Annotated in this window: 57 protein-coding genes (2 of these 57 only partly in view); 41 read left to right on the top strand and 16 right to left on the bottom strand. The window is 69.4% G+C overall.

The features are described 5' to 3' along the window. The 8 genes from OG817_RS19070 to OG817_RS19035 form a co-directional block, all read left to right on the top strand. Positions 1 to 941 carry the 3' portion of an MFS transporter gene (locus tag OG817_RS19070; RefSeq protein WP_406056426.1) on the top strand. Its footprint begins 316 nt before the window's first position, so 941 of the gene's 1,257 nt are visible here — the last part of the coding sequence; its start codon lies off the left edge, out of view; the stop codon is at positions 939 to 941. A gap of 69 nt (positions 942 to 1,010) precedes the next feature. After that, positions 1,011 to 1,835 (top strand): GNAT family N-acetyltransferase, encoded by an 825-nt coding sequence (locus OG817_RS19065; protein WP_406056424.1) that lies wholly within the window; start codon positions 1,011 to 1,013, stop codon positions 1,833 to 1,835. A 90-nt stretch (positions 1,836 to 1,925) separates the two neighbouring features. Beyond that, positions 1,926 to 3,236, top strand: a complete 1,311-nt coding sequence (locus OG817_RS19060) for a M14 family zinc carboxypeptidase (RefSeq protein WP_406056422.1) — start codon at positions 1,926 to 1,928, stop codon at positions 3,234 to 3,236. Between the two features lie 10 nt (positions 3,237 to 3,246). Further along, positions 3,247 to 3,618 carry a DoxX family protein gene (locus tag OG817_RS19055; protein ID WP_406056419.1) on the top strand — a complete coding sequence of 124 codons (372 nt, stop codon included), beginning with the start codon at positions 3,247 to 3,249 and terminating at the stop codon, positions 3,616 to 3,618. Between the two features lie 109 nt (positions 3,619 to 3,727). Next, positions 3,728 to 4,081 (top strand): YciI family protein, encoded by a 354-nt coding sequence (locus OG817_RS19050; RefSeq protein WP_406056416.1) that lies wholly within the window; start codon positions 3,728 to 3,730, stop codon positions 4,079 to 4,081. 147 nt (positions 4,082 to 4,228) lie between these two features. Next, positions 4,229 to 5,992 carry a proline--tRNA ligase gene (locus OG817_RS19045; RefSeq protein WP_396389674.1) on the top strand — a complete coding sequence of 588 codons (1,764 nt, stop codon included), beginning with the start codon at positions 4,229 to 4,231 and terminating at the stop codon, positions 5,990 to 5,992. 55 nt (positions 5,993 to 6,047) lie between these two features. Next, a complete protein-coding gene (locus OG817_RS19040; protein WP_406056414.1) occupies positions 6,048 to 6,467 on the top strand; it encodes an HIT family protein in 420 nt (139 codons plus the stop codon). 106 nt (positions 6,468 to 6,573) lie between these two features. Then, positions 6,574 to 7,947, top strand: coding sequence for an FAD-binding oxidoreductase (locus OG817_RS19035; protein ID WP_406056412.1), 1,374 nt, complete (start codon positions 6,574 to 6,576; stop codon positions 7,945 to 7,947). On the opposite strand, the gene OG817_RS19030 is transcribed toward OG817_RS19035, so the two are convergent. The 3 genes from OG817_RS19030 to OG817_RS19020 are packed head-to-tail and all read right to left on the bottom strand — an operon-like array spanning position 7,937 to position 10,387. Further along, positions 7,937 to 9,175 carry an RNA polymerase sigma factor gene (locus OG817_RS19030; protein ID WP_406056410.1) on the bottom strand — a complete coding sequence of 413 codons (1,239 nt, stop codon included), beginning with the start codon at positions 9,173 to 9,175 and terminating at the stop codon, positions 7,937 to 7,939. The two genes, OG817_RS19035 and OG817_RS19030, sit on opposite strands and share 11 nt — an antisense overlap. Further along, the gene (locus tag OG817_RS19025; RefSeq protein ID WP_406056408.1) at positions 9,172 to 9,564 is read right to left on the bottom strand and encodes a YciI family protein; all 393 of its coding nucleotides are present in this window, start codon (positions 9,562 to 9,564) and stop codon (positions 9,172 to 9,174) included. The genes OG817_RS19030 and OG817_RS19025 overlap by 4 nt, the downstream gene beginning before the upstream one ends. A 25-nt stretch (positions 9,565 to 9,589) precedes the next feature. Continuing rightward, entirely contained in the window at positions 9,590 to 10,387 is a 798-nt protein-coding gene (locus tag OG817_RS19020) for a GNAT family N-acetyltransferase (protein WP_406056406.1), read from the bottom strand. A 118-nt stretch (positions 10,388 to 10,505) separates the two neighbouring features. On the opposite strand from OG817_RS19020, the gene OG817_RS19015 reads away from it, so the two are divergent. Next, a complete protein-coding gene (locus OG817_RS19015) occupies positions 10,506 to 11,282 on the top strand; it encodes a sulfite exporter TauE/SafE family protein (RefSeq protein ID WP_406056404.1) in 777 nt (258 codons plus the stop codon). Between the two features lie 8 nt (positions 11,283 to 11,290). Here the strand turns inward: OG817_RS19015 and OG817_RS19010 are convergent, their stop codons facing one another. Next, entirely contained in the window at positions 11,291 to 11,779 is a 489-nt protein-coding gene (locus tag OG817_RS19010) for a GAF domain-containing protein (protein ID WP_406056402.1), read from the bottom strand. A 65-nt stretch (positions 11,780 to 11,844) separates the two neighbouring features. Here OG817_RS19010 and OG817_RS19005 point away from each other — a divergent pair, with 65 nt between their 5' ends. Beyond that, positions 11,845 to 12,606, top strand: coding sequence for a class I SAM-dependent methyltransferase (locus OG817_RS19005; protein WP_406056400.1), 762 nt, complete (start codon positions 11,845 to 11,847; stop codon positions 12,604 to 12,606). 4 nt (positions 12,607 to 12,610) lie between these two features. Here the strand turns inward: OG817_RS19005 and OG817_RS19000 are convergent, their stop codons facing one another. Next, entirely contained in the window at positions 12,611 to 13,516 is a 906-nt protein-coding gene (locus OG817_RS19000; RefSeq protein WP_406056398.1) for a MerR family transcriptional regulator, read from the bottom strand. 101 nt (positions 13,517 to 13,617) lie between these two features. Between OG817_RS19000 and OG817_RS18995 the strand changes: the two genes are divergently transcribed. From OG817_RS18995 to OG817_RS18975, 5 genes are read left to right on the top strand one after another with little or no spacing between them, the layout of a single operon-like run. Then, positions 13,618 to 13,989: a hypothetical protein gene (locus OG817_RS18995; protein ID WP_396389684.1), complete on the top strand. Its 372-nt coding sequence runs from the start codon at positions 13,618 to 13,620 to the stop codon at positions 13,987 to 13,989. Further along, positions 13,986 to 15,248: an NAD(P)/FAD-dependent oxidoreductase gene (locus OG817_RS18990; protein WP_406056395.1), complete on the top strand. Its 1,263-nt coding sequence runs from the start codon at positions 13,986 to 13,988 to the stop codon at positions 15,246 to 15,248. The genes OG817_RS18995 and OG817_RS18990 overlap by 4 nt, the downstream gene beginning before the upstream one ends. Then, positions 15,245 to 15,997 (top strand): DUF1365 domain-containing protein, encoded by a 753-nt coding sequence (locus OG817_RS18985; RefSeq protein WP_406056393.1) that lies wholly within the window; start codon positions 15,245 to 15,247, stop codon positions 15,995 to 15,997. Before OG817_RS18990 ends, OG817_RS18985 begins: the two co-directional genes overlap by 4 nt. Beyond that, complete coding sequence (locus tag OG817_RS18980) at positions 15,994 to 17,229, top strand: class I SAM-dependent methyltransferase (RefSeq protein WP_406056391.1); 1,236 nt, start codon at positions 15,994 to 15,996, stop codon at positions 17,227 to 17,229. Before OG817_RS18985 ends, OG817_RS18980 begins: the two co-directional genes overlap by 4 nt. Beyond that, complete coding sequence (locus OG817_RS18975; RefSeq protein WP_406056389.1) at positions 17,226 to 17,984, top strand: SDR family NAD(P)-dependent oxidoreductase; 759 nt, start codon at positions 17,226 to 17,228, stop codon at positions 17,982 to 17,984. Before OG817_RS18980 ends, OG817_RS18975 begins: the two co-directional genes overlap by 4 nt. On the opposite strand, the gene OG817_RS18970 is transcribed toward OG817_RS18975, so the two are convergent. Beyond that, on the bottom strand, positions 17,962 to 19,077 hold the full coding sequence (locus tag OG817_RS18970) for a cytochrome P450 (RefSeq protein WP_406056387.1): 1,116 nt from the start codon (positions 19,075 to 19,077) through the stop codon (positions 17,962 to 17,964). The two genes, OG817_RS18975 and OG817_RS18970, sit on opposite strands and share 23 nt — an antisense overlap. Positions 19,078 to 19,200: 123 nt before the next feature. Here OG817_RS18970 and priA point away from each other — a divergent pair, with 123 nt between their 5' ends. From priA to OG817_RS18945, 5 genes are read left to right on the top strand one after another with little or no spacing between them, the layout of a single operon-like run. Continuing rightward, complete coding sequence (gene priA / locus OG817_RS18965) at positions 19,201 to 19,938, top strand: bifunctional 1-(5-phosphoribosyl)-5-((5-phosphoribosylamino)methylideneamino)imidazole-4-carboxamide isomerase/phosphoribosylanthranilate isomerase PriA (RefSeq protein ID WP_406056385.1); 738 nt, start codon at positions 19,201 to 19,203, stop codon at positions 19,936 to 19,938. Continuing rightward, positions 19,935 to 22,223, top strand: coding sequence for an HAD-IB family hydrolase (locus OG817_RS18960; RefSeq protein WP_406056383.1), 2,289 nt, complete (start codon positions 19,935 to 19,937; stop codon positions 22,221 to 22,223). Before priA ends, OG817_RS18960 begins: the two co-directional genes overlap by 4 nt. Further along, the gene (locus OG817_RS18955; RefSeq protein WP_396389692.1) at positions 22,220 to 23,416 is read left to right on the top strand and encodes a zinc-binding dehydrogenase; all 1,197 of its coding nucleotides are present in this window, start codon (positions 22,220 to 22,222) and stop codon (positions 23,414 to 23,416) included. Before OG817_RS18960 ends, OG817_RS18955 begins: the two co-directional genes overlap by 4 nt. A gap of 42 nt (positions 23,417 to 23,458) precedes the next feature. Further along, on the top strand, positions 23,459 to 25,039 hold the full coding sequence (locus OG817_RS18950; protein WP_131514458.1) for a lactate racemase domain-containing protein: 1,581 nt from the start codon (positions 23,459 to 23,461) through the stop codon (positions 25,037 to 25,039). After that, the gene (locus OG817_RS18945; protein WP_406056380.1) at positions 25,039 to 25,971 is read left to right on the top strand and encodes a lysophospholipid acyltransferase family protein; all 933 of its coding nucleotides are present in this window, start codon (positions 25,039 to 25,041) and stop codon (positions 25,969 to 25,971) included. Before OG817_RS18950 ends, OG817_RS18945 begins: the two co-directional genes overlap by 1 nt. On the opposite strand, the gene OG817_RS18940 is transcribed toward OG817_RS18945, so the two are convergent. After that, positions 25,972 to 27,189, bottom strand: coding sequence for an SGNH/GDSL hydrolase family protein (locus OG817_RS18940; protein WP_406056379.1), 1,218 nt, complete (start codon positions 27,187 to 27,189; stop codon positions 25,972 to 25,974). A 68-nt stretch (positions 27,190 to 27,257) separates the two neighbouring features. On the opposite strand from OG817_RS18940, the gene hisF reads away from it, so the two are divergent. The 4 genes from hisF to OG817_RS18920 all read left to right on the top strand — a co-directional run bounded on the left by hisF (position 27,258) and on the right by OG817_RS18920 (position 30,872). Beyond that, a complete protein-coding gene (gene hisF, locus OG817_RS18935) occupies positions 27,258 to 28,019 on the top strand; it encodes an imidazole glycerol phosphate synthase subunit HisF (RefSeq protein WP_396389698.1) in 762 nt (253 codons plus the stop codon). After that, complete coding sequence (locus tag OG817_RS18930) at positions 28,016 to 28,495, top strand: MarR family winged helix-turn-helix transcriptional regulator (RefSeq protein ID WP_360452823.1); 480 nt, start codon at positions 28,016 to 28,018, stop codon at positions 28,493 to 28,495. The genes hisF and OG817_RS18930 overlap by 4 nt, the downstream gene beginning before the upstream one ends. A gap of 263 nt (positions 28,496 to 28,758) precedes the next feature. After that, positions 28,759 to 29,265, top strand: a complete 507-nt coding sequence (locus OG817_RS18925) for a MarR family winged helix-turn-helix transcriptional regulator (RefSeq protein WP_406056376.1) — start codon at positions 28,759 to 28,761, stop codon at positions 29,263 to 29,265. After that, positions 29,265 to 30,872 (top strand): MDR family MFS transporter, encoded by a 1,608-nt coding sequence (locus OG817_RS18920; RefSeq protein WP_406056374.1) that lies wholly within the window; start codon positions 29,265 to 29,267, stop codon positions 30,870 to 30,872. The genes OG817_RS18925 and OG817_RS18920 overlap by 1 nt, the downstream gene beginning before the upstream one ends. Before the next feature lie 9 nt (positions 30,873 to 30,881). On the opposite strand, the gene OG817_RS18915 is transcribed toward OG817_RS18920, so the two are convergent. Both OG817_RS18915 and OG817_RS18910 read right to left on the bottom strand, forming a co-directional pair. Continuing rightward, complete coding sequence (locus OG817_RS18915; RefSeq protein WP_406056373.1) at positions 30,882 to 32,138, bottom strand: MFS transporter; 1,257 nt, start codon at positions 32,136 to 32,138, stop codon at positions 30,882 to 30,884. Next, entirely contained in the window at positions 32,135 to 32,743 is a 609-nt protein-coding gene (locus OG817_RS18910) for an ArsR/SmtB family transcription factor (RefSeq protein WP_406056371.1), read from the bottom strand. Before OG817_RS18910 ends, OG817_RS18915 begins: the two co-directional genes overlap by 4 nt. Before the next feature lie 146 nt (positions 32,744 to 32,889). Here OG817_RS18910 and OG817_RS18905 point away from each other — a divergent pair, with 146 nt between their 5' ends. Beyond that, positions 32,890 to 33,402, top strand: coding sequence for an RNA polymerase sigma factor (locus tag OG817_RS18905; protein ID WP_406056369.1), 513 nt, complete (start codon positions 32,890 to 32,892; stop codon positions 33,400 to 33,402). Then, positions 33,395 to 33,979 (top strand): hypothetical protein, encoded by a 585-nt coding sequence (locus OG817_RS18900; RefSeq protein ID WP_406056367.1) that lies wholly within the window; start codon positions 33,395 to 33,397, stop codon positions 33,977 to 33,979. Before OG817_RS18905 ends, OG817_RS18900 begins: the two co-directional genes overlap by 8 nt. 39 nt (positions 33,980 to 34,018) lie before the next feature. Here OG817_RS18900 and OG817_RS18895 read toward each other — a convergent pair whose 3' ends face one another. From OG817_RS18895 to dacB, 3 genes are read right to left on the bottom strand one after another with little or no spacing between them, the layout of a single operon-like run. Continuing rightward, a complete protein-coding gene (locus tag OG817_RS18895; RefSeq protein ID WP_406056365.1) occupies positions 34,019 to 34,948 on the bottom strand; it encodes a GNAT family N-acetyltransferase in 930 nt (309 codons plus the stop codon). Then, positions 34,945 to 35,898: a GNAT family N-acetyltransferase gene (locus OG817_RS18890; RefSeq protein ID WP_406056363.1), complete on the bottom strand. Its 954-nt coding sequence runs from the start codon at positions 35,896 to 35,898 to the stop codon at positions 34,945 to 34,947. Before OG817_RS18890 ends, OG817_RS18895 begins: the two co-directional genes overlap by 4 nt. A 49-nt stretch (positions 35,899 to 35,947) precedes the next feature. Next, positions 35,948 to 37,519 (bottom strand): D-alanyl-D-alanine carboxypeptidase/D-alanyl-D-alanine-endopeptidase, encoded by a 1,572-nt coding sequence (dacB, locus tag OG817_RS18885; RefSeq protein ID WP_406056361.1) that lies wholly within the window; start codon positions 37,517 to 37,519, stop codon positions 35,948 to 35,950. A 323-nt stretch (positions 37,520 to 37,842) separates the two neighbouring features. Here dacB and OG817_RS18880 point away from each other — a divergent pair, with 323 nt between their 5' ends. The 5 genes from OG817_RS18880 to OG817_RS18860 all read left to right on the top strand — a co-directional run bounded on the left by OG817_RS18880 (position 37,843) and on the right by OG817_RS18860 (position 42,168). Beyond that, a complete protein-coding gene (locus OG817_RS18880) occupies positions 37,843 to 38,058 on the top strand; it encodes a hypothetical protein (protein ID WP_406056359.1) in 216 nt (71 codons plus the stop codon). Beyond that, complete coding sequence (locus OG817_RS18875; RefSeq protein WP_406056357.1) at positions 38,055 to 38,495, top strand: CBM35 domain-containing protein; 441 nt, start codon at positions 38,055 to 38,057, stop codon at positions 38,493 to 38,495. Before OG817_RS18880 ends, OG817_RS18875 begins: the two co-directional genes overlap by 4 nt. A gap of 206 nt (positions 38,496 to 38,701) precedes the next feature. Beyond that, the gene (locus tag OG817_RS18870; protein WP_406056355.1) at positions 38,702 to 40,810 is read left to right on the top strand and encodes an alkaline phosphatase family protein; all 2,109 of its coding nucleotides are present in this window, start codon (positions 38,702 to 38,704) and stop codon (positions 40,808 to 40,810) included. A 3-nt stretch (positions 40,811 to 40,813) separates the two neighbouring features. Beyond that, the gene (locus OG817_RS18865; protein ID WP_406056353.1) at positions 40,814 to 41,578 is read left to right on the top strand and encodes an MBL fold metallo-hydrolase; all 765 of its coding nucleotides are present in this window, start codon (positions 40,814 to 40,816) and stop codon (positions 41,576 to 41,578) included. Further along, complete coding sequence (locus OG817_RS18860; protein ID WP_360452854.1) at positions 41,575 to 42,168, top strand: VTT domain-containing protein; 594 nt, start codon at positions 41,575 to 41,577, stop codon at positions 42,166 to 42,168. Before OG817_RS18865 ends, OG817_RS18860 begins: the two co-directional genes overlap by 4 nt. On the opposite strand, the gene OG817_RS18855 is transcribed toward OG817_RS18860, so the two are convergent. Beyond that, positions 42,154 to 42,795: a TIGR03085 family metal-binding protein gene (locus OG817_RS18855; RefSeq protein WP_396389713.1), complete on the bottom strand. Its 642-nt coding sequence runs from the start codon at positions 42,793 to 42,795 to the stop codon at positions 42,154 to 42,156. The two genes, OG817_RS18860 and OG817_RS18855, sit on opposite strands and share 15 nt — an antisense overlap. 124 nt (positions 42,796 to 42,919) lie before the next feature. On the opposite strand from OG817_RS18855, the gene OG817_RS18850 reads away from it, so the two are divergent. Together OG817_RS18850 and OG817_RS18845 are read left to right on the top strand one after the other, a co-directional pair. Then, positions 42,920 to 44,740 carry an ABC transporter ATP-binding protein gene (locus tag OG817_RS18850; RefSeq protein WP_406056350.1) on the top strand — a complete coding sequence of 607 codons (1,821 nt, stop codon included), beginning with the start codon at positions 42,920 to 42,922 and terminating at the stop codon, positions 44,738 to 44,740. Then, positions 44,737 to 46,533 (top strand): ABC transporter ATP-binding protein, encoded by a 1,797-nt coding sequence (locus OG817_RS18845; protein ID WP_406056348.1) that lies wholly within the window; start codon positions 44,737 to 44,739, stop codon positions 46,531 to 46,533. The genes OG817_RS18850 and OG817_RS18845 overlap by 4 nt, the downstream gene beginning before the upstream one ends. Before the next feature lie 78 nt (positions 46,534 to 46,611). Here OG817_RS18845 and OG817_RS18840 read toward each other — a convergent pair whose 3' ends face one another. Together OG817_RS18840 and OG817_RS18835 are read right to left on the bottom strand one after the other, a co-directional pair. Next, positions 46,612 to 46,932, bottom strand: a complete 321-nt coding sequence (locus OG817_RS18840) for a Fe-S cluster assembly protein HesB (RefSeq protein ID WP_131351896.1) — start codon at positions 46,930 to 46,932, stop codon at positions 46,612 to 46,614. Between the two features lie 241 nt (positions 46,933 to 47,173). Further along, a complete protein-coding gene (locus OG817_RS18835; protein WP_406056346.1) occupies positions 47,174 to 48,187 on the bottom strand; it encodes a hypothetical protein in 1,014 nt (337 codons plus the stop codon). 195 nt (positions 48,188 to 48,382) lie between these two features. Between OG817_RS18835 and OG817_RS18830 the strand changes: the two genes are divergently transcribed. Then, the gene (locus OG817_RS18830) at positions 48,383 to 49,249 is read left to right on the top strand and encodes a GNAT family N-acetyltransferase (RefSeq protein WP_406056344.1); all 867 of its coding nucleotides are present in this window, start codon (positions 48,383 to 48,385) and stop codon (positions 49,247 to 49,249) included. Positions 49,250 to 49,385: 136 nt separating this feature from the next. Here OG817_RS18830 and OG817_RS18825 read toward each other — a convergent pair whose 3' ends face one another. Further along, positions 49,386 to 50,498, bottom strand: coding sequence for a dipeptidase (locus OG817_RS18825; protein WP_406056342.1), 1,113 nt, complete (start codon positions 50,496 to 50,498; stop codon positions 49,386 to 49,388). A gap of 64 nt (positions 50,499 to 50,562) precedes the next feature. Here OG817_RS18825 and hisI point away from each other — a divergent pair, with 64 nt between their 5' ends. The 7 genes in view from hisI to trpA are tightly spaced (at most 56 nt apart) and all read left to right on the top strand, a layout consistent with a single transcriptional unit that may run on beyond the window. Further along, on the top strand, positions 50,563 to 50,892 hold the full coding sequence (hisI, locus tag OG817_RS18820; RefSeq protein ID WP_360452871.1) for a phosphoribosyl-AMP cyclohydrolase: 330 nt from the start codon (positions 50,563 to 50,565) through the stop codon (positions 50,890 to 50,892). Further along, positions 50,889 to 52,421 carry an anthranilate synthase component I gene (locus OG817_RS18815; RefSeq protein ID WP_406056339.1) on the top strand — a complete coding sequence of 511 codons (1,533 nt, stop codon included), beginning with the start codon at positions 50,889 to 50,891 and terminating at the stop codon, positions 52,419 to 52,421. Before hisI ends, OG817_RS18815 begins: the two co-directional genes overlap by 4 nt. Continuing rightward, positions 52,421 to 52,951, top strand: coding sequence for a Trp biosynthesis-associated membrane protein (locus tag OG817_RS18810; RefSeq protein ID WP_406056337.1), 531 nt, complete (start codon positions 52,421 to 52,423; stop codon positions 52,949 to 52,951). The genes OG817_RS18815 and OG817_RS18810 overlap by 1 nt, the downstream gene beginning before the upstream one ends. Before the next feature lie 56 nt (positions 52,952 to 53,007). Next, complete coding sequence (locus OG817_RS18805; protein WP_360452876.1) at positions 53,008 to 53,262, top strand: HGxxPAAW family protein; 255 nt, start codon at positions 53,008 to 53,010, stop codon at positions 53,260 to 53,262. Positions 53,263 to 53,273: 11 nt separating this feature from the next. Continuing rightward, positions 53,274 to 54,083 (top strand): indole-3-glycerol phosphate synthase TrpC, encoded by an 810-nt coding sequence (trpC, locus tag OG817_RS18800; RefSeq protein ID WP_360452878.1) that lies wholly within the window; start codon positions 53,274 to 53,276, stop codon positions 54,081 to 54,083. 47 nt (positions 54,084 to 54,130) lie between these two features. Next, positions 54,131 to 55,345, top strand: coding sequence for a tryptophan synthase subunit beta (trpB, locus tag OG817_RS18795; RefSeq protein WP_396389721.1), 1,215 nt, complete (start codon positions 54,131 to 54,133; stop codon positions 55,343 to 55,345). Further along, positions 55,338 to 56,091, top strand: the 5' portion of a protein-coding gene (gene trpA, locus OG817_RS18790; protein WP_396389722.1) for a tryptophan synthase subunit alpha. 74 nt of this gene lie beyond the right edge of the window; 754 of the gene's 828 nt are visible here — the first part of the coding sequence; it begins with the start codon at positions 55,338 to 55,340; its stop codon lies off the right edge, out of view. The genes trpB and trpA overlap by 8 nt, the downstream gene beginning before the upstream one ends.

The raw sequence follows: 56,091 nt of genomic DNA, 5'->3' as shown, positions 1-56,091 counted from the left end.
TGGCGCACGTGCTGGTGGTCGCGTTCCTGGTGCAGAGCGTCTACACGTTCTTCGACGGCGCGAACTTCGGTGCCCTGCCGGTGCTGGTCGGCCGGGCCCGGGTAGCGCAGGCGAACTCGGTCGTCTGGACGGCGTCCAGCCTGATCGAGTTGTTCGTCCCACCGCTGGCCGGCCTCTCGCTGGCGGTGCTGAATCCGGCGAGCCTGCTCACCCTCGACGCACTGAGCTTCGTCGGATCGGCTCTCGCGGTCCGCGGGATCATGCGGGCGATGTCCGAGCAGCGGGACGGACGGCAGCCGCTGCGGACGCGGGTGGTCCTCGCCGACATCGCCGAAGGGTTGCGCTACCTGGTCGGGCACGCCGGAGTGCGGACGATGACGATCGTCGGCAGCCTGCAGTCCTTCGCCGGCGGGGGGTTCATGGCACTGATGGTGGTGTGGTGCGACCGAGTTCTGCACGTCGGTACGTCGGGACTCCGCTTCGGACTCGTGTGGGGGACATGGGGGATCGGCGGACTGATCGCAGCCGTCGGACTGCCTCGGCTGCTGAAGCGGATGTCGCCGGCCGCGATCACGCTCTACGCACTGCCGGTCTCGGCGATCCTCGGGATCATCACGCCGCTGGCACCGGGCTGGGAGTCGGCCGCGATCGCGCTGCTCGTGTGGGGATCGGCGTACGTGCTGGTCATCGTGAACACCATCTCCTACCGTCAGCAGGTGACGCCGGAGCACTTGCTCGGCCGGGTGAACACGGCCGCCCGGATGCTGTCGTGGGGTGTGGGCTGGACGTTCGGATCGGTGGTCGGCGGTGTGCTCGGCAACCACTACGGCATCCGGACCGGCATGGTGGTGATGGGATGCTTCCTCTTCGTCGCGGTGGCCGTGGCCTGGACGTCGCCATTGCGCCGGATCGCGGCCGGGCATGAAGCAGTGGTGGCCTGAACCGGTCCAGCCAGGCCCGCCGACGCCCCGTTGCATGCTGATCCGGGGATCATCCGCTAGGTTCTGCGCGTGGGCGTACGGGTTCTCGGTCCTCGTGACCTCGCGGCGGCGCGCGCCGTGATCGCCCGCGACCCGGTGGTCAACGTGTTCGTCGACAGCCTGGTGCAGGGGTCCGGACTCGATCCGCGGCGGGGTGCCGAGGTCTGGGGGTACGTCGAGAAGGGCGGCCTCGAGGCACTGTGCCATGCGGGCGGCAACATGGTGCCGGTGGGCGCGGACGACGCGGCCCTGCGCGCGTTCGCGGCGTACGCGTTGCGTCGCGGCCGGAACTGCTTCCAGATCCTCGGACCGGCCCGCGCGGTCGAGCAGCTGTGGACAGCGCTCGAGCCGCACTGGGGACCAGCCCGCGAGGTGCGCGAAAACCAGCCGTTCATGGTCATCGAGGATCCGCCGCTGATCGCGCCGGATCCGCTGGTCCGCGCGGTCGAACCGGTCGAGCTGCCGATCCTCTACCCGGCCTGCGTGGCCATGTACACCGAGGAGGTCGGCGTACCGCCCCAGACCGGGCCGGACGGGACGTTCTACCGGTCCCGGGTGGCCGAGCTGATCCGGGCCGGGCGTGCGTTCGCGCGGATCGAGGACGGCCGGGTCGTGTTCAAGGCGGAGGTCGGATCGGTCGGGACCGGGGTGTGCCAGATCCAGGGGGTGTGGGTCGATCCGGAGTTCCGCGGCCGCGGACTGGCCGCGCCGGGGATGGCGGCGGTGGTCGAGCTGGCGCGACAGATCGCGCCGGTGGTGACGCTGTACGTCAACGCGTTCAACGCGCCGGCCCGGGCCGCGTACGAGCGGGTCGGCTTCCGGACGATCGAGACGTTCGCGACGATCTTGTTCTGATACTGCGTGCTCTCCGTGATAGTGCAGTGACCGCGGGTGGGGTTGGCTGAGTCTCTACGCCGCCCCGCCCCGCGGAAGGAATCCCACAGCATGCGAAGGCTTGTCGTTGCCCTGTGCAGCTTTGCCCTGGTCCTGGTCTCATTGACCAGCGTCTCTGCCGCCGCTCCACCGGATCTCTCGTACTACTCGATGCGCCTGCCTGCCGGCCGGTCGGTCGCCGACCTGATCAAGGACGGGTACGACGTCACGCACGGCACCCGGCCGACGGTGGTCGCGACCCCGGTCGAGGCCGAGCACCTGCGCGCACGAGGCGTCGTACTGGGGAAGACCGGGGACGTGTATCACCCGGTACCGCGGTCTGAGCCCGGGGGAGCGACGTACTACGGCGGGTACCACACGGCCGCCGGACACGAGCAGCACAACGCTGCCGTCGCCGCGGCGCACCCGGACCTGGTGAAGCTGTACGACATCGGCGACTGGTGGCTGAAGACGCAGGGACAGGGCGGGCACGACATCCAGGCCCTGTGCATCACGAAGTTGGCCGCAGGCGATTGCGCACTCGACAGCACCGGAAAGAAGCCGAAGTTCGTGCTGCACACGCAGATCCACGCACGCGAACTGGTCACCGGCGAGACCGCGTACCAGTGGATCGACCTACTGGTCTCGTCGTACGGCAGTGATCCCGAGATCACCGAGTTGATGGACACCCGTGAGCTGTGGGTCGTGCCGATGGCGAATCCGGACGGCGTCGACGTGGTCGCGTCGAACCCGGACCGGCCGGTCCTGCAGCGCAAGAACGTCGACGACAGCGCCGGCGGCTGCCCCGCGTCGGATGCCGGCGTCGACCTGAACCGCAACTCGTCGTTCCAGTGGAACGTCAACGAGGGTGGGCCGTGCGACGAGACGTATCCAGGTGCCAAGGCGCTGTCGGAGCCGGAGACGATGGCGATCCAGGGTCTGCTGGACAAGCTCTTCGCCGACACCAAGGGCGACATCGACGACCCGGCCGCCGCGAGTACGACGGGTGTCTTCCTCACCCTGCACAGTTTCGGCAACGACATCCTGGCGCCGTGGGGCTACACCAACAACGATGCGCCGAACAAGGCGGCTTTGGTTGCTCTGGGCAAGAAGCTGGGTGCGCTCACCGGCTATCCGGTGTCGACCGGCGACGGCGGGGTCGGGTACTTCGCGCCGGGGGCGACGGACGACTGGTTGTACGGCACCCGCGGCGTACCGTCGTACACGTTCGAGATCGGGCCGGACGGCGGGTCGTGCGGTGGATTCCTGCCGGCGTACTCGTGCATGGCGTCGATGTTCTGGCCGACGCTGAAACCCGCGTTGCTGTACGCCGCCCAGGCTGCTGCGACGCCGTACGGCGACCTGCCGATTACCGTCGGGTAGGCTCCGCGGCATGGCGTCTCGGAGCGGAACCACCACCGGCCTGGCGTTGCTGTTCGGCGTGCTCGGGACGCTGCACTTCGTGAAACCCGAGCCGTTCGAGCAGATCGTGCCCCGGGCGCTGCCGCGGAAGAAAGAACTCGTCTACGCGTCCGGAGCAGCCGAGTTGGCCTGCGCGGCCGGGCTGTTGCACCCGCGGACGCGGCGGGTGGCAGGCCTGGTCAGCGCGGGCCTGCTGGTGGCAGTCTTCCCGGCGAACGTGCAGATGGCAGTGGACCTGCAGCGGAAGGGGTCCCTGCCGGCCAAGGCGGTTGGCTGGGCCCGGCTGCCGCTGCAGTTCCCGCTGATCAGATGGGCACTGAAGGCGGCCCGCGAGGACGGCTGAGCCGCGGTCGCGGAATATTTTGCCGATAACCTGTCGGATCGGGACTGGGGCGTTCGTAGCAGGGGTGAGAGGCGGCCGGAGGAAGGTCGCCGGGACTAGGAGTGATGAGATGGCGCGGTACTTGATCTCGTTCGAGCGCGGTGCGATGGACCACATCCCCGACGAGGACTTTCCCCAGGTGGGCAAGGACTCTCACGCGGTGATCCAGGAGATCAGGGACGCCGGCGTGTTCGTCTTCGGCGGCGGGCTGAGCTACGACGACGGCGACGTGGAGCACGCCGTGGTGGCCGTCGACGGGATGGTCACCGACGGCCCGTACCCGGAGAGCAAGGAGCTCATCGGCGGCGTCACCATCGTCGATGTACCCACCCGGGAGGAGGCCCTGAAGTGGGCCGCCAAGATCGCGGTCGGCTGCCGCTGTGCGCAGGACGTCCGCAAGTTCATGGACGACCCGGAGATGTGATGCGGCGGCGATCACTCGGGCGCTGAGTGGCCCGGGTGATCGCCGCCGCTCGCCATACCCTGTGGATAACGTGGTGAGAGCACTGTCCCGGGGCGGATATCCTCTGAGACGTCCGTTGTTCCGTTCGTAGTGCTTTTGGAGACTCCCGTGATTCTGCGTATGTCGTCGATGTTCCTCCGCACCCTTCGCGAGGACCCGGCGGACGCGGAGGTCCCGAGCCACAAGCTGCTCGTCCGCGCCGGGTACATCCGGCGGACCGCGCCCGGCATCTACACCTGGTTGCCGCTGGGGCTGCGAGTGCTGCGCAACGTCGAGCGGATCGTGCGCGAGGAGATGGACGCGATCGGCGCCCAGGAGCTGGTGTTCCCCGCGCTGCTGCCCCGCGAGCCCTACGAGGCGACCGGCCGCTGGACCGAGTACGGGCCGAACATCTTCCGGCTGAAGGACCGCAAGGGCGCCGACATGCTGCTCGGGCCGACGCACGAGGAGATGTTCACGCTGGTCGTGAAGGAGCTCTACTCGTCGTACAAGGATCTGCCGCTGTCGATCTACCAGATCCAGAACAAGTACCGCGACGAGGCGCGGCCGCGGGCCGGTGTGCTGCGTGGGCGCGAGTTCGTGATGAAGGACTCCTACTCCTTCGACATCGACGACGACGGTCTCGCGGCGTCGTACGAGCTGCACCGCAAGGCGTACATCAACATCTTCGACCGGCTCGGGTTCGACTACGTGATCGTCAAGGCGATGTCGGGCGCGATGGGCGGGTCGCGGTCGGAGGAGTTCCTCGCGATCGCGGAGAACGGTGAGGACACCTTCGTCCGCTCGCCGGGTGGGTACGCCGCCAACGTCGAGGCGGTCGTGGTCCCGCAGGCCGAGGCCGTGGACGCGTCGGCTGTGCCGGCGGCCGAGGTGGTCGACACTCCGGACACGCCCACCATCGACACGCTCGTCGACGCGATGAACGCGAAGCACGCCCGCGGCGACGGCCGGTCCTGGACCGCCGCGGACACCCTCAAGAACGTGCTCGTCATGCTGGTGCACCCCGACGGGTCCCGTGAGCCGCTGGCCATCGGCGTGCCCGGCGACCGGGCGATCGACGAGAAGCGGCTCGGCGCGCAGCTCGAGCCGGCCGAGGTGGCCGCCTTCGAGGAGTCGGACTTCGAGAAGCACCCCTCGCTGGCCAAGGGCTACATCGGTCCTGGCGTGCTCGGTGCGGAGAACACCTCCGGCATCCGGTACCTGCTCGACCCCCGGATCGCCGAGGGATCGGCGTGGGTGACGGGTGCGGACAAGCCCGGCTTCCACGTGATGGACCTGGTGCACGGCCGCGACTTCACCGCCGACGGCACGATCCAGGCCGCCGAGGTGCGCGACGGTGACCCGGCGCCCGACGGTTCGGGTCCGCTGGAGTCGGCGCGCGGGATCGAGATGGGTCACATCTTCCAGCTCGGCCGGAAGTACGCCGAGGCGCTGGACCTGAAGGTGCTGGACCAGAACGGCAAGCTCGTCACCGTGACGATGGGGTCGTACGGCGTCGGCGTCACCCGCGCGGTGGCTGCGATCGCCGAGGGGAACCACGACGAGCTCGGCCTGGTCTGGCCCCGCGAGATCGCTCCCGCCGACGTCCATCTCGTTGCCACCGGCAAGGATTCCGAGGTGTTCACGAAGGCGGCCGAGATCGCCGCCGAGCTGGAGTCCCGCGGTCTGTCGGTCATGTACGACGACCGCGAGAAGGTGTCGCCGGGTGTGAAGTTCAAGGACGCCGAGCTGATCGGTGTCCCCACCATCGCCGTGGTGGGCAAGGGCCTCGTGGACGGCACCATCGAGGTCAAGGACCGCCGTACGGGCGAGCGCGCCGACATCCCGGTCGCCGAGGTCGTCGACCACCTGGTCGCCACCGTCCGCAGCTGACCGGTCGCCGGCCTCGCTCCCCAGGAGTGCGGCCGGCGTTCTTCCTGGGGGATCCATGGACGAGTCGTGTGTGTTCTGCGGCATCGTGGCCGGCCGACTGTCGGCGCGGTTCGTGTATCAGGACGAGCACGCCTGCGCCTTCCTGGACATCCGGCCTCTGCGGGCCGGGCACACGCTCGTCGTCCCTCGCCGGCATGTGCCTGACCTGAGCGCCGACGGAGCCCCCGATGCGGTGGCCGCGATCGGCCCGGCTCTGCAAGCAACCACCCGAACTCTCGTGAACCGCCTGAACGCAGATGGGGTGAGCGTCCTCCAGGCCAACGGTGCAGCGGCGGGCCAGGAGGTCTTCCACCTGCACTTCCACCTCGTGCCCCGGCGGCGCGGTGACCGTCCGTTGAACGACTGGACCGCGGACGACGACGCACGGCATCACCTCGGCGAGATCCACCAGCAGCTCGTTGGCTCCGAGGATTGAGAGCCGCCGAAAATTCTTTGCTGATCGATGTCGAGGAACGAAGGTTCGCTCCGATCCCTGGAGGAGACGCCCACGAGGGGCGTCTGTGATCCACGAGGGGCGAACGATGACGAATACTCCTGCGGTTCGGGTGACGCGCGGGATCGACACCCTGCGGGCCGCGGTGACCGGCGAAGTCCTGACCGAAGGCGATACCGGCTACCAGACAGCGGATCGCACACTCACCAGACAAGGGCGGCCGGCGGTCGTCGTTCGGTGCGCCGGCGCCGCCGACGTCGCGGCCGCACTCGAGTACGCCGAAGCCCACGACCTCGCGGTGTCGGTGCGGAGCGGCGGCCACCACATGGCCGGGTTCGGCACCAACGACGGCGGTGTGGTGATCGACGTCAGGCCATTGGACGAGGTGACGCTCGTGACCGACGGGCCTGGCGATCGAGCCACGTTCCGGGTCGGCACCGGCGCGACCTGGGGCGCGGTCGCCGCGTACCTGGCGAAGACCGGCCACGCGATCTCGTCCGGCGATACGGCCGGCGTCGGAGTCGGCGGGCTGATGGCCGGTGGCGGCATCGGCTGGATGGTACGCCGGCACGGCCTGGCCATCGACAGTGTCCAGGCGGCCGAGGTGGTGACCGCGGACGGTTCGGTCCATCGTGTCGACGCGACCGACGAGCCGGAACTGTTCTGGGGCCTGCGCGGCGCGGCCGGGGGTCTCGGCGTCGTCACGTCGTACGACATCAGCGCCGTACATCAGCCGACGGTGCTCTTCGGCAGTCTGCTGTTTCCGTGGACGCAGGCGGACCAGGTGCTGTCGGGTTGGGCGGAGCACATGGCCGTCGCTCCGGACGAGCTGACGTCCTCGGTCCAGCTGCCGCCGACGATGATCGCGGATCGCCAGGCTCCGGTCGCCATCAAGGTGTGTGTGGCCGGCGATGCGGCCGGGCGAGAAGAGATCCTGGCTCCGTTGCGCAGTCTCGGCGCAGTTCTGACGGACACAGTGACGGAGGTGCCGTACGCGCAGGTGCTGGCGGACGAGGCGATGCCGCCGGGCTGGACGCCGCGGAACCGCAACGGGCTGTTCGACGCGTGGTCGCCGGACCTGGGCGAGCGGTTGGCCGACGCCCGTCTGCGGCTGCCGGCGATGGCAGCGGAGGTCCGGGCGCTCGGCGGCGCGTTCGGAAGGATCCCTGGCGACGCCACCGCCTTCGCTCATCGCGATGCGCGGTTCATGGTCAACGCCGTACTGATCGGATCGACCGAGCTGCACGGAGCCCAGATCGAGGGATTCGAAAGGCTCTGGGACGAGCTGTTGCCGGAGGGCGCGTACCTGAACTTCCTTTCCGACCCGACGGCGGCCGACCTCGACCGTTGCTACCCGGGACCGCATCGAGCCCGGCTCGCGGCGCTGAAGCAGGCGGTCGATCCGGCTGATGTCTTCCGGACGACCCTGACAGTGCCTCCGGCCGGCGCGCTCAGGGGGTGAGGCGGGTGATGCGGTCGCGGAGATAGTTCTGCTCCGCGGTGTTGCGGGTGCGGTCAAGTGCGGCCAGATAGTGCTCACGGGCCAGATCCGGCCGCCCGGCGAGTTCCTGGAGATGCGCGAGCACCGACAACCGGCGGTGGTGATCACCGAGGTACCGGTCGCCGGCGAGGCCTTCGACGAGGTCGATCCCTGCCTGCGGACCCTCGGTCATCGCCACCGCGACGGCGGAGCCGAGCGTCACCATCGGGCCTGGATCGACCTCGGCCAGGATCCGGTACAACCCGGCGATCTGCTCCCAGTCGGTGGTCTCGACGGAGTCGGCCTCGCTGTGTACGGCGGCGATCGCCGCCTCGAGCTGGTACGGGCCGACGGGTCCCGAGGTCAGCGCCGCCTCGACGAGTGCGGTGCCCTCGGCGATCTCGTCGGCGTGCCAGCGGGAACGGTCCTGCCGGTCGGCCGGGACGAGGTCACCGCCAGGACCGGTGCGGGCGTCACGACGTGCGTGCGTGAGGATCATCAGTGCCAGCAGGCCAGTCACCTCGTCTGCGCCGGGAGTGGCCGGGCGCAGCATGCGAGTGATGCGGAGTGCCTCTGCCGCCAGGTCCAAACGCTGTAGGTCGTCGCCGGCGCTCGCGGTGTGTCCCTCGTTGAAGATCAGATAGAGCACATGCAGTACGGCGCGCAGACGTTCGTCGTACTCCTGCCCACTGGGCAGCTCGAAGCGTGCGCCGGATTCCTTGATCGTTCGCTTGGCCCGGCTGATCCGCTGCGCCACGATCGTCTCGCCGACCAGGAGCGCAGCGGCCACCTCGGCTGTCGTCAGCCCACCGACCGACCGCAGCGTCAGCGCGATCTGCGACGCCGGCGTCAACGCCGGATGGCAGCACAGGACGAGCAGCCGCAGCGTGTCGTCGGTGTCCGGGACGTGGTCGTCCTCCACCGCCGGGGTCCGGAGGTGGTCGTTGACCTCACGCTGCCGCCGAGCGTTGTCCCGCCGCCAGCCGTCCATCAGGCGGCGGGTCGCGACGCTGACGAGCCATCCCACCGGCTTCTCCGGTACGCCGTTCGCCCGCCACTGGACGAACGCCTCCAGCAGCGCCTCCTGAACGGCGTCCTCGCACTGGTCGAACGTCCCGTAGCGCCGGAGCAGCGAGGCCAGTGCCTTCGGTGCACCGGCGCGGATCGCGGATTCGAGGTCTGCGTCGGGGGTGCCGTGCGTGGAGCTCACCGCTCCCGGGACAGCTCGGCGAGAGCCTGGTCGTCGAGCTCCCGCACCGGCCGCACCTCGATCGGCAGCAGGGCCGCGAACGGAATGCCGGCCGCGATCTCCAGCGCCCGGTCCATCGAGGCGCACTCGACCATGAGCGCCCCGGCGAGGAACTCCTTGGTCTCCAGGAACGGCCGGTCCGAGATCACCGGCGTCCCCGCCGTCACCTTGACGGACTTGGTCTCCGACGGCGGCGCGAGGGCGAGGATCGTCAGCAGTTCCCCGTTCTCCCGCAGTGCACGCACCTGGTCGAGGAGGACGTCACGACCACCGATCAGCTCGAGCCTCTTCTCGGGGCTCAGCCCGTCCAGTGCTTCGGGGTTGTTGTGGATCAGCAGCAAGAACTTCACGCCGCCATTGTCCCGCGCCGACCGGTCACGGCCGGACCCAGACCGTCCACCGTTCGAGGCGGAGGTAGCCGAGGCGTTGGTAGACGGGCTGACCGTTGTCGGAGGCGATCAGTACGGCGGGCTGGTCGTGGTGCTTGGTCGCGGCCCACGTGATGGCCGCACCGGCGCCGCGACCACGCGCGGCCGGCATCACCGCGACGTTCTCGACGATGGTTACACCGGCGGCGCTGTGTGCCGTCGACGTCGCGAGCGGTACGTCGCCGTCGTACCCGACCCAGACCGTGGATCCCTCGAGGAACGATGCGTCGTACATGCAGCCGGACCGGAACGGTTGCAGCTCGGGGAGGGGGTAGCCCTCGATCAGCACGCGTTCGGCTTCTGCGAGTCCTGCGGCGTCGGTGACCTGGCGGATGTCGATGTCCGTGGCCGGCGGGACGATCTCGGTCGTCGGGAGGTGGACCATGAGGGGCGGATGGCCCGCGAGGGCGAGGCCGTGCTCGCGCAGGTCGCGGGTCGGCCAGGGGCTGACGAACAGGTACGGCACGTTGTTCGGCAGCTGCCGGGCCGCATCGAGGATCACCTCGGCCGGATCGACCGGCTGCTTCTGGATGACCCAGTTCGTCATCGGGCCGCTGTCTCCGAGGACACTGCCGGCCCAGCTGTCGCCGTCGTACCAGGGCTTGCCTGCTCGCCGAGCGGCGTCGGTCGCCCACGAAGCGTGCGCGAGCACGGCCTGCCGGACGAGCGAGTCCGCGGGAGCGAGGTCCGGCTCCCAGCCAGTGGCGAGCGCTTCGCCTTCGGGCGGCAGGATCGAGGACGCCATCCGCCTACTCTGGCACCGCCGCAGTGGTTTGTCTCTCATTCCCCGCGGTAAGGGTTGAGCGGTACAATGCCCTTACCTGATCATCGGTCCGTGAAGCTCTTCCGCCCGCGGTGGCGCCGTGCCTGACGTCTCGTTGTGGACCCTGGTCTTCCTGGTGGTCGCGGCCTTCTCGGCCGGCTGGATCGACGCTGTGGTCGGGGGCGGCGGACTGCTGCAACTGCCCGCGATGCTGCTCGGCCTGCCGAACGCGTCGCCCGCGCAGATCCTGTCGACCAACAAGATCTCGTCGTTGTGCGGTACGGCGACCAGCGCGGTGACGTTCGGTGTGAAGGTGCGGCCCGATCGCCGGACCGTACTGCCGCTCGCCGTTCTGGCCGGTCTGGGTTCAGCGGCCGGAGCACTGGTCGCGACGAAGATCCCGATGTCGTGGTTCAAGCCGATCGTGCTGGTGCTGCTGATCGGCGTCGCCATCTACACCGCGATGAAGCCGTCACTCGGCGCGCGTACGGCGTTGCGCTTCGACGGCCGCGACCACTACCTCGCTGCGAGCGGAGTCGGCGTACTGATCGGCTTCTACGACGGCGCGGTCGGGCCGGGCACGGGGTCGTTCCTGATCTTCGCGCTGGTCGGCTTCCTCGGCTACAACTTCCTCCAGGCCAGCGCCAAGGCCAAGATCGCGAACGTCGCCACGAACCTCGGCGCGATCATCATCTTCGCGCTGCACGACGCACCGCTGTGGCAACTCGGCCTGATCATGGGCGCCGCGAACATGCTCGGCGGTCTCCTCGGCGCCCGGACCGCGGTCGCCCGCGGCAGCCGCTTTGTCCGCGTCATCTTCCTGGTCGTCGTCTCAGCCCTCATCCTGCGCCTGGCGTACGACGTCTTCCTCGGCTGACGAGGGCGTCAGTGCTTACTGAAGGTCGGCGCCCACGGAGCGTCGTCCAAGCCGATGCGGTGGATCGCCTTCGCGGCGTGGTCGGCCAGGGTCTGCAGGCCGTCGATCTCGTCCGGCGAGGCGTGGTAGCGCCGCGACCAATAGGCACCGATCGCCGCCACCGGGGTCGGGGAACCGATCGGGACCATCACCAGGCTGCGGACGAACGTCGGTGTGTACGCCTCCAGCGGGATCCGTTCGTCGACGGCGATATCGGGGACGATCGCGATCTCGTCGTGCAGCATCGCCCAGCCGCTGACGCAGGAAGTGATCGGGAAGCGCTGGCCCTTCCACAGCGGCGCGATCGAATCCTCGTCCGCGTAGAAGCAGCGGTCGTGCTCGCGCAGTACGAAGGTCGCTCCCTGGGCACCGCTGCGTCGCCGGGCCTCATGCCGGACCACGTCCCCGACCTCGGCGAGAGTCTCGGCTGCGTCGAGGTCGGCCATCAGGTCCGTCATGGCGTCAGTGTGCGCCGCCGCCGCTGTTCCGCACCAGCGATCCCCGAAAGGCTTAGGGTCGAAACATGGTCGACTACGACGGTCGTTTGAGCAGTGTGTACACCGCCGGACGCGGGATGTCACCAGGGGAGGTGCAGCGGTGGACCGCAGCCATCGCGGCGTACATGCCGGAGGAGCGTCCGCTGACGTTCCTCGACCTGGGCAGCGGGACCGGCCGGCTCACCCCAGGTCTTGCCGAAGTGTTCCAGGGGCCCGTGTACGGCGTGGAGCCGTCGGACCGGATGCGGGAGATCGCCGCAGAGACGGCCGCCCACCCGGCCGTCACCTACCTCAAGGGCGGCGCGGAGGACATTCCGTTGCCTGAGGCATCGGTTGACGGGGTGCTGATGTTCCTGTCCTTCCACCACTTCCGCGACCAGCAGAAGGCGCTCACCGAGGTCCACCGCGTGCTCGAGCCCGCGGGAGTGGCGTTCCTGCGCAGCCAGTTCTCCGACCAGATGCCGGACCTGTTCTGGTACGACTACTTCCCGTCCGCCCGCGAGGTCGACGCCGCGATGTACCGATCCGTCGACGAGTGCAGAACGCTCGCCCACGCGGCCGGCCTCCTCGCCGCCGACGCCCCCGTCTGGGTCAGCACCGAAAACCCGCGGACCTTCCGCGAGGCCGCCGAACGCCTCAGCCACCGCGCCTTCTCGACCTTCGAACACCTCCCCGAGGACGAACTCGACCAGGGCTTCGCCCGGCTCGCCGCCGACGCGGACCAGGACCCCGACCGCCGGCTGCCCGTCCACCCGGCCGCAATGCTCATCCTCAGACGTCCACGATGATCAGTCACAACGGAGCTTGAGATCGCGCCAGGCGCACAGCCTCGGTGACTGGGTCGCCTGCCAGCAGCTGGGCCCCGACCTCGTCGGAGATGGACTGACTCGCTCCGGCGCCGGCCAGCGCGACCGGCGCCGCTGAGGCGAGCTCGCGCAGTTCTGCGACGATCGGTGTCAGGCGTTCCGGGACGGCTGCGGCGAGAACGATCTCGGCTGGGGTGGTGTCCGCTGCGATCCGGAGCAGGTCGGTGATCGGGGTGTTGGCGCCGAGATAGCGGATCCGCCAGCCGTTGCGGGCGAGCACGATCCCGAACACCATCAGCGCCAAGTCGTGGTGCTCGTCCGGCGGGCAGGCCAGCACGGCGAGCGGTCCCTGTCCACCGCCCCAGCCCCGGGCCAGCCCGGCGAGCCGGCCGCGGATCACGTGGCTCGCGAAGTGCTCCTGGCCGATCCCGGCCTCGCCCCGGGCGACGCGTTCGCCCAGATCGTGCAGATAGGGAATCACGACGTCGCGGAGCACGGTCTCGACCGTGAATTCGTTCAGCAGTTGGTCCAGCGGTCCGTGGGCGCCGGGCTCGTCCATGGCGTCGAGGGCGGCACCGAACGCTGCCGCGGCGCCGTCCATGGCCGCTGGGTTCGCCGGTACCGCGCGCAGCTCCGGCAGCCCTGTTTCGGGGGGCAGTTCGTCGGCCAGGGCCACGCGGGCCGCCTGTGCCGCGGACAGGCCCTTGGCGAGTTCCGCCTGCATCCGCCGGACACGGCGTTCGTCGTGCTCGGAGTACAACCGGAAGCCGCCGGCCGACCGCACCGGAGAGAGCAGTCCGTACCGGTTCTCCCACGCGCGCAGCACATGGTCGCTGACGCCGACCCGGCGGCTCAGCTCACCGATCCGGAGCAGCCCCGGTACCGAATCCATGGCAGAGACTCTACAGCTCTTGGACAGACATTAGACAGGCCTGGCTCGATCATCTACGATCCTTAGACATACTTTAGACAAACTCGGACGAAGGGTCGCCGATGAGAGTTCAGCTCCTGCCACGTCTCCTGGGACTGCTCACGCTCGGGTACGGCGCCTACACGGCCGTCCGCCCGGAGTCGCTCGTCCGTGCCGCGGGGCTGGCCGACGAGCAGCCGATCGACCGGTCCGGGCGGGTGCTCGGCACGGTGGTCGGGGTCCGGGACGTCTTATCGGGCACGGCCATGCTCATCGCACCGGCCGGCCGGCCGCTGCAGGCGGCGGTCATCGCACGGGTGGCGTGCGACCTCACCGACGTCGCTGGTTTCGGTCTCGCCGGATCGCCGCGATCGCGCGCCAAAGTGGTCGGCATCGCCGGGGCATGGGGCCTGTTGTGCGCCGCCGCCTTCCCGGCCTCCCGGGTCCGCCGATGACCCGTACGGTCGCGGTCGTCGGAGCTGGCGTATCCGGCCTGACCGCGGCGTACCTGCTGTCTCGGGCGTACGACGTCACTCTGCTCGAGGCCGAGCCTCGACTCGGCGGCCACGCGAACACCCGAACAGTCAGCGACGCTGCCGGCGTGCCACTGGCGATCGACACCGGCTTCATCGTGCACAACGACCGTACCTACCCCTTGCTGCGCAGACTCTTCGGAGAGCTCGGCATCGCGACCCGCCCGACCGAGATGAGCATGAGCATCAGCGATCGCACCACGGGCATCGAGTACGCCGGTGGTCGTGGCGCCGCCGGGGTCTTCGCCCAGCGCCGCCGGATCGCCGACCCGCGGTTTCTCGGTGTCCTCGGCCAGGTCGGCCGATTCCACCGGAGGGCTGCTGCGTTCCTGGCCGCGACCGGCCCGGCAGACCTGACCAGCTTCGGCGAGTTCCTCGACGCCGAGCGCTTCTCGTCAGAGTTCCGCCGGCTGTACGCCGTACCGCTGGTGTCGTGTGTCTGGTCCACGGGAGCCCTGACCTCGCTGCAGTATCCGGCCCGCTACCTGTTCCGCTTTCTCGAGCGGCACGGAATGTTGACGTTCGCGGGCTCGCCGCAGTGGTCGACGGTGGTCGGTGGCTCGCGGACCTACGTGGACGCGATCGCCGACCGGCTCGACCGGATCCGGGTGGGCAGGCCGATCCGGGCGATCACCCGGGGGCCTGACGAGGTGCGACTGACGGACGCCGACGGTACGACGAGTTCCTTCGACAGGATCGTCATCGCCACCCACGCGGACACGGCACTGGAGTTGCTGGCCGACGCGGCTCCGGTGGAGAAAGAAGTCCTCTCCGCCTTCAGTTACTCACGCAACGTGGCGGTCCTCCACACCGACGCCTCGTTGCTTCCGCGGACGGCGCGAGCGCGGGCATCGTGGAACTTCCTGACCCCCGAGGGCGCCGCCGGCGATCGGCCCCCGGTGGTGAGCTACTGGATGAACCGCCTGCAAGGTCTGGACAGCGACACACAGTTCCTGGTCACGCTGAACGCCCGCGAGCAGATCGACCCGGCCGCAGTACTCGCGGTGATGGACTACCGCCATCCGGCCTACGATCCCGCCGCGGTCGCTGCGCAGAGCATGCTCCCTGGCTTGTCCACCGACCGCACCGCCTTCGCCGGTGCGTACCACGGCTGGGGCTTCCATGAGGATGGTTGCCGCTCGGGGGTCGCGGCCGCTGCCGCGTTCGGGGTCGAGTGGTGACAGCTCTCAGCGATCTGCCGACGTTGCCGGCACTCGTGGTCGGACGGGTCCGGCACGGCCGGCGGATCCCGATCCGGCACGCGTTCAGGCACCGCGCGTACCTGTGGCTCGTGGACCTGGACCACCTGCCGCAGTACCCGCCCTGGCTGCGGCCACTGGCGGGGTTCGATGCTCGCGACCATCTGGGCGGCGGATCGGCCGGGATCAAGTCCGTTGTCCGGCGTTATCTGGGCCATCAGGGCATCGTGCTGGAACCCGGCGATCGCGTCGTGATGCTGGCGAACGCGAGGTTCCTCGGGTACGTCTTCAACCCACTCACCGTGTTCTGGTGCTTCGCCGCCGACGGCTCGCCGCGGTGTGTGGTCACCGAGGTGCACAACACCTACGGCGAACGGCATGCCTATGTGCTCCGGCCTGCGGCGGACGGTACGGCCAAGGTCGGCAAGGAGTTCTACGTGTCGCCGTTCAACGACGTCTCCGGTCACTACACGTTCCGGTTCGCGGTGTCGCCGGAGCGCCTGTCGATCTCGATCACCCTGCGTCGCCAGGACCGGCCGGTCTTCGAGGCCGGCTTCGGCGGCCGGATCCGTCCGGCGACGACCGCGGCGGTGGTAAGAGCAGCCCTACGGCTGCCGGCGATGCCGCAGCGTGTCTCGGTCTTGATCCGCGCGCACGGGATCTGGCTGTGGCTCCGGCGGCTGCCGGTGGTGTCCCGGCCCATCCACCATCCACCGGAGGGATTCCGATGACTTCGATCACCACCTCGCGGGTCCACGATCTTCCTGGCCCGCTACGTCCCCGGGCCTGGCTCACCCGGACTCTGGTCGACCGGATCCTGTCCGGTCTGCCGGTCCGGGCTCTCTACCCCGACGGCACCGTCCGGGGTGCCGGCGGTCCGGACGATCCGGCCCTGCGGATCGTCCGGCCCGCCGCCTTCTTCGACCGTCTCGGGCACAACCCGAAGATCGGTCTGGGCGAGGCCTACATGGCCGGGGACTGGACTGTTGCCGAGGGCACCGATCTCGGTGAGCTGCTGACGCCGTTCGCCGCCCGGGTGACAACCTTGCTGCCCGGCCCCTTGACCAGTCTGCGACGGCTGGTGGACCAGCGGATCCCTGGCCGGCTGCGCAACACCCTGTCCGGCGCACGCAGCAACGTCCAGGCGCACTACGACCTGAGCAACGACCTCTTCGCCGGCTTCCTCGACCCGACCATGAGCTACAGCTGCGCGGTCTTCGGCGGATCACCGCCGTACGACGCGCAGAGTCTCGAGGACGCGCAACGGCGCAAGATCGACCGGATCCTCGACCTGGCTGGGGTGACCCAGGGCACCCGGCTGCTCGAGATCGGGACGGGCTGGGGCGCTCTCGCGATCGCCGCCGCTCGCCGTGGCGCACACGTCACCGGTGTGACGCTGTCGGGCGAACAGCTCGCACTCGCCGAACGCCGGGTGGCCGGGGCCGGTCTCGGTGACCGGGTCGAGCTGCGCCTGCAGGACTACCGGGCCCTGCGGGGCAGGTACGACGCGATCGTCAGCGTGGAGATGATCGAGGCGGTAGGTGCGGAGTACTGGCCGACGTACTTCGGCACGCTCGACCGGCTGCTGGCGCCCGGCGGCAGGATCGCGCTGCAGGCGATCCTGATGGACCACGACCGGATGCTGGCGACCCGGAACTCGTTCAGCTGGATCCAGAAGTACATCTTCCCGGGTGGACTGATCCCGTCCCGGCGAGCGATCGAGGAGAGCCTGGCTTCCACCGGGCTGCGGATCGTCGCCGACGACCGGTTCGGCCCGCATTACGCGGAGACGTTGCGGCGCTGGCGGCGACGCTTCGACGAGCAGTGGCCGCGGATCCGGACGCTCGGCTTCGACGAGAACTTCCGCCGGATGTGGGAGTTGTACCTGGCCTACAGCGAGGCCGGCTTCGCGTCCGGTTGCCTCGATGTCGGTCAGTTGCAGCTGGCCCGGAGCGCGCGATGAGCGCCCTCGCAGGCAAGGCCGTCTGGGTGGTCGGCGCATCCAGTGGGATCGGTGCCGCTCTGGCCGCCGAGCTGGCCGACCGGGGCGCCCGGGTGGCGATCTCGGCCAGGCGAGCCGATCGGCTGGAGTCCGTCGCCCGCGGGCGGATGGCCGTCGTACCGCTCGATGTGACCAATCGGGAGGCTGTCGACGAGGCCGCTGGACGGGTCGCCGACGATATCGGTCAGCCGGATCTGGTCGTGTTCAGCGCGGGGACTTGGGAGCAGTTGGATGCCACCGCCTGGGACCGGGATCTCTTCGCCCGCCACATCGAGGTCAACCTGCTCGGCCTGAACAACGTCCTCGGCGCGATCCTGCCACCGATGCTCGAGCGCGGGCGGGGCGCGATCGTCGGGCTGGCGTCGGTGGCCGGCTACCGCGGCCTGGCCGGCGCCGAGGCCTACGGCGCCACGAAGGCCGCTCAGATCAATCTGCTGGAGGCGTTGCGGATCGCGGTCGCCGGTTCCGGCGTCGACGTGGTCACCGTCTGTCCGGGGTTCGTCCGGACCGAGCTGACCGAGACGAACGCGTTCCCGATGCCTTTCATCATCGACGCGGACGAGGCCGCCCGGTCGATCTGCGACGGGTTGGAGCAGGGCCGCGCGGAGATCGTCTTTCCGCTGCCGATGGCGATCCTGATGAAGATCGCCCGCCTGCTCCCGGTCCGTGTCTGGGCGACCGCGATGAGCCGGTTCACACGTCCCAAAGGACGTTGAGGGCGGACGGCTTGCGGAAGACGAGACCGCGCGGTGGGGGAGAGCCCGGCGCGAGTCGCAGGCCGGGCAGGCGCAGTACGGCGTCGACCGCGGCCAGGGTCTCCAGCCGGGTGAGGTGCATGCCCAGGCAGATGTGCGGGCCGCTGGCGAAGGCGAGATGGCGGCGGGCGTTGGGGCGGCGTACGTCGAAGTCGTCGGGGGAGGGGAAGACGGCAGGGTCGCGACCGGCACCGGCCAGGGACACGGTCACGAAGTCGCCGCGGCGGATGGACGCGCCCGCCAGTTCCACATCACGCGTCGCGTAGCGGTCGACGACCGCGGCCGCCGGTTCGAGGCGCAGGGACTCCTCCACGGCGTTGGGCAGCAGGGACGGGTCGGCGCGGACGAGGTCGAGCTGGTCGGGGTGGGTCAGCAGATGCCACAACGCGTTGGTGATCATGCCTTCGGTGGTCTCGATCCCGCCGAACATCAGCACCGCGGCGTTCGCGACCACATCGTCGACCCCCAGCCCCGCGTGGGCCGCGGCCGCGATCAGGGAGTCGGTCGACTCGATGCCTGAGGCAACGTGTGCGTGCAGCCGGCCGAACGCCTCGGCACCCTCCGGTGTCACCGGACGTCCGGCCGAGACGCCGGAGACCGAGTCGGAGATCGCGGCGTACCAGTCCAGCACTGTCGAGGCCGAGGCAGGCGGCAGGCCGAGCGAGTAGGCCACGACCGCCACGGACAACGGACCGGCCACGGTACGGCGCAGATCCGAAGACGGCGGCTCAAGAGCACCGACCAACTCGTCCACGGTCTGTTGCACGACTGAGGTGAACCGTCGGCGGGTCTCGGCCAAGCCGAAGGTGGCCTCGAACGGCGTGCGGTGGTTGGCATGCGCGGCTCCGTCCGTAGAGAGCATCGACGGTCCGACGACCTGCGCGGTGGAGAAGCGCGGATCGTCGACCGTGAAGGTGTCGGGATCGCGCAGAACGGTCAGTGCGAGCTCGCGGCTCGCAACGACCCAGCTGTCCAGGGCATCGACCCATCCCACCGGCCGCAAGGCCGCGAGCGCCGGATGTGGATCCGTTTCGAGCTCCTCCAGCGTGACCATTCAGCCACCCTAGATCGATGAAACCAGTAGGTAGACTGGTATTGCTGCGACAGATCGGAATTAAACGACTCAGCGGGGCAGCGGGTTACGAAACTCGAACTAACGCCATCTAGGGTGTGGGCCATGTCTGAGAACCTGGTGCTGCTGCCTGCCGTGGATGTGGCAGACGGTCAGGCTGTCCGGCTGGTGCAGGGAGAGGCCGGAAGTGAGACCTCGTACGGCGATCCGCTGGCGGCCGCGATGGCCTGGCAGGACGCCGGAGCGGAGTGGATCCACCTCGTCGACCTGGACGCCGCGTTCGGCCGGGGCAGCAACCGTGAACTGCTCGCCGAGGTGACCGGCAAGCTCGACGTTCAGGTCGAACTGTCCGGCGGCATCCGGGACGACGACTCACTCGAGGCCGCGCTGGCGACCGGCGCTCGCCGGGTCAACATCGGCACCGCCGCGCTCGAGGACCCGGTCTGGTGCGACCGGATCATCCAGCAGTACGGCGACCGGGTCGCGATCGGGCTCGACGTACGCGGCCGGACCCTGGCGGCCCGCGGCTGGACCAAAGAAGGCGGCGACCTGTACGAGGTCCTCGAGCGGCTGGAAGCGGCCGGCTGCGAGCGGTACGTGGTCACCGACGTCACCAAGGACGGCATGCTTCAGGGGCCGAACCTGGACCTGTACCGCGACCTGTGCGCGCGCACCCCGAAGCCGATCATCGCCTCCGGCGGTGTGTCCAGCCTCGACGACCTGGTGGCGCTGAGCACGCTGGTCGCCGACGGCGTCGAGGGCGTGATCGTGGGCAAGGCCCTGTACGCCGGTGCGTTCACCCTGACCGAGGCACTCGAACTCATGCGTGGAGGCGACCAGTGAGTCTGGCCGACAAGCTCAAGGACAAGAAGGTCCTGGTCACCGGCGTCACCGGATTCGTCGGTGAGGCGCTGCTGCACCGGATCATCGGCGACCTGCCCGGGACCACCGTGGTCGCGATCATCCGCCCGAAGGGGTCGCTCAACGGCACCGATCGGATGGCGCAACTGCTGAAGAAGGACATCTTCAAGCCGTTCTACGGCGAGGGCACCGAGTACGCCGACGCCGAGGCACTGAACAGTGCCCGGATCCAGGTGATCGACGGCGACCTGTCCGACGTACCGGAACTGCCGAAGGATCTCGACATCGTCGTGCACTGCGCCGGCGACGTCAGCTTCGACCCGCCGATCCACGAGGCGTTCACCACCAACGTGCTCGGCACGAAGAGCCTGCTCGAGCGGATCGTCGAAACGGCGCGGCCGGTCCATTACGTCCACATCTCCACGGCCTACACCGCGGGCCGTCGCCGGGGTGCGATCCCCGAGGCGTCGGTCGAGCACAGTGTCGACTGGCGGAGCGAGGCCGAGGCCGGGATGGCGATGAAGGCCCGGATCGAGGAGCAGTCCCGGTCCGCGCCGATGCTGGCCAAGTTCCGCAAGGACGCCGAGAAGCTGCACCGCCGGGCCGGCCACCTGACCGCCGCGACGGACACCGAGCGCCGCCGGACCGAGTGGGTCGCGAAGAAGCTGGTCGAGACCGGCACCGAGCGCGCCCGCAGTCTCGGGTGGACCGACTGCTACACGTTCACCAAGGCCCTCGGCGAGCGCGTGGTCGAGGAGTTCGCGGCCAAGCTGCCGACCTCGATCGTCCGGCCGGCCATCATCGAGTCCGCGGTGCAGAGCCCGCACCCGGGCTGGATCGAGGGCTTCAAGATGGCCGAGCCGCTGATCCTGGCCTACGGCCGCGGTGAGTTGCCGGAGTTCCCGGCCAGCCCTGACTCCGTCGTCGAGATCATCCCGGTCGACCACGTGGTCGGCGCGATCTGCGCAGTGATGGCGACCGAGCCCGAGCTGAACAAGCCGGAGTACTACCACGTCAGCTCCGGCGCCCGGAACCCGTTGACCTTCGAGCAGCTGTACGCCGGCGTCCGCGCGTACTTCTCCAAGCACCCGTTCGACCTCGGCGAGCGTGGCGCGGTCCGGCTCCCGGTCTGGAAGTTCCCCGGCGGCGACTCGGTCGAGAGCATGCTCCGGTACGGCGAGAAGGCCCACAAGATCGCCGACAAGATCATCACGACCGTGCCGAGGAGCGAACGGGTCCGCAAGTACGCGCGCGAGCTGGACGTGCAGAAGCGCCGGCTCGACTTCCTCCGCCGCTACATGGATCTGTACTCCGAGTACGCGCAGGCCGAGCTGCAGTTCATCGACGACAACGTGCTGGCGCTGCACAACGCGCTCGAGGGTGACGACCGGGAGAAGTTCTGGTGCGACACCTCGATCGTGGACTGGCAGTACTACCTGCAGGAGCTGCACTGCCCGAGCGTCACCGAGTCGATGCGCCGGCTGGACGTCGTACGGAAGAAGCGGAACAAGGCGCTTCTGGAGTCGGCCGGCGTACTGAAGAAGGTCGAGCCTTCGCAGGACACCGAGGTCATCGCTGCGTTCGACATGGACGGCACGCTGCTGTCGTCGAACGTGATCGAGACCTACCTCTGGATGCGGCTGCCCGAGCTGGACAGCCACCAGCGGGTCGGTGAGATCGGCGCGATGCTGCGCCGGCTGCCGAAACTGATCTCGGCCGAACGCAAGGACCGCGGTACCTTCCTGCGCACGATCTACCGCCGCTACGAGGGCGCGGATCTCGAGGAACTGAACCGCATCGTCGACGAGGTCCTCGCCGAGCATGTCCTCGAGCGGCTGAGCGGAGCCGCGGTACGGCGGATCCGCGAGCACCGCGCGGCCGGGCACAAGACGATCCTGATCACCGGCGCGGTGCGGCCGCTGACCCGGCCGCTCGAGCCGCTGTTCGACGAGATCGTCGCGGCCGAACTGGCCGTCGATGACCGCGGCCGCTGCACCGGCTTCCTGTCCGGACCGCCGCTGGTCGGTGAGTCCCGGGCGGCGTGGCTCAAGCACCGCGCCCGCGGTACGAACATCGACCTGTCCAAGTCCTACGCCTACGCCGACAGCCACTCGGACCTGCCGATGCTGTCGGTGGTCGGCAATCCGGTCGCCGTCTCGCCGGACGTGTCGCTGTTCCGGGCCGCCCGGGCCGCGCGCTGGCAGATCGTCGACTGGAAGACCCCGTCCACATCGTCGCGACTGGAGCTCCCTGGGATGGCCCGATGATGCTCGCGCTCGAGATGTACCGGTCGCCGGCCAAGTACCTGGCGGCCAAGGCGGTCGGCGGCCGCATCCCCGGCATCCTGACCGGTCCGGCCGCGCCGCTGCGTCTCGTCACCATCAACGAGCCGAAGGCCGAGCGGGAGGGCTGGGCGCGGATCCGCCCGATCCTGTCCGGCATCTGCGGCTCCGACCTCGGCATGGTGACCGGATCCACCAAGCTGTACTTCTCCGCCATGGTGTCGATGCCGTTCGTCCCCGGTCACGAGATCGTCGGCGAACTGCTCGACGACTGCGAGGACCTGCCGAAGGGCACCCGGGTGGTGATGGACAGCGTCCTGACCTGTGCGGCCCGCGGTGTCGAGCCCTGCCAGGGCTGCGCTTCCGGCAACACCAACCGATGCGACCGCATCACCGTCGGCCACGTGGCGCCCGGTCTGCAGACCGGCTTCTGCCAGGACACCGGCGGTGGCTGGGGCAACGTGATGATCGCGCACCGCAGCCAGCTGTACGCCGTACCTGAGACACTCACCAACGAGCGCGCAGTGCTGGTCGAGCCGCTCGCCTGCGCCGTGCACACGGCGCTGAGGTCCAAGGTCGCGCCGGGCCAGTCGGTCTTGGTGAGTGGCGCAGGTGCGGTCGGCCTGTTCGCAACCCTCGCCCTCCGCGAGCTCACCCAGGCCGGCCGGATCACGGTCGTCGCCAAGCACGCCAAGCAGCGTGAGCTGGCCCGGGCGTTCGGCGCCAGCGACGTGGTCGCGCCCGACGAGGTCTTCCGCGGCGTACGACGCTCGACCGGTGCGTTCCGGTTGAAGCCGGAGATGGCCAAGGAGTTCCTGCTCGGCGGGGTCGACATCGCCGTGGACGCGGTCGGCAGCAAGGACTCGATCGACACCGTGCTCCGGGTGACCAAGGCCGGCGGCCGGGTGGTGCTGTCCGGCATGCCGTCGACCGGCGCGGACCTGTCGCCGGTGTGGTTCCGGGAGCTGGAGCTGGCCGGCACCTACGCGTCCGCGCGGGAGGAGCCGAACGGCCGCCCTGCCTTCGAGACCGCGCTGGAGCTGGCCGCCAAGGCTCCGCTGGACGGCGTGGTCGGCGCGCGCTACCCGCTCTACCGCTGGCGCGAGGCGATCGACCACGCGCATTCGGCCGGCCGACTGGGCACGGTCAAGGTTGCTTTCGATGTGAGGGCCTCATGAGGGCCGTGACAGCGCTGCACGACGTACGAGAGAGGTTCTGACATGTCTCGGCCAGGGTTTGTGCTTGAGGTGGACGACCGGACTCCGCCCCTGCTCGTCCACAACGGTGAGGGATTCCTGCTGGAGCGCTTCCCGCTCGGTACCCGGGTGGTGTACCCGCCGGAGGCGCTGCCACCGGTGCGGGACGTGGACGAGGCGATCCAGAACGCGCTGCTGAACCCGCTGGAGTCCGAGCCGCTGCCCGAGCTGCTGTTCGCCGGGATGCGCCTGACGATCGCGTTCGACGACATCTCGATCCCGCTGCCGCCGATGAAGAAGCCGGACATCCGGCAGCGCATCATCGAGGCGGTGCTCGAGCTGGCCGCGGCCGCCGGGGTGGACGACGTCGAGCTGATCTCGGCGAACGCGCTGCACCGCCGGCTCACCCCGAACGAGCTGCGCGACATCGTCGGCGAGCGGGTGTTCCGGTCCTTCTTCCCCGACGGCAAGCTCTACAACTTCGACGCCGAGGACACCGCGAACCTGACCCACCTGGGTCAGACCAAGCACGGCGAGGACGTGGAGATCTCCAAGCGGGCGGCCGAGTCCGACCTGCTCGTCTACGTGAACGTGAACCTGGTGGCGATGGACGGCGGCCACAAGTCGACGTCGATCGGCCTGGCGTCGTACAAGTCGCTGAAGCACCACCACAACAGCCACACGATGATCCACTCGCGGTCCTTCATGGACCACAAGGCCTCGAAGATGCACCACTCGGCCTGGCGGATGGGCGAGATCCTGACCCAGCACGTCAAGGTCTTCCAGATCGAGACGTCGCTGAACAACGACATCTTCGGTGGCCCGCTGGAGTTCCTGCAGAAGCGCGAGTGGGAGTGGTCGATCAAGGACCAGGCCTCGATGCTCGGCACCAAGCGCGCGCTCGCGGCCGCGCCGGGCAAGCTGCGGCACAAGATCTTCACCGACGTCCGGTCGAACTACGGCCTGACCGGGATCCACGCCGGCAAGATCGAGCCGGTGCACGACAAGACGCTGGACAACGTGCACCGCCAGCACCTGGTCGAGGTGCAGGGCCAGTCCGACGTCGCGATCATGGGTGTGCCGTTCATCGGCCCGTACAACGTGAACTCGGTGATGAACCCGATCCTGGCCGCCTGCATGGGGCTGGGCTACTACTTCAACTCCTACCGGGGCAACCCGATCGTCCGGAAGGACGGCGCGGTGATCCTGTACCACCCGGTCGACTACGAGTTCAGCCAGTTGCACCACCCGTCGTACGTCGACTTCTTCGAAGAGGTGCTGTCGGAGTCGACCGACCCGGCCACGATCGAGGCCAAGTTCGAGAAGCAGTACGCCGAGGACCCGTGGTACATCCACCTGTACCGCACGTCCTACGCGTACCACGGCGTGCACCCGTTCTACATGTGGTACTGGATCTCCCACGCCCTGGACCACTGCGGTGACATCGTCTGGGTCGGCGCGAACCGCAAGACGGTCGAGCGGATGGGCTTCCGGTCCGCCTCGACGCTGCAGGACGCGCTGGAGATGGTCAGCCACTCGGTCGGCCGGTCGCCCTCGATCACGTACCTGCACAACCCGCCGCACCTGCTCGCGGACGTGCGCTGATGGGGACCAGCCTGGTGAAGTTCAGCCGCGACACCGCGCGCGACGTGAAACTGGTCGCGCGCGGCTGGCGCTGGGGCCGCCGCCCGCAGGTGCCGCGCTCGGCCGAGCCGTACGTGATCCCGAAGGAGACCACGGTCTTCCCGACCAAGTGGGCCCGGACTCCGGCGGCGATCGCGGTCCGCGAGGTGCTTCAGAAAGGCGCCCTCAACTCGGTGCTGCGATGGGAAGTCAACCCGCAGGTCAGCGGGCTCGACTCGCTGCTGAAGCTGCACGGCCCGGCGCTGATCGTGGCGAACCACTCGTCACACCTCGACACCCCGCTGGTGCTGTGCACGCTGCCCGACGCGATGCGCCGCAAGACCGCCGTCGCCGCGGCCGCCGACTACTTCTTCGACACCTGGTGGCGGGCGACCGCGTCGGCGATCGTGTTCAACACGTTCCCGATCGAGCGCCGCGGCGGCAAGCTCAGCTCGACCCCGGGCGACCTGCTCGCGGACGGCTGGAACGTGGTCGTCTTCCCGGAGGGCACCAGGTCGCCGGACGGCTGGATGGAGCGGTTCCGGATGGGCGCGGCGTACCTGGCCGTCGAGCACGGCGTGCCGGTGATCCCGGTCGGCATCAAGGGCTCGTTCGCCGCGATGCCGCGCGGTCGCGGCTGGCCGGTGCCCGGCCGACCCTCGGTCGCGGTCCGGTACGGCGATCCGCTGAGCCCGGCGGAAGGGGAGAGCGCCCGCGAGTTCGCACCGAAGATCTCCGCGGCGGTCTCGGCCCTCCTCGACGAGGAGTCGACCACCTGGTACGAGGCGCGCCGCCGCGTGGCCGCCGGCGCGTCCCCCTCCCAGTCCGGCCCCGACGCCGCCCGCTGGCGCCGGGTCTGGGAGTCCACCGCCCCGATCAAGCCGGCCGGTTCCAAGCGCCGCGCCTGGAAGTAGTCACCGCTGGTTGCGTGCGGAGAGTGCCTCGGACGCAACCACCGCCAGTGCCTCGTACCCGGCGTCGTCGGGATGCAGATGGTCGCCGGAGTCGTACGCCGGGTTGAGTTGCTGCTCGTTGGACGGGTCTCCCACGGCTCGAGCGAAGTCGGCGACGGCGTCGTACTGGCGTGAGGTCCGGATCCAGGTGTTGACCTGGTCGCGGACTGCCTCGGCCCGCGCGAAGTCCGCCGGTTGCATGTAGTCGGCCTTGAACGGCGTGATCGTGGCTCCGACGATCCGGACGCCGCGTGAGTGCGCGGCCTTGATCATGCTCCGGTAGCCGGCGATGAGCTGGTCCGCGGTGACCCTGGCCGTGACGCCGCAGCCGCCGAAGTTGCCTTCGCTGTCCCAGATGTCGTTCTCGCCTTCCTCGACGATCACGGTGCGAACACCCGGCTGCCCGAGCGCATCGCGGTCGAACCTGGAGACGCCGGCTGCGCCGAAGCAGGGCAGTTCGCTGAGCAGCAGGTTCCCCGTGATGCCCACGTTGGCGACTCCCAGCCGGCTCGTCCGCAGCCGCTCCGCGAGTGCGTCGGAGTACCGGCGATCGGCTCCGATCGTGGAGTTGTGGCCGTTGGTGATCGAGTCGCCGAAGGAGACGACGGTGCCAGCCGCGCCGGTCACATCGACGCCGGTGACGTAGTACACGGAATGGCTGGTCTCGCTACCGACCACTCCGTCGTACAGGTGATCACCGGGCGCCGCGGTGGTCGTGGTGAGTCCGTCTTCGTGGTACGTCGCAGGCCCGGTGGCGCCGTCGACGTACAGGCTGATGACGAGTTGGTCGCCGGCGTCGGTCGCGATGGTCACCGGGTCCGACGTCATCGTTCGGCCGGCCGCGACAGTGGTACGGCGTGAGTCGTCGAAGGTCACCGTGTCGTGTGGTCCGCCTGTGGCCCTGGTCAGGGTCATCCCGGTCACGTGCAGCGGCTTGGCGCCGTACTGGTTGGAGAGCCGGATCCGCAGGCTGCGACCGCCAGTGCTGAGCCGGATGGACTGGCGGATCGTCTGGTGGTCGAAGCCGGCGGTGGACCAGTTGGAGCCATCGGCGGCGGGGCGCTGCATCGCGCTGGTCCAGGCCGCCGACCAGGGGCCGTCCGGCGGATGTGCGGCCGCCGAGGCGGGCACGACAGAGGCGGTGGCGAGAACGAGTGCGGCAAGCAGTGTGGTTTTCATGCGCTGATAGTTTCAGGGCATCTAGTGTCAATGCAACTAGATTGTTCTACGGCCGGTACCCTTTCCGCGTGACTCTTGCCGTGCGGGTGATCCCCTGTTTGGACGTGGATGGCGGGCGGGTGGTGAAAGGGGTCAACTTCACCGACCTGCGCGATGCGGGAGACCCGGTCGAGATGGCCAAGGTGTACGACGCGGAGGGTGCCGACGAGCTGACCTTCCTCGACATCACCGCGTCCTCGGGGTCGCGGGAGACGACGTACGACGTGGTCGGGCGGACTGCCGAGCAGGTGTTCATCCCGCTCACCGTCGGTGGCGGTGTGCGCGAGGCGGCAGACGTGGACCGGCTGCTGCGGGCCGGCGCGGACAAGGTCGGGATCAACACCGGCGCGATCGCCCGTCCGGACGTGATCCGGGAGATCGCCCACCGGTTCGGCAACCAGGTGCTGGTGCTGTCACTCGACGTACGGCGGGCCGCGGACCAGCCGAGCGGTTTCGAGGTGACCACGCACGGTGGCCGCAAATCGGCCGGTCTGGACGCGATCGAGTGGGCCAGGCGCGGTGCTGAACTGGGTGCGGGGGAGATCCTGCTGAACTCGATGGATGCCGACGGCACCAAACAGGGCTTCGACCTGGAGCTGATCCGGGCGGTGCGCGAGGTGGTCGACATCCCGCTGATCGCCAGCGGGGGAGCGGGGGCGCCGGAGCACTTCCCACCCGCGGTCGAAGCCGGCGCGGACGCCGTACTGGCCGCGAGCGTGTTCCACTTCGGCGACTTCCGGATCGCCGACGTCAAGAAGGCGCTGCGCGACGCCGGGATCGTGGTCCGGTGAACGAGGTCGTCGAGTCGCCGCGGACCGAGCACCGGGAGCGCATGCTCGCGGACATCGAGCAGGAGTTGTCGGCGCTGTTCCGGCGCTCCCGGTCGGCGTCGCTGCGGCTGGCGCGCCGGGTGCACCCGGACATGGACGCGGCCGGCTACGCACTGATCTCCCAGATCGAGCTCGGCACCTCCGGCGGTCGCGCCGGCGTCCGGGCGTCCGACGTCGCCCAGGCGCTCGGCCTGGACAAGTCAACCGTCAGCCGGGGCATCACCCAGCTGGAGAACCTCGGCCTGATCGAACGAGTCGGCGACCCTGACGACGGCCGCGCCCGCCTGCTCCGGTTGACCGCCACCGGCGCCGACAGCTTCGGCGCCATGCGCGCCCAGCGCCAGACCGAGTTCAGAGCCATCCTGGACCGCTGGAATCCCACCGACCTGGCCGACCTCGGCCGCCTCCTCGCCCGCCTCAACGCCGACCTCACCTGACCGGCCACGGCCGACGTCAACCAACGGCCACGGCCGACCTCAGCCAAAGCGCGCTTGTTCGATTCCCGTGGCCTTCATGGCCTCACCTCAGTCGCTCCCCTGGACTTCGGTGCACTCCCCAGAAAATGCTCCCCTTCGGAGGATGATAGACGGAGAGTGGCCAGAATTGCGCCGTTCTCCAGAATTTCTCACGCTCCGTAAACGAAACCGTCCAGTCTGCCATATGGTTGCAGAAACCAACTACTTTGACATATAGTTGGTTTATGCAACTAGCTCAGGAACCCCTCGTCCCGGAGGTAGAGCGGGACGCGTCGGCCCAGGAGTTGCTCGAAGGAGTCAGCTCGCTGGTACGGGCCGTGCGTTGTATCGAGCATCGGCATCTGACACCCGAAGGCGGGCTGCGCCGTTCCGACGCGAGCGTGCTCAAGGTCCTGCTGAGGGACGGCGAGCAGCGCGGCGGTGAGATCGCGGCCAAGCTCGGCGTCGATGCATCGGTGGTGAGCCGGCAGCTGACTGCGCTGGAGGCCGACGGACTGGTGAGCCGTCGACCGGATCCGGCCGATGCCCGGGTCGGGCTGGTCAGCCTGGCCCCCCAAGGCAAGGCCCAGCTGGAGGCCTTGTACTCCACCTACACCCAGCAACTTCGTACCGCCATGGCCGACTTCGACGACGACGCGCTCCTTGCCGCTGCGGAAACCATGCAGCGGATCGCCCGCGCCATCACCGAAGCCGCCACGAGCGTGAGGCGATCTCAACCAACAGGAGACTGATGACTGTCATCGAGACCCGGCGTGCGCCTGTGCCCACCGCGCCGGAACTCACCCACCGCGAGATCCTCGAGATCCTGATCGGCCTGCTCGCCGCGCTGTTCACAGCGATGCTGAGCTCGACCATCGTCAGCAACGCCCTGCCGACGATCATCGCCGAGCTGGAAGGGACCCAGACGCAGTACACCTGGGTGCTGACGGCGAGCCTGCTGGCCACCACGGTGTCCACGCCGATCTGGGGCAAGCTCTCCGACTTGATGAGCAAGAAGCTGCTCGTCCAGCTGGCGATCTCCCTGTTCGTGGTCGGGTCGGCACTGGCCGGCATGTCCCACAACGTGCCGTTCCTGATCGGCGCCCGCGTTCTGCAGGGCCTCGCGATGGGCGGCCTGATGGCGCTGGCCCAGGCGATCATCGGAGCGGCGATCCCGCCCCGCAGCCGCGGCCGGTACTCCGGCTACATGGGTGCGGTGATGGCCGTCGCGACCGTGAGCGGTCCGCTCATCGGTGGCCTCATCGTCGACACCTCGTGGCTCGGCTGGCGCTGGTGTTTCTACGTCTGCGTCCCGCTGGCCGTGATCAGCCTGGTCATCCTGCAGAAGTACCTGCATCTGCCGCTGATCAAGCGCAAGGTCAGGATCGACTACCTCGGCGCGGTGCTGATCAGCATTGCGGCGAGCCTGCCGCTGCTCTGGGTCACCTTCGCCGGTCACGACTTCGCCTGGATGTCGTGGCAGTCCGCGCTCTTCGTCGGCGGCACGCTGCTGGTCGGCTTCCTCGCCGTGGTGGTGGAGAACCGGGTCAAGGAGCCGTTGGTTCCGCTGAAGGTCGTGCGGGAGCGGACCACCGCGCTGGCGATCGTCGCCAGCCTGGCGGTCGGTGTCGCGATGTTCGGCAGCGCGCTGTTCCTCGGCCAGTACTTCCAGATCGCCCGCGGCTACAGCCCGACCGAGGCCGGTCTGCTGACCATCCCGATGATGCTGGGGTCGTTCCTCGGCTCGGTCGGCTCCGGTCAGATGATCACCCGGTTCGGCAAGTGGAAGCGCTACTTGGTTGCCGGTAGCATCCTTCTGGTCGGCGGCCTGACGGTGCTCGGCACGATCGACCACACCACGCCGTACTGGTACGTCGGACTCGGCATGCTGGCGATGGGTCTCGGCATGGGCATGACCATGCAAAACCTTGTCCTCGCCGTACAGAACACCGTTGACGTCTCGCAGATCGGCGCATCGAGCGCCACGGTCTCGTTCTTCCGCAGCCTGGGTGGTGCCGTCGGCGTGTCGGCTCTGGGTGCCGTCCTCGCGGTCCGGGTGCAGGATTCGATCGTCGCCGGTCTGCTCGCCAGTCCGGGTGGCGCCGACGCCGCGCGCAAACTGCAGGAGGGTGGCTCCGGCAGCACCAGCCTGCTGGATGTCGGCCACCTGCCGGCGCAGTTGGCGGAGCTGGTGCGGCAGTCGTACGGCGATGCGACCGGGCAGATCTTCCTGATCGCGGCCGCCTGTGCGGTGGTCAGCCTGATCGCGGTGCTGTTCATCAAGGAGGTCCCGCTCCGGCTGACGGTCGCCAAGGTCAACGACGTCGAGGACCTCGCCGATCGCGCTGTGCACGACTAAGGGGCACGACTAGAACTCAGGAGGCTCGAGGCCGTCGAGTTCGCGGGTGCGGATGTTCGGCGAGCCGACGAGCCACAGGACGGCAAGCAGGCCGCCGGCCGCGGAGACGAGGAGGGTTGCCCGGACACCGATCCAGGTGCCGAGCAACCCACCGACGACCGCGCCGAGCGGCCTGATGCCGTAGTTGATGGTGCTGTAGGCGCCGGACACCCGGCTCCGCATGTAGTCGTGCGTGACGGCGGCCTGCAGCGAGTTGTTCGGTATGTCGAAGCACATGACAGCGAACGCGCCGACGAACTCGGCCGCCGCCAGCGCGGTGGCCTTGACCCAGGTCGGGCCGTCGGCGAACGCCGCGATCGCGATGGCGCCGGGGAAGACGACGGCACCGGCGGCGATCAACGGACCGACGCCGAAGATGCGGCTGAGCGGGGAGGCGGCGACCGCGCCGAGCAGCCCACCGGCCGCACCGATGCCGAACGCGATCCCGATCGTCCCCGCGGACAGCCCCAGCTCCCGGCTGGCGAACAGCACCAGCAAGGCGGTGCTGATCAGGTTGAAGAAGTTGACGGTCGTCGAGCAGGCCAGACTGCGGCGGAGGTACGGATGCCGGAGCAGGTAGCGCATGCCGGCGCGGGCGCGGCGCAGCAGCGGTTCGGCTGTCTCGTCCGAGGCGGCCGGGGTCATCTTGATCCGGCTGATCTGGAGGGCGGAGAACGTGAAGGTCAAGGCGTCGACGACGATCGCGACCGGTGCGGTCAGCCATTGCACGAGCAGGCCGCCGAGCGCGGGACCACCCATGAACGAGATCGACCTGGTCGCGGACAGCTTGCTGTTGGCCTCCAGGAACTGATCCCGCTCGACCAGCGCGACGAAGAACGACGCGTACGCGGTGTTGAACACGACATGCGCCGTACCGGCCAGGATCGCGATCACATAGAGCTGGCCGAGGGTGAGCGCGTCCAGCCAGTACGCCGCCGGCAGCGAGAGCAGGAGGACGGTCCGGGACAGGTCGGCCGCGATCATCAGCGGGCGCTTGTCCCGGCGGTGGTCGACCCACGTGCCGATGAACAGTGACGCGAGGTTCGGCAGCCAGACCGCCGCGGTCAGGAACCCGACCTGACTGGGCGAGGCGTTGAGCATCGTGACGGCGATCAGCGGCAGCGCCAGCTCGGTGATCCGGTCGCCGAACTCGGACACGCCCTGCGCGGACCAGAAGGTCCGGAACCGGCGGTCCCGCCAGAGACTGGTCGCGGACAGCGTGCTCACGGCGATCCCTCAGGCGGAGCTGTTGCTTCGGGCAACGTCATCCGCAGGTAGCGGACCGAGCCGGCGTCCGGCGGCGTATCGCCCTCGTTGCGGCGCTGGACGTACGGCGCCAGCAGTTGCTCGATCGCGGATTCGATCGCCTCGGCCTCGGCCGGTGTGATGACCAGCCGGGTGTTGGCGGACCCGGCGACGCGGCTCCACCCGGCCTCGAGTCCGGGCTCGGTCTCGGCCAGCCACTGCTGTACGGCCTCGAGCGACTGGTTGATCATCTCGGCGCGGAGCAGCCGGCCGGCCTCGGCACCCTCCGGGGTGTCGGGCATCTCGTAGCGGAATCCGCGCGAGACCGCGCTCCACCAGCGCTGCCGCCGATCCGAGCCGCCGTCCGGGGGAGGCCCATCCACCACCAGCCCGAAGTTCGCCAGGTGCCGCAGATGCCAGCTGGTGACCGACGGCGAGGCGCCCACGTGCTCGGACAACTGGGTCGCCGTGGCCGGGCCGTTGCGCTGCAGCCAGCTGAGCGCCGCCAGCCGGACCGGGTGAGCCAGCGCCCGCATCGCCTGCGGGTCGGTGATCTCGAAATCGCCGTACGGATTTCTGAGAGACATGTTTCGAGAGTAATCTCTCAGATCTCGCGGGAGCAAGACCTGGCACTCTGGCCGGGGTCGCGCGAAACTTCTCCGCACCGGGAGGGAACCGGGTGGGCTGCTCGCGCGTGTTAGCCGTGAGACGACCCGTTGGGGAGGTGCGCGGCGTGCACGACAGCGACGCTGACCCGGCTGCCGACGTGGCGGCGCTGTACCGCCGGACGTGGCCGCGGCTGATCGGTCTGCTGGTGTCCATCGGCGGATCGCGGGCCGACGCCGAGGAGGTCGCCCAGGACGCGTACGTGAAGCTGCTCGGCCGGTGGGACTCGATCCGCCGGTACGACGACCCGGAGGCCTGGGTGCGTGCGGTCGCGGTCCGGACTCTGGTGAGCCGGTTGCGCCGGCAGCAGGTGGCGACGCGTGCCCTGGCGAAGCTCCGCGGCCGGCCGGCCGCAGTCGAGGGCCCGGATGGTGACGCGCTGGATGTCGCCGCCGCCCTGGCGCGGATCACGCCCGAGCAGCGGGCGGTCGTCGTACTGCACCACGTGATGGATCTACCGGTGGAGCAGATCGCCGAGGAACTGCAGGTCGCGGCGGGCACGGTCAAGTCCCGCCTGGCGCGGGCGCGGCAGGCCCTGGCGCCACTGCTCACCGTCAAGGAGGTGTCCGAGCATGCGTGAAGCCCTGATGGAGTACGTCGACGAGCTCACGCCGGCCGAGGCGCCGCCGTTCGAGTACGTCGAGCGCACGGCCCGGCAGCGTCGTCACCGGCGCCGGGTTGTGCTGGCTGCGGTGGCGGCGGTTGTTGTGGTTATCGGGGGAGTCGCCGCCACTGTCGGCCTACCACGCGCTGGCGAGGAGCCGGCCGGGCCGGAGACCACCACGAACACCCTCGACGACGGTCCACCGCCGAACCAGTTCAAGGTCGGTACGACGGTCATGGTGCTGCAGGGTGAGATCGGAGTGATGTCCGCGACGCCGGTGCCGGACCACCCGTCGGTGCTGATGGTGAGCGTCGGACCCGGCATGGGTAACCCGCAGCCGTGTGTGCCGAGCACGGTCGTCCGCATCCTGTCCCAGGACCACACCTCGGTCCGGATTGCGGCGTACCGCTACACCGCCGTCGCGGATCAGCCGGAGACTCGGCATTGCAGGCCGTCCTTCGGTGCGATCGCCGTCGACCTCGACCTGCGCAGTCCACTCGGCGACCGCACCGTCTATGCGGGCAGCAGCGGTCAACGCGCCGTCCTGAACTGACGCCTCGCCGGGGTGGACCGCGACCACCCCGGCGGGCGTCTATACGCTCCTGCGCCAGATGTCGCTGATCAGGTCAGGCTTCATGCCGACCGCGGTGTAGAGGGCGACGGCGGGTGTCGGGTTGCTGCTGTCGACGTGGAGGATCGTGCCGGAGCGGCCGGCGGCGGCGTCAACGGCGAAGGCGTCGTGCAGCAGGAACTTCGCCAGCCCGCGACCACGCGCCGACGGTACGACGGCCAGTCGACCGACGTACCCGCAGTTGTCGGTGCTCACGAAGTTGTCGTTGCACTCGGTCACGGCCGCCGCCTGTCCGCCGACCTCGACCGTCGTGAGCTGCGACCAGTCGAACGTCGACCGGCTCTCCCGCGACGCGAACCACTCGTCGTACGGCCGTGGATCGGCCCCGGCCTGCCCGCGGAACGCCTCCACCAGTACGGCGTGAGCCGCCCGGCGACTGCGGTCGTCGAAGGCTCCGCGTCGTACCGTCGTGCCTGCCGGCACCGTCGGCGCCGGGACCTCGCCGTCGAAGTCGATGCGCATCCGGTGGATCGACGTGCCGATCGTGAAGCCGTGGGCGGCGACGATCCCCGGCAGCAGTCGGTCCTGACGAATCACGCCGACACTCGCCACGACCTCGCCTGGCGCACCGTGGGACGCCCGTTGCATCGCCCGATCGAGAAGCCATGCGACGATGGCCGGATTCTCGCTCAGCACCTCGAGATTCGCCCGGGTCCGGTCGTTGTTCACGGCCGCGGTCGCGGAGCCGGCGAACTCGCCTGCCTCGTCCGTCACCACCCACCCGTCGGTGGCCGGATCGAAACCCGGGTCTCGCAGGTAGTTCGCCACGTCCTCGGAACTGTGCTTCGCGAACCCGATCAATGCACTGCTGTAGGCGCCGGACCGCTCGGCGATCAGGGCGGCGTCCTCCACTCGCATCGGGCGGACGGCGTAGCCGTCAGGCAACATCATGCGGCCCGCACCTCCAACCGCCAGACGTCGATCACCAAAGACGCGGCCATGCCGACCGACAGATAGAGGCCGAGGGCGGGCGTCGGGTTGTTCGTGTCCACATGCAGGATCGTCCCGGCCAGCCCGGCCGAGGCATCCTGCGCGAACTGATCTCGCAGCAGGAACTTCGCCAGTCCGCGCCCACGGGCCTCCGCGACCACCCCCAATCGCCCGATGTAGTTGCAGTTCTCGTCCTCGAGGAACTGGTCCGTGCACTCCCGGAACGCGACCACCTTGCCGTCCAGCTCGAGCAGTGTGATCTGCGACCAGTCGAACGACGACTGGTTCTCGTGCGACGCGTGCCACTCCTCGAAGGTCCGTGGGCTGAACCCGAACTGGCCGGCGAACGACGAGTTCAGCACGTCCTGGGCCGCCCGTCGGCTCGCCTCGTCCGGAGCACCCCGGCGCACCGTGATCCCGGCCGGTACGGGGGGTGCCTCGACGGGTCCGGCGTGATCGATCCGCATCCGGTGGTACGTCGTACCGGTCGTGAACCCGTACTCGGCCAATCGGGCGCGACGGGATGCGTCGGCGCGGTAGACGCCCACGTCCACAGGCACGGAGGCGTGCCCGTACGCGGTCGCGATTTCGGCTGCGCGGCGGGTGAGCTCGCCGAGCAGGTAGGCCTCGACGACCGGCTCGGCGGTGACGTCGTAGACGTCGAGCTGGTGGCGATCGCCCTTGCCGTAGATGGTGGCGAAGCCGGCCAGGCGATCGCCGTCGAAGACCAGCCAGCCGTCCGTCGCGGGCTCGAATCCGGGCGCGGTGAGCTCGTCGACGACGTCGTCGAGGGTGAAGTCGGCGAAACCGATCACGGCAGTGTTGCAGGCGGCGACCAGGTCGAAGACCGCTTCCGCGTCCTCCTTGGCCGGCGGTCGGACGGAGTACGTGGCAGGCAGTACGGCGGTCATCCCCACATCGTGGTGAACGACCGCCGTACTGTCGAACCGATTAGCCGGATCAGCAGGCCTTCTCCCACTCGAGGTCACAGCTGGACTGGCTGGTCCGCAGGGTGTTCGGGCTCACCGCGGCGGGCGGTGCCTGGTCGCTCCACGACGCGAGCGTGACGCCGACAGCGTCCTCGATCGACCGCGGGCTGACCAGGTAGTTGTTGCTGATCATCGAGAACACGAGCTTGCGGCCGTCCTGGTTGCTGACGTACCCGGACAGCGCCGTCACGCCGGTGAGCGAACCGGTCTTGCCGTGCAGGTTGTTCGCGGCCGGTGTGTTCAGCATCCGGCTGCGCAGGGTGCCGCCGACGAAGCGTGCCGGGTTACCCGCGATCGGCAGGCCGTCGTACCACTGCTGCCACCACGGCTCCTTCTGAACGCCGATCAGGATGTCGGTGACGCTGTCCGCGGTCACGTTCACCTTGCGGGACAGGCCGGAGCCGTCGGAGAGCCGGATGCGGCTGGTGTCGACGCCGACGCTCTTGGCGTAGTCGGTGACGACGCCGAGACCCGCGGACCAGTTGCCCTCGGCCTCGACCACGGCACCCATCGCCTTGACCAGCGTCTCGGCGTGCATGTTGTTCGACAGCTTGAGGAACGGCGTCATCAGTTCGCCGACCGTCATCGACTCGTCCCGGGCCAGCCGCCGCGCGGTGGCGGGGGAGGCCGCGTTCTTGATGTGACCGTCGACCCGGATGCCTTCGGCCGCGAGCGCGCGCTCGAACACGTCGGCCGCGTAGAGCTCCGGCTCCCAGACGGTCACCCACTCCTGACCGACCGAGGCGCCGAGCGGAACCGAGCCGGTCACCCGGACGATGTTGGTGCCGTGATCGCGCTCGATGCTGAGCGTGTTCGACGACCCGGCCGCGCCGGTCTTCGCGGTGTTGACCAGCTTGAGTACGCCGTTCCCCGGGACCAGCGTGAGCTTGACGGGTGCACCGACCGCCGCGCCGGGCCGGCTCTCGACGATCGCCGTACCCGAGTCGTAGTCGGTGTTCGGCGCGAGCGTGAGGGCGGAGATCTGGGCCGAGTAGTAGAACGGCTCGTCGTCCCAGGCCCAGCTGTCACCGAGCCGGGCGTGGTCGAAGTAGGTGTCGTCGGCGATCAGGTCGCCGTCCACGCCGCGGACGCCGGCCGCGCGGAGCTGTTTGGCCAGTCCCACGTAGTCGGACTCGAGCGCGGTCGGGTCGCCGTACCCCTTGAGGTAGAGGTCCCCTTGCAACTTCCCGCTGCGGACCGGCGCGGTCGCCAGTACATCGGTGTGGAAGCGGTACGACGGGCCGAGCGTGTGCATCGCGGCCGTCGACGTGAAGAGCTTGGTGTTCGAGGCGGGCAGCATCCGCTGATCGCCGTTCCGGTCGTACAGCGTCTCGCCGGTCGTCGCGTCCCGGACCACCAGCGCGACCTGCGACCCGTCGTACCGGGCGTCGTTCAGCAGCGTGTCCAGCTGTTGCTGCAACGCCGTTTCTTGCACGCCGGCCGGTGCTCCGGCCGACTGTGTCACCACGCCGCCGACAGCCGCTGCGACAACGGCGACGGCGGCGACCACCCCGCGCCCCGACACTCTCGGTAAATAGCTCACGAGAACTCCCTCAAACCCAGGCGGAAACCAACAGCGGGAGTCTGTACCCCGGATCGCTCCAGGTCCAGGGATCGGCACAATTCCGCTCTGTCCATCGCCCCAGCGAGCTACGGCGGCAGTGTTCCCGGCCGGACCTGGGCACCAGATGTGTATGCGAATGCGGACGGCACCTACACCCTGACGTACACGGCCTGGCACAAAGCGTCCGGGCGGCAGTGCATCGGCGTCGCGACCGCGACCTCACCGCTCGGCCCGTTCAACCCGGTCGGCAGTGCGCCGCTGATCTGCCCGCTTGGTCCAGCGGGATCATCGAGGCTCCGGACTTGGTGCAACGTGGCAGCCAGTACGTCTTGTTCTTCTCCGGTGGCGGCTATACCGACTGCAACTACCTCACGTCGTACGCGACCGCGCCCAGCCTGAGCGGTCCGTGGACCACCGCCTTCCGGCCGCTGATGACGACCGCGACGTTCGACAACCACTCTGTGGGCCTGGAGGCGCGGACTTCGTCAGCGACAAGGTGTTCGTCCACGGGTGGGTGAACGGGTCACGGCACCTGTACGTCGCCGACGTCGGATGGGCGAACGACTACCCGATCGTCCGGGGCAGCCGGGTCCGGTACGAGGCCGAGCGCGGCACGCTGAACCACTGCCAGGTCCGCTCGAACGCCGCCGGTGCCTCGGACGGCAGGGTGGTCGCGTACATCGACTTCGCCGACTCGTGGGTGGAGAACTCGGTGTTCGCGCCGGTCGCGGGCGGTTACACCCTGCACGTCGGCTACGCGAACGGTTCCGGCGCCGCGGCCAGCCACGGCCTGGTTGTCAATGGCAACAACCAGGGCTCGGTCAGTTACCCGGTCACCGGCTGGGACAACTGGCAGCAGAGTTCGGTCCAGGTCACCCTCAACGCCGGCTGGAACACCATCCGGCTGACGAAGGGCGACCTCTACACGGAAGTCGACTATCTCGAAGTGCAATAGAGCGCCGCCTTCGGCGGCGGCGGGGGAGAGGGAAGTCGACTGTCTCGAGCTTCAGTAAGCTGCCGGGTCAGGGAATCACCCGGCGGTACCCCGGGTCCGACCCGGGAACCACCCGTCCAGGGCGTGCCGCGGTGCAACTGCGCTGCAGCATGCCTCGTACCCTCGATACAGCACAGCAGGACGGACGGGGAGCACGAAAGCGGGCCATGGCGAAACCACCTGAGCAGGTCTCGGACCGGCGACGACGGCCGTTCTGGCTCGACCTGCGCCGTACCGGCCGGGGACTGCAGGCGATGCTGCTGGGCGGCCTCCTGTCGCTGATCTCGCTCATCATCACGTTCTGGACGCTGCCGCAGATCAGCAGTGACGGCCGGACGCCGATCCTGCGCCTGGTCCTGCTGCTCGCGCTCTTCAGCATCCTGATGCGCTGGGTGCTGGCCGGGGTCGCCATCCTGATCGGGTCGATCGGCGTCCTGGTCGGCGGGTTGCTCTCGCAGTTCGGCGTCGTCTACCTCGGCATCACGGTGGACCCCGGGGTGACCCTGCACGGGGGCGTAGGGGCGCCGCTGCTGGTCGCGGTCGTGATGGCCTCGGTCAGCGCGTTCGTCGGCTGGATCGCGTACGCCGGGAGTGACGACGCGTACGTCGCCGAGGTGATGCGGGTCGTGCACCGGAGGGCGCGGACAATCGAGGCGGCGCCGAAGACCGGGATGCTGATCATCCAGATCGACGGGCTGTCCGCCCCGCTGCTGAACTGGATGGTCCTGGCCGGCAACCTGCCCAACCTGGGCGGCTGGATCCGGGACGGCAAGCATTCGATGGTCGGCTGGCACACCGGCGTACCGGCGACCACCCCGGCCAGCCAGGCCGGCATCCTGCACGGCGGCTCGAAGCACATCCCGGCGTTCCGGTGGTACGAGAAGGAGACCGGCCGGGTGATGGTGACCAACAGGGGCCGGGACGCGGCCGAGATCGAGACCCGGATGTCCACCGGGCGCGGCCTGCTCGCCGACGGCGGCGTCAGCATCAGCAACAACTGGTCCGGCGACGCGGACAAGTGCGAACTGGTCTTCAGCCGGGCCGCGCTGCCGAACAGCCGTAGCCGGGGCTATGTGCGGTTCTTCTCCAGCCCGCAGGGCGCCGCGCGCGGACTGATCCTGTGCTTCGCGGAGATCTTCAAGGAGCTGCACCAGGCCCGGCGCCAGCGGGTCCGCCACCTGGTCCCGCGGGTCAAGCGCGGCGGCGCCTACATCTTCCTGCGCGCGATCACCAACGTTCTGCTCCGCGACCTGAACGTCTCGCTGATCACCGACGAACTGGTCAAGGGCACCCCGGTGATCTACTGCGACTTCGTCGACTACGACGAGGTCGCGCACCACGCCGGGCCGACCCGGGCGGAGTCCCTGCAGACGCTGGAGGGCCTGGACCGGGTGCTCGGTGCGCTGCAGCGGATCATCGACATCCTGCCGCACTCGTACGAGATCGTCGTCCTGTCCGACCACGGCCAGAGCCAGGGCTCGACCTTCCTGCAGCGGTACGGCCGGACCTTGACCGAGGTCGTCGACGACCTGGTCGACACCACCAAGGAGCCGGTCGCGGCCGTCGGCAAGGCCGAGGGCTGGGGACCGGTGAACGCGTTCCTGACCGAGCTGAGTCTGCGCCGGAGCGTGGCCGGTTCGGTCACCCGGAAGGCCCTGCACGGCAAAGCGTCCCGCGGCGAGGTAGAGCTCGGCCCGAAGGACTGCGAGCCGCCGGTCGCCGCCGACGAGCAGATGGTCGTCACGGCGTCGGGCAACTTGGCGCTGCTCTACCTCGCCACCACGCCCGGCCGGGTGCCGCTGGAGGAGATCGAGCTGCTGCACCCCAAGCTGATCCCCGGTCTGGCCACTCACCCCGGCATCGGCTTCGTGGTGGTCGATTCGCTGGCCGAGGGGCCGGTGGCGATCGGCGGTGCGGGGGTTCACGTCCTGCGGACCGGCCGGATCGAGGGCACCGACCCGTTGACGCCGTACGGCGAACACGCGGCGGCGTCGCTGCTGTGGCAGGCGGAGATGCCGCACAACGGGGACATCGTCGTGATCAGCCGGCTGGACGACTACACCCACGAGGTGGCGGCCTTCGAGGAGCTGGTCGGGTGCCACGGTGGCATCGGCGGCTGGCAGACCGACGCCGTCCTGGTGCACCCGAGTCGTTGGGTGCTGGCTGAGCCTCCCGTAGGCTCCGACGCGGTCCACAGACTGCTGATCAGCTGGCTGGAGCTCCTGGGCCATCGCAAGGACCTGGACAAACCGGTCGAGACGAGTGTGGAGGCCTGACGCGTGCGGATCACCTGGTGGGGGCACGCCACCACCACCATCGAGGCGGACGGCACGCGGCTCCTGACCGACCCCGTCCTGACCTCGCGCATCGCGCATCTGCGCCGTCGCCGTGGTCCGGCCCCGCTGCCCGACGCAGGCCGGTGTGACGCCGTACTCGTGTCGCACATGCACTCCGACCACCTGCATCTGCCATCGCTGGCGCTGGTCGCGCCGGACGCCGCGCTGGTCGTGCCGCGGGGATCGGCGAAGCTGATCCACCAGGACCAGGGCGCCGCCCTGTCGGATCGCTGCATCGAGGTCGCCCCGGGCAACCAGGTGCGGATCGGTTCCCTGGACATCACTGCGGTGACCGCTCACCACGACGGCCGCCGGCTGCCATGGTCGTCGTACGCCGGACCCGCTCTCGGCTACCGCGTGGATAGCTCGCCGAGTGTCTGGTTCGCCGGCGACACCGACCTGTTCGACGGTCTGGCCGCGGAAGCCGGTCCGGTCGACGTGGCCGTGGTTCCCGTCGGCGGCTGGGGGCCGTCGCTCGGTGAGGGGCACCTGGATCCGGTTCGCGCCACGGAAGCGGTTCAGCGGGTCGGAGCCACGACGGCGGTGCCGGTACATTTCGGGACGTTCTGGCCGATCGGGTGCGACTGGCTCAAGCCGGAGCTGTTCCTGCCACCGGGGGACAGGTTCAAGACCGCGATGGCCGAGCTGGATCCCGCGGTGCGGGTGGAGCTCCTGCTGCCTGGCGAGTCGGCCGAGGTCCGCGGATGAGCGGCGACACGCGCTTCGACCTCTGGTACCTGTTCGCACTCGCGGGAGCCGTTCTGATCGGAGCGGTCCTGCCGGTGCTGCCGACCGGCGCGGCCGTCTCGGCCGGTGCCGTGCTGGCCTCGCACAGCAATCCGATCGGGCTGGTCGGCGTCCTGATCGCCGGTGCCGCCGGTGCCTACGTCGGCGACCTGATCGTGTACGCCGGTTGCCGGTTCGGCGGCGAGCGGCTGGCCAAACGCATCGGCTGGCTGCGCGACAACGCCTCACTGGACGCACTGCGCGACCGCTTGGACGACCACGAGATAGGTGTGTTGCTGACGTCCCGGCTCATCCCGGGCGGCCGGGTCCCGGTGCTGCTCGCGGCCGGGCTGGCCGGGTACAGCTGGGAGCGGTTCGCGGTCGTGGACCTGGCCGCGTCGTCGATCTGGGCGGCGGTCTACATGGCGATCGGACTCCTCGGTTTCGTCTTGTTCGACGAGCCGTGGCAGGGCGTGCTGGCCGCGATCGTGCTCGTCGTACTGACCACCGTGGCCAGCAGCATGGTCCAGCGAGCGCGTCGTCGGCGCGCGGGGAAGTCAGACTCCGAATGACGCGCTGCGGAGCCGTTCGACCGACTCCGCGTCACCCTCGAGCTGGACGTCGGCCACCTGCTGGCGGCCCATGCAGAACAGCACCAGCTCGGCCGCCTCGCCGGTCACGGTCACGGACCCGCGCTCGGTGGGTCGCTTCGCGACGGACGTCGTACCGTCGGGGAGTCTGAGCACCACGCCGCTCGGGGCCTTCCGGAGGAACGACTTCGCGCCGAGCCGGACGCCCTTCCACAGGCCCTCCTGCTGCTCGGCCGGCAGCGTGCGGACCTCGTACGACGGCTGGGCCCGGCGGACGTCCTCGTGGTGCACGAAGTACTCGGTGGTGTTGAGCTGGTGGCCGAGCTTCGGGAACGCGTAGATCGAGGCCCGGGGCGGCCCGTTGCGGACCTTGTCGACGACCTCGGCGAAGCTGTAGCGCCCCTTCGCCCGCGCCATCCGCCGCGCGGTGGTGTCCGACAAGGCCGGAATCATGATGCCGGGTCCCGCCATCGGATCGGCCTCGCGCACGTACAGATGCACGGCGAGGTCGTAGGTCGTCCAGCCTTCGCAGAGCGTCGGCTGATCGGGCCCCAGCTCATCGAACAGATCACACAGAGCAAGTCGTTCTACCCGGCTGTAGTCGGTCACGAACTCGATCGTAGTTGTCTGCACCGAATGGCAGAATGTCATTCGTTGTCATGCTTGTGCCTGGTGTTCGCACCTGACTGCCCTGGAGAGTGTCTTGCAGCCGAAAGTCCCCGACAAGGGAAGTGTGACCCGGCGGGGGCTCGCAGTTCTGCGGGTCGCGATCTGGGAGGAGCCGTGGATCTTCGCCTTCTCCGTGCTCGCCGCCATGCTCTACGGCGCGATGACGGTGGCCATCGGCTGGGCGCTGGGCTGGGCGACCGAACACGTGCTCCGGCCCGCCTTCGAGACCGGTCACACCACCTTCGGTGCGATCGCCTCGCTGATCGGCCTGTTCATCGGGATCGCCATCCTGAACGCGATCGGCGTGGTCGGGCGTCGGCTCGGAGCCGGCGTGATGCAGTTCCGGCTGCAGGCGACGTACCGCCGCCGCGTCACCCGGCAGTACCTGAAGCTTCCGCTCGAGTGGCACCACCAGCACTCGACCGGCATGTTGCTGTCGAACGCCAACGCGGATGTGGAGTCGACCTGGTTCGTGATCGCTCCACTGCCGATGGCGATCGGTGTGATCGCGATGCTGGTGTTCGCGACCGTGGCGATGTTCGCGGCCGACCCCTGGCTCGCGCTCGTCGGCTGCCTGGTGTTCCCGCTGGTGTTTGTGGCGAACGTGATCTTCCAGCGCTACCTCCAGCCGCTCGCCACCCGGGCGCAGCAGCTCCGTGCCGACGTCTCCGAGGTCGCGCACGAGTCGTTCGACGGCGCGCTGGTGGTGAAGACGCTGGGTCGCGAGGCCGCCGAGACCGAGCGCTTCCGGGACCCGACGTACCAGCTCCGGGACGCGAACATCGCGGTGAACAAGGCCCGCGGCCTGTTCGACCCGGTGATCGACGGCCTGCCGCGGCTCGGTGTGCTTGCAGTACTGCTGGTCGGCGTCGTCCGGGTGCAGTCGGGTGGGGCGGACGCGGGTGACGTGGTCCAGGTGGCGTTCCTGTTCACGCTGATCGGCTTCCCGATCCGCGCGCTGGGCTGGGTGCTCGGTGAGTTGCCGCGGTCGGTCGTCGGCTGGGACCGGATCCAGCGGGTGCTGACCGCCGAGGGCGGGATCGAGTACGGCGAGGCGCGGCTGACCTCGACGAAGGCAGCCAGGTTGCAGGTGGCCGGCGTACGGTTCGGGTACCTGCCGGACCGCGACGTACTGGCCGGAGTGGACTTCATCCTCGACCCCGGACGGACCGTCGCGATGGTCGGGCCGACGGGCGCCGGGAAGTCCACGATGACCACGCTGCTGATGCGGCTGGTCGATCCGGAGCAGGGCGCGGTCAAGGTCGACGGGGTCGACCTGCGAGACCTGGCCCGCGACGAGCTGGCCGGGTCGGTCGCGCTGGTGGCGCAGACCGCGTTCCTGTTCGACGACACGATCCGCGGCAACATCACGCTCGGCGGCGACTACAGCGACGAGGACGTCTGGGATGCGCTGCGGATCGCCCAGGGCGACGGCTTCGTGAAGCAGTTGTCGGACGGCCTGGGCACCAAGGTCGGCGAGCGCGGTACGACGCTGTCCGGCGGCCAGCGGCAACGCATCGCCCTGGCTCGCGCGCTGGTACGGCGTCCTCGCCTGCTGATCCTGGACGACGCGACCAGCGCGGTCGACCCACAGGTCGAGGCGCGGATCCTGGCCGGGCTGCGGTCCGCCGTACAGGACGCCGACGCGGCGACGACCGTGCTGGTGATCGCGTACCGGAAGGCGACGATCTCGCTCGCGGACGAGGTGCTGTTCCTGGACGAGGGCCGGATCGCGGCGCACGGGACGCACACCGAACTGCAGGAGACGTCGGCCGCCTACCGGGATCTGGTCGACGCCTACGAGAAGGACGCGGAGCGACGCCAGGAAGAGGCGGATCTGGCCGCGGAGATCGACGATCTGGACTCGGAAGGAGCATCCGCGTGAGTGGGGCAGAAGCCAGCCGGTTGGACCACGGCGATGACGCCGGTGGTCTCGAGACCCTGCGGCAAGGGCTGAAGGTGTCGCCCGAGCTGGCGAACGGGTGGTGGGTCACCGGGATCCTCGCGCTGACCATGACCGCCGGGCGGATCGTCGTACCGATCGCGGTGCAGCAGACGATCGACAAGGGGCTGTCCGGTCCGGGCGGAGCGGACCTGTCGTACGTCGCCTGGATGTGCGTGGTCTGCACACTCGGCATCCTCGTCACGGCCGGAGCGTCGTACCTGACGACCGTGCGGCTCGCGATCAACTCCGAGCACGGGCTGGCGACGATGCGGATCAAGGCGTTCCGCCATGTGCACGACCTGCCGGTGCTGACCCAGAGCACCGAGCGGCGCGGCGCGCTGGTCAGCCGGGTCACGTCGGATGTGGACACGGTGTCGCAGTTCCTGCAGTTCGGTGGGTTCATCTTCCTGGTCAGCATCGGCCAGATGCTGCTCGCGACCGTGGTGATGTTCGTCTACTCCTGGCAGCTCGCGCTGGTGGTGCTGCTGTGCTTCATCCCGCTGTTCGCCAGCCTGAAGTACCTGCAGCGGGCGATGTCGAAGGCGTACGGCATCGTCCGGGCGAAGGTCGGCGAGATGCTGTCCGCGGTCGCCGAGCCGGTGGTCGGCGCACAGGTGGTCCGCGCGTACGCGATCGAGAAGCGGACGCAGGACCGGATCGACACCTCGATCGAGGACTATCGGAAGCAGGCGACGAAGGCTCAGGCGCTCACGGGGGTGACGTTCTCGATCGGCGGTCTGGCGGCGGGTCTGGCCAACGCCGGTGTGCTGTCGGTTGGTGTGCTGCTGGGTGTCGACAAGCAGGCGACGCTGGGGGAGCTCCTCGCGTTCATGTTCCTGGTGGCGCTGTTCTCCGACCCGGTGCAGATCGCGACGCAGGTGCTGACTGATGCGCAGAGTGCGTTCGCCGGCTGGCGGCGGGTGCTCGGGGTGATCGCGACACCGGCCGACGTGGTCGACCCGGGCGAGTCAGGGGTGAAGCAGCCGCGCGGGCCGATCACGGTCGAGTTCGCGGACGTGGACTTCGCCTACCCCGAAGGCGAGTTGGTACTGCGCGACGTCGGCGTACGGATCGAGCCGCATCGGCGGGTCGCGGTGGTGGGCGAGACCGGGTCGGGGAAGACGACGTTCGCGAAGCTGCTGACCCGGTTGATGGATCCGACCTCGGGTTCGGTGCTGCTGGACGACGTGGACGCGCGGGAGATCTCGTTCGAGTCGCTGCGCGAGCGGGTCGTGATGGTGCCGCAGGACGGCTACCTGTTCGACGCGTCGCTGGCCGAGAACGTGCGGTTCGGCCGGCCGGAGGTCACGGACGCGGAGTTGCTGACGGCCTTCGAATCGCTCGGCCTGACGGACTGGCTGGAGTCGCTGCCGGACGGACTGGATTCGCCGGTCGGGCAGCGTGGTGAGTCGCTGTCCGCGGGGGAGCGTCAGTTGGTCGCGCTGGTCCGGGCGAACATCGCGGACCCCGACCTGCTGGTGCTCGACGAGGCGACGTCAGCCGTCGACCCCGGCACCGAGGTCCGGGTCAACGCGGCATTGGAGCGGCTGATGACCGGGCGTACGTCCGTCACCATCGCGCACCGGTTGTCGACCGCGGAGGCGGCCGATGAGGTGCTGGTCTTCGACAACGGGGAGATCGTGGAGCGCGGCGCGCACGCGGAGCTGGTCGGCGCCGGCGGGGTGTACGAGCGACTGCACGACAGCTGGATCGCGCAGCGCAGCGTGGCCTGACCAGCTGGGCCTGACCGCTGGGCGAAGGGATGGAGCCGGGACCCGGGAGGGTGGTCCCGGCCGCACCCACGGTCATGCTCAGGAGGTCGGGGCAGCGCCGTTCTGCTGACCGGCTCCCGGCTGCGGCACCAGCAGGAACTCGACACCGCCCTTGTCGTCGACCGCTGCGTCCAGGATCTTGTCGTCCAGGGCGTTCGCGGCGTTCTGCTCCAGGAACACGCGTGCTCCGGCCTCCTCCACCACCTGGTCACCGGGCCGCGGCGCCTCCGTCGTCGTCACCGCGAGCGCCGGATCCGCCGGGTTCTCCTGCGAGATCCGCACCCCGGCCCCCTCCGGCGCGCCCTCGACCCCCGTGATGCTCTTGATCACCAGGGTCGCGTTCTCAGTCAGGGTAAGCACAGCCCACTCCATCCGTAGATTTCACTGAGCCCGCCCCGTGCCCGATCCCCCAGAACGCAAACACCACCCCGTGACTCGCCACCTTGAGCACCCACCACCCACAAATCCACGCCAAACATGGTCGACCCGTGCCCAAAGTCCGCGCGCTCGCCTTTCGAGCGGCGACCTTGGGCACCCACCATCCACGAACTCGCGTCGTGCGTGGTCGAGCCGTGCTCAAGGTCCCGCCGCGGGTGGGTGGTCAGGCGGCGTGCGGGGTGGTCGGAGTGGGGTGGGGGGCGCGCCAGGTGGGGGGTTCGCCGGAGCGCGCCTCGCCGCGGTGGAAGGCTGCTCGAAGCCGGGCGAACAGGTCCGACCTGGGGTCGACCGCATCTTCCCAGCCGAAGTGAACGAGCTCGATGCCCCGGTCGCTCAGCCGCTGGTCGCGTCGATGGCTCCGGCGCAGGAGGCGTCGGCGTTCCGCGGCACTGTCGGCCTCGTACTTCGCGAGTCCATCGGCTTCCGCGACCGTCCGGTACGTCGGCCACCAGAAATCGACCCGCTCAGGCATCCAGGCGACACCGTCGAAGAACTGGGCCTGGAGGACGGGCGCGGGCAGCCCTGCGGCGGCGAACGCGGCTCGCACGATCGACTCCAGCGCCGACTCCGACCTCGGATCGCCGAAGCCGATCGAGGCACGCGCCCGCCCAATGCCGGGCCAACGATGCTGACGTTCGACGACGGCGTCGAGTTCGGCCGGCGTCGTACCGATCGCCAACGCGTGATCGATGCTGACGATCGCCTCGCGAAGCGGCAGCTCCCGCGCTAGGTCGACGACGGTTCTGGCCGCGCTCGTGACCGGCAGGTCCCGGTGTCGCGAGAGATCGGCAGGTGTCAGCCCGGCACGTCGTACGACGATGTCCGGGCGGCGCTGGTTGCGCTTGGCCGCGGGTGGTCTGGTCAGCCACACGGCTCCCTCTGACGGGCCGGACAGCCGCCCGGCGTCAATCCAGGTCCGTACGCCGGCAAGCCGGGCCGCGCTGAAGTGGCTGACGACCGAACCCGGATAGGCGGCCTGAGCACAGACGATCCTCGCGATCTCCTCGTCGACGGCTGCGGCGAGATAGTGCCCGTGGTGGTGTTGTAGATGGCGGTTCCGGAGCAGACGGCGGAGGTCGGCATCATTGAGTCCGAGCCCCAGCAGCATCGATCGGCGCCGAGCCGTCAGCCGAGTCGCCAGCAGTCGCTCACGCACCCCGTCCCCGAGTCGTTCCACCCGACCCAGCCTGCCCTCGCCGTACCCCCGTGTGCACCCGACCTCTCGCTCGTCTGTGGACAACCACCCACTTTGTGCGCGGGGTAGCCGGAATTCGGTGCCGATAGTGGTTGGTGGGTGCTCAAAGTGGGTTTGGTGGGCGCGGCGGGGGAAACCAGGGTGCGGAGTGTCGGGGGCGTGGTGTGTGATGCGGGTATGGCGATTGTGTTGGGGATGCCGGGGGTTGATGAGCTGGGCAACGTTGTGCGGGTGTTGCGCGGGTGGCAGGACGATGAGGCTCCGATCCAGTTGCATCCGGGGGATCTCGGGTGGTTCTGGCGGTTCGGGGCGGAGCGGACGGCCGCTGCCACCAGGACGTGGAGCCGTGACGGCGAGGTTGTCGCGGCCGGGATGCTCGACGAGCCGGAGCTGATCCGCCTGGCGATCGCGCCGGATCTGCAGCATGACGAGGAGCTCGCACAGCAGTTGGCCGAGGACGTCTCCGCGCCGGAGCGCGGTGTCCTGATCGAGGGCAAGGTGTACGTCGAGGCCCCGATGGGCTCGCTCGTCCAGGACCTGCTGTTCAAGGACGGGTGGATGACGGACGACCCGTGGGTGCCGTTGCGTCGCGACCTGAGCGAGCCGGTGCCGGATCCCGGCCTCCGCGTCGACGTGATCGGGGCCGAGGAGGCGCACGAGCGGACGGCCGTGCAGCGGGCGTCGTTCGACGGCTCCACGTTCACCGACGCGCGCTGGCATGCGATGGCCGACGGCGTGCCGTACGCGGACGCGCGATGCCTGGTGGGGCGCAACGAGATCGGTGAGTCCGTGGCGGCCGTCACTGTGTGGTCGGCCGGGGAGGGCAGGCCGGGGCTGCTCGAGCCGATGGGGGTGCACCGGCTGCATCGCGGCCGCGGCTACGGCCAGGCCATCACGGTCGCGGCGGCGCGAGCCCTGCAGGACCTGGGCTCGTCCAGCGCGATCGTGTGCACGCCTGGCTTCAACGTCGGAGCCGTCGCCACCTACAAGGCGGCCGGCTTCGAGCAGTTGCCGGACAAGCGCGACCTGTACCGCAACGACTAGGCGGCCGCATCGACTAGGCGTACCGCAACGACTAGGCGGCCGCATCGACTAGGCGGCCGCATCGACTAGGCGGCCGCATCGACTAGGCGTACCGCAACGACCAGGCGTACCGCAACGACCAGGCGTACCGCAACGACTAGGCGGCCGCGTCGTCGGCGGCCCGGAGTACGCGGAGGATGTTGCCCCCGGCAAGCTTTGCCAGTTCGTCGTCGCTCCAGCCGCGATCGGCCAGGGCGCCGAACAGAGCAGGGTACGACGACACGTCCGGGAGCTCGACCGGGAACTCCGGGCACCCGTCGTAGTCGCCACCGACGCCGATGTGGTCGACTCCGGCGACCTCGCGCACGTGCTCGACGTGCTCGACCACATCGGCCAGAGTGGCGAGCGGCTTGGGCTTGCCGTAGATCTCGGCCAGCCGCTTCCTGGTCTGCGGTTCGTTCGGGTCCAGGCCCTGCTTCTCCGCCGCTTCGCGCGCTCCCGCGACCCAGTCGACGTACGCCTGGGAGACGAAGTACGGGACGAAGGTGACCATGCACACGCCGTCGTTGCGGGCGAGTGTCTCCAGTACGTCGTCCGGTGCGTTCCGGGGTACGTCGCAGACCGCCCGGGACGACGAGTGGCTGAAGATCACCGGCGCGCTGGTCACCCGCAGCGCGTGCCGCATCGTGTCGGGGGAGACGTGCGACAGGTCGACCAGCATGCCGATCCGGTTCATCTCCCGGACGACCTCCTCGCCGAAGTCGTTCAGTCCGCCAAGCACGGGCTCGTCGGTCGCGGAGTCGGCCCAGGACACGTTGTTGTTGTGGGTCAGCGTCATGTACCGGACGCCGAGCTCCCGCATCACCCGCAGTACGCCGAGGGACTCGCCGATCGAGTGGCCGCCCTCCATCCCCATCAGTGAGGCGACCCGGCCGGCCTTGATCGCCGCTTCGACGTCGGCGGCGGTCGATGCCAGCTGCAGCGCGTCGGGGAACCGCTCCACCAGCCGGAGCACGAAGTCGAGCTGCTCGAACGTCCGCCGGACCGAGTGCTCGTCCTGCGGGACCCACAGCGACCAGAACTGCGCGCCGACCTGTCCCTCTCGCAGCCGCGGCAGGTCCGTGTGGAGCTGCGGCACCGAACCGCTCAGGTCGTGTGCGTCCAGGTCGTAGTCGCACAACTCGTAGAACGCGATCGGCAGGTCGTTGTGCCCGTCGATCACCGGCTGCGCCGTCAGGACGTCCCGAACCCTCGCCTCACTCGATGTCATCTCGCCATCCTGACAGATTCTGCCCGCGGTCAGGCGGCGGCCGTGCATCGGCGACAATGGGTGGGTGAGCATCGACGAGCTGACCTTCGACGCGGCCGGGCTGATCCCGGCAGTGGTGCAGCAATACGACACGCGCGAGGTCCTGATGGTGGGCTGGATGAACGCCGAGGCGGTACGCCGTACCGCGGAGACCGGACGGAGTACGTTCTGGTCCCGCAGCCGGCAGGAGTACTGGGTCAAGGGCGAGACCAGCGGCCATCGTCAGCACGTCAAGCAGATCCTCGTCGACTGCGACGCCGACACCCTGCTGGTGCTGGTCGACCAGGAGGGCCCGGCCTGCCACACCGGGACCCGCAGTTGCTTCGAGCACGGCGAGATCGAGGTCAAGCCGTGAACCAGAGCGTCACCGAGACCACGATCGCGAAGGAAGCCGTGAACAGCCCCAGCCTCGAGACCTTCCGGGAGTACGCCAAGGACCGCCGTGTCATCCCGGTGACGCGCCGGCTGCTCGCGGACGCGGAGACGCCGATCGGTGTCTACGGCAAGCTCGCGGCCGAGCGCACGGGCACGTTCCTGCTCGAGTCCGCCGAGAACGGCGGGGTCTGGTCCCGCTACTCGTTCATCGGCGTCCGCTCCGCCGCGACCCTGACCGAGCGCGACGGCCAGGCCGTCTGGACGGGCAACCCGCCGGTCGGCCTGCCGGAGACCGGCGACCCGTTGCAGGCGCTGCGCGAGACGCTGGAGATCCTGCACACGCCCCGCCTGCCCGACCTGCCTCCGCTGACCGGTGGCATGGTCGGCTTCCTCGGGTACGACGCCGTCCGCCGGCTGGAGCGGTTGCCGGACACAACGACCGACGACCTCGGCCTGCCCGAGCTGACCTTCCTGTTCGCCACCGACCTGGCCGCTCTCGACCACGAGACCGGCGAGATCTGGCTGATCGCGAACGCGGTCAACTGGGACGACTCCGACGAGCGGGTCGACGAGGCGTACGCGGACGCGGTCCGCAGCCTCGACGCGATGGAGGCCGACCTGGCTCAGCCGACGCCGTCGTACGTCGTTCGCGCGGACCGCGGCGCGCAGCCGGATCCGTACCGGCAGCGGTCCAGCGCCGAGTACAGGGAGGCGGTGGAGCACGCCAAGGAGGAGATCCGGGCCGGCGAGGCGTTCCAGATCGTCGTGTCCCAGAGATTCGAGCTGCAGAACACCGCGTCCGCACTGGACGTCTACCGGGTGCTGCGCCGGTCGAACCCGAGCCCGTACATGTACCTGGTCCGCCTGGACGGCTTCGACATCGTCGGCTCGAGCCCGGAAGCGTTGGTGAAGGTCACCGAGAACAAGGTGATCCTGCACCCGATCGCCGGCACCCGCCGCCGCGGCGCCACCCCGGAGGAGGACCACGCGCTGGAGGAGGAGCTGCGCGCCGACGCCAAAGAGCGCGCCGAGCACCTGATGCTGGTCGACCTCGGCCGCAACGACGTCGGCAAGGTATGCGCCCCGGGCACGGTCGAGGTGGTCGACTTCATGGACGTCCGCCGCTACAGCCACGTGATGCACCTTGAGTCGACGGTCACCGGTCAGCTGGCCGCCGGGCGGACCGCGTTCGACGCGCTCACCGCCGCGTTCCCGGCCGGAACGTTGTCCGGGGCACCGAAGCCGCGGGCGATGGAGATCATCGACAAGCTCGAGGTGACCCGGCGTGGCGTGTACGGCGGCGTGGTCGGCTACCTGGACTTCGCCGGCGACGCGGACACTGCGATCGCGATCCGGACCGCGGTCCTGCGCGGTACGACGGCGTACGTGCAGGCGGGTGCGGGCATCGTCGCCGACTCCGACCCGGCGGCCGAGGACGCGGAGTGCCGGACCAAGGCGGCCGCGGTGCTGAACGCCATCGCCGTCGCGGGAACGTTCAGTGATGTGTGATGAAGCCGCAGCGACTGGTTGACCTGCTGGCTCTGGTCGGGCTCGTCCTGCTCGGGCTGTCGGCGTACCTGACCTGGTCCTCGGCCGATCCGGGCAGCGGGCGGCCGGTCGTGGATTTCAACGGTTACACCGTCACCAAGGCGCCGGTGACGCTCGCGCTGGCGTCGCTGGTCGCCGTTGTCGTCACCAAACTCGCCGGTACGGCGCTCCGGCGGGTGCTGAGCGCTCTGCTGCTGCTGATGGGTGTGGGCGCCATCGGTGTCGCGCTGCAGGTGCGACCGGGCTCGGACGAGCTGGGCAGGATCCGCCCAGAGCTGAGCCAGGCGCTCACCGACCACGTCTCCGTGACCGGAGGTCCGGCCCCGTGGTTCGCCCTGGCCGGCGGGGTGGCACTGGTCGCGGCGGGCCTGATCGCCTTGCTGACAGCGCATCGCTGGCGGCGCGCGACCGCTCGCTACGAGCGTGATCCGGCCGCCACACCCGCCGATCAGTGGAAGGCGATCGACGCGGGAGAGGACCCGACTCTCTGAGCTCGGCGGGCTACCGCCACAATAGGACGGGACGACGACGAGGAGTGGCGCCAACCATGGACAATACGACAGCCGATCAAGCGGTGACGCGGGTGAGCGAGGAGGCTCACGACCTGCACGGCAACAGCCCGGCGGCCTGGACCGCCGTGGTCATCGTGCTGGTCGCGTTCACGCTAGGGGCCATCGCAATGGTGCTCGGCCCGAACTGGCTGCTGTTCTGGATCTCGGTCGCGATCGCCGTACTCGGCGCGCTGACCGGCAAGGTGATGCAACTGCTGGGCTTCGGTGTCCCGGCAGACGGCCACCACTGAGGAGTTGACCGATGACGACTGTGCTTGACGACATTCTCGTGGGGGTTCGGGAAGACCTCGCGGAGCGCCAGGCGCGGGTCAGCCTGGACGATCTCAAACTGGAGGCGCAGCGCAAGCCCGACGCCAAGGACCCGATGCCGGTGTTCCGCGGCGACGGGATCGCGATCATTGCCGAGGTGAAGCGGTCCAGCCCGTCCCGGGGCGAGCTGGCCGAGATCAGCGACCCGGCCGCGCTGGCCGGGGAGTACGAGGGCGGTGGCGCCGCGGCGATCTCGGTGCTGACCGAGAAGCGCCGGTTCAACGGCAGCCTGGACGACCTGCGGGCGGTCCGCGGCCGGGTCGACGTACCGGTACTGCGCAAGGACTTCGTGATCTCGTCGTACCAGCTCTGGGAGGCCCGCGCGGCCGGTGCCGACATGGTGCTGCTGATCGTCGCGGCGCTGGAGCAGGAGGCGCTGGTCTCGCTGATCGAGCGCGCGCACTCGATCGGGTTGTGCCCGCTGGTCGAGGTGCACGACGAGGAGGAGACCCGGCGTGCGGTGGGCGCCGGCGCCCAGCTGATCGGCGTGAACAACCGGAACCTGAAGACCCTCGAGGTCGACCGGGACACCTTCGCCCGGGTCGCGCCGACCATCCCGGCCAACCTGGTCCGGGTGGCGGAGTCCGGGGTTCGCGGTCCGCATGATGTAATCGAGTTCGCGCGCGCCGGGGCCGATGTCGTCCTCGTCGGTGAAACCCTGGTGACCGGCGGCGATCCCCGTGCTTCGGTTGCCGACCTCGTCGCCGCCGGATCGCACCCCGCCATCCAGCAGCGGCACTAGAACCCCCCGCGCCGTAGGCCGGCCGGGGACTTTGGAAGGCTTTACGGATGAGTACTGTGCTGCCCGACCAGCTCGGGCACTTCGGCCGTTTCGGCGGCAGGTTCATGCCGGAGGCGCTGATCGCGCCACTCGACGAGCTGACCCGGGCCTGGCAGGAAGCCATGGCCGACGCGGAGTTCACCGGCGAGTTCGACCGGATGCTGCGTGAGTATGCCGGCGTCCCGAGCCTGCTGTACGACGCGACCCGGCTGTCCGAGGCGGCGGGTGCGCGGATCCTGCTGAAGCGCGAGGATCTGAACCACACCGGTGCGCACAAGGTCCGCAACGCGCTCGGCCAGGCGCTGCTGACCAAGCGGATGGGCAAGACCCGCGTGATCGCCGAGACCGGCGCCGGCCAGCACGGTGTCGCGACCGCGACCGCGTGCGCCTACCTGGACCTCGAGTGCGTGGTCTACATGGGCGAGGTCGACACCGAGCGGCAGGCCCTGAACGTGGCCCGGATGAAGCTGCTCGGCGCCGAGGTGATCCCGGTCAAGAGCGGCAGCCGGACGTTGAAGGACGCGATCAACGAGGCGCTGCGCGACTGGGTCGCCAGCGTCGACAAGACCCACTACCTCCTCGGTACGGCGGCCGGCGCGCATCCGTTCCCGGCGATGGTGCGCGACTTCGTCCGTGGCATCGGCGACGAGGCGCGGGTCCAGTCGCTCGAACTGCTCGGCAAGCTACCCGACGCCGCGGTCGCATCCGTCGGCGGTGGATCGAACGCGATCGGCCTGTTCGCCGCGTTCATCCCGGACACCGAGGTGAAGCTGTACGGCATCGAGCCGGGTGGTGACGGGTTCGAGACCGGTCGGCACGCGGCCACGATCAGCGCCGGGCAGGTCGGCGTACTGCATGGCGCGCGGTCGTTCCTGTTGCAGGACGACGACGGACAGACGATCGAGTCGCACTCGATCTCGGCCGGTCTGGACTATCCGGGGGTCGGGCCGGAGCACGCGTGGCTGGCCGAGACCGGGCGGGCGTCGTACCGGCCGATCACGGACGCCGAGGCGATGGAAGCGTTCCGGCTGCTGTCGCGGACCGAGGGCATCATCCCGGCCATCGAGTCGGCGCACGCGGTCGCCGGTGCGCTCGACATCGCCAAGGAACTGGGGCCGGAGGCAACCATCCTGGTGAACCTGTCCGGTCGTGGTGACAAGGACATGGACACCGCGAGCACGTGGTTCGGACTGATCGATGCGCCGGAGGCCGGTCGTGAGTGAAGTGGTTGCCCTGGGCAAGGCCGGGGCCGCGATCCGGAAGGCGAACGCCGAGGGCCGCGGCGCCCTGGTCGCGTACCTGCCGGCCGGTTACCCGTCGTACGACGGTGGGATCGACGCGATCAAGGCGCTGGTCGACGGTGGCGCCGACGTGCTCGAGATCGGTTTCCCGTACAGCGACCCGGTGATGGACGGTGTCACGGTCCAGCGCGCCTCCGAGGCAGCACTGGCCGGTGGGCTGCGGACCCGTGACGTCCTCAGCACGGTGGAGAAGCTCGCGTCGTACTCCGACGTGCCGGTGCTGGTGATGACCTACTGGAACCCGATCGAGCGGTACGGCGTGGACCGGTTCGCCGCCGACTTCGCCGGGGTCGGGGGAGCGGGGCTGATCACGCCCGACCTGATCCCGGACGAGGGCGCGGAGTGGATCGCCGCCGCGGACAAGCAGGACCTGGACAAGGTGTTCCTGGTGTCGCCGTCGTCGACCGACGAGCGGATCCGGATGACCACCGCCGCGTGCCGCGGTTTCGTCTACGCGACAGCGGTGATGGGGGTCACCGGGACCCGGGAGAAGCCGTCGGACCTGGCGGCGCCGCTGGTGGCGCGGACGAAGGCGGCCACCGGTGTGCCGGTCGGCGTCGGCCTCGGTGTCTCGAACGCGGACCAGGCCGCCGGAGTAGCGGCGTTCGCGGACGCGGTCATCGTCGGTTCGGCGTTCGTCAAGGTGGTCGAGGCCGGCGAGGGTCCGG

This window comes from Kribbella sp. NBC_00889 (assembly GCF_045207705.1).
In the GTDB taxonomy this organism is placed as follows: Bacteria; Actinomycetota; Actinomycetes; order Propionibacteriales; family Kribbellaceae; genus Kribbella.
The sequence above is the reverse complement of the archived record's forward strand: the minus strand, read 5'-3'. Positions and strand labels throughout refer to the sequence as shown.

Excerpts from the sequence above, each read along its gene's own strand:
- OG817_RS19060 (WP_406056422.1), top strand. The coding sequence starts at position 1,926 with ATGCGAAGGCTTGTCGTTGCCCTGTGCAGCTTTGCCCTGGTCCTGGTC.
- OG817_RS19055 (WP_406056419.1), top strand. The coding sequence starts at position 3,247 with ATGGCGTCTCGGAGCGGAACCACCACCGGCCTGGCGTTGCTGTTCGGC.
- OG817_RS19050 (WP_406056416.1), top strand. The coding sequence starts at position 3,728 with ATGGCGCGGTACTTGATCTCGTTCGAGCGCGGTGCGATGGACCACATC.
- OG817_RS19040 (WP_406056414.1), top strand. The coding sequence starts at position 6,048 with ATGGACGAGTCGTGTGTGTTCTGCGGCATCGTGGCCGGCCGACTGTCG.
- OG817_RS19035 (WP_406056412.1), top strand. The coding sequence starts at position 6,574 with ATGACGAATACTCCTGCGGTTCGGGTGACGCGCGGGATCGACACCCTG.
- OG817_RS19020 (WP_406056406.1), bottom strand. The coding sequence starts at position 10,387 with ATGGCGTCCTCGATCCTGCCGCCCGAAGGCGAAGCGCTCGCCACTGGC.
- OG817_RS19010 (WP_406056402.1), bottom strand. The coding sequence starts at position 11,779 with ATGACGGACCTGATGGCCGACCTCGACGCAGCCGAGACTCTCGCCGAG.
- OG817_RS19005 (WP_406056400.1), top strand. The coding sequence starts at position 11,845 with ATGGTCGACTACGACGGTCGTTTGAGCAGTGTGTACACCGCCGGACGC.
- OG817_RS19000 (WP_406056398.1), bottom strand. The coding sequence starts at position 13,516 with ATGGATTCGGTACCGGGGCTGCTCCGGATCGGTGAGCTGAGCCGCCGG.
- OG817_RS18995 (WP_396389684.1), top strand. The coding sequence starts at position 13,618 with ATGAGAGTTCAGCTCCTGCCACGTCTCCTGGGACTGCTCACGCTCGGG.
- OG817_RS18990 (WP_406056395.1), top strand. The coding sequence starts at position 13,986 with ATGACCCGTACGGTCGCGGTCGTCGGAGCTGGCGTATCCGGCCTGACC.
- OG817_RS18980 (WP_406056391.1), top strand. The coding sequence starts at position 15,994 with ATGACTTCGATCACCACCTCGCGGGTCCACGATCTTCCTGGCCCGCTA.
- OG817_RS18975 (WP_406056389.1), top strand. The coding sequence starts at position 17,226 with ATGAGCGCCCTCGCAGGCAAGGCCGTCTGGGTGGTCGGCGCATCCAGT.
- OG817_RS18970 (WP_406056387.1), bottom strand. The coding sequence starts at position 19,077 with ATGGTCACGCTGGAGGAGCTCGAAACGGATCCACATCCGGCGCTCGCG.
- priA (WP_406056385.1), top strand. The coding sequence starts at position 19,201 with ATGTCTGAGAACCTGGTGCTGCTGCCTGCCGTGGATGTGGCAGACGGT.
- OG817_RS18955 (WP_396389692.1), top strand. The coding sequence starts at position 22,220 with ATGATGCTCGCGCTCGAGATGTACCGGTCGCCGGCCAAGTACCTGGCG.
- OG817_RS18950 (WP_131514458.1), top strand. The coding sequence starts at position 23,459 with ATGTCTCGGCCAGGGTTTGTGCTTGAGGTGGACGACCGGACTCCGCCC.
- OG817_RS18945 (WP_406056380.1), top strand. The coding sequence starts at position 25,039 with ATGGGGACCAGCCTGGTGAAGTTCAGCCGCGACACCGCGCGCGACGTG.
- OG817_RS18940 (WP_406056379.1), bottom strand. The coding sequence starts at position 27,189 with ATGAAAACCACACTGCTTGCCGCACTCGTTCTCGCCACCGCCTCTGTC.
- OG817_RS18925 (WP_406056376.1), top strand. The coding sequence starts at position 28,759 with ATGCAACTAGCTCAGGAACCCCTCGTCCCGGAGGTAGAGCGGGACGCG.
- OG817_RS18920 (WP_406056374.1), top strand. The coding sequence starts at position 29,265 with ATGACTGTCATCGAGACCCGGCGTGCGCCTGTGCCCACCGCGCCGGAA.
- OG817_RS18910 (WP_406056371.1), bottom strand. The coding sequence starts at position 32,743 with ATGTCTCTCAGAAATCCGTACGGCGATTTCGAGATCACCGACCCGCAG.
- OG817_RS18900 (WP_406056367.1), top strand. The coding sequence starts at position 33,395 with ATGCGTGAAGCCCTGATGGAGTACGTCGACGAGCTCACGCCGGCCGAG.
- OG817_RS18895 (WP_406056365.1), bottom strand. The coding sequence starts at position 34,948 with ATGATGTTGCCTGACGGCTACGCCGTCCGCCCGATGCGAGTGGAGGAC.
- OG817_RS18890 (WP_406056363.1), bottom strand. The coding sequence starts at position 35,898 with ATGACCGCCGTACTGCCTGCCACGTACTCCGTCCGACCGCCGGCCAAG.
- OG817_RS18870 (WP_406056355.1), top strand. The coding sequence starts at position 38,702 with ATGGCGAAACCACCTGAGCAGGTCTCGGACCGGCGACGACGGCCGTTC.
- OG817_RS18860 (WP_360452854.1), top strand. The coding sequence starts at position 41,575 with ATGAGCGGCGACACGCGCTTCGACCTCTGGTACCTGTTCGCACTCGCG.
- OG817_RS18830 (WP_406056344.1), top strand. The coding sequence starts at position 48,383 with ATGGCGATTGTGTTGGGGATGCCGGGGGTTGATGAGCTGGGCAACGTT.
- OG817_RS18825 (WP_406056342.1), bottom strand. The coding sequence starts at position 50,498 with ATGACATCGAGTGAGGCGAGGGTTCGGGACGTCCTGACGGCGCAGCCG.
- OG817_RS18810 (WP_406056337.1), top strand. The coding sequence starts at position 52,421 with ATGAAGCCGCAGCGACTGGTTGACCTGCTGGCTCTGGTCGGGCTCGTC.
- OG817_RS18805 (WP_360452876.1), top strand. The coding sequence starts at position 53,008 with ATGGACAATACGACAGCCGATCAAGCGGTGACGCGGGTGAGCGAGGAG.
- trpC (WP_360452878.1), top strand. The coding sequence starts at position 53,274 with ATGACGACTGTGCTTGACGACATTCTCGTGGGGGTTCGGGAAGACCTC.
- trpB (WP_396389721.1), top strand. The coding sequence starts at position 54,131 with ATGAGTACTGTGCTGCCCGACCAGCTCGGGCACTTCGGCCGTTTCGGC.